Source organism: Plastoroseomonas arctica, assembly GCF_018128965.1.
GTDB lineage: Bacteria > Pseudomonadota > Alphaproteobacteria > Acetobacterales > Acetobacteraceae > Plastoroseomonas > Plastoroseomonas arctica.
In genome coordinates this window covers 1-55,400 of the sequence record NZ_JAAEDH010000002.1, presented here as the reverse complement: position 1 = coordinate 55,400, position 55,400 = coordinate 1, and the positions used below count along the sequence as shown (strand labels likewise).

At 69.8% G+C, this 55,400-nt stretch carries 54 protein-coding genes (1 of these 54 running past the window's edge); 23 read left to right on the top strand and 31 right to left on the bottom strand.

What is annotated here, in order from left to right; translation table 11 throughout:
* The 12 genes from glmU to rplT all read left to right on the top strand — a co-directional run.
* On the top strand, positions 1 to 1,044 hold the 3' portion of the coding sequence (glmU, locus tag GXW79_RS02420; RefSeq protein WP_211872634.1) for a bifunctional UDP-N-acetylglucosamine diphosphorylase/glucosamine-1-phosphate N-acetyltransferase GlmU. The gene continues 258 nt to the left of window position 1, outside the view; the window shows 1,044 of its 1,302 coding nt (coding positions 259-1,302); its start codon lies beyond the left edge, outside the window; the stop codon is at positions 1,042 to 1,044.
* A 55-nt stretch (positions 1,045 to 1,099) separates the two neighbouring features.
* Entirely contained in the window at positions 1,100 to 2,923 is a 1,824-nt protein-coding gene (gene glmS / locus GXW79_RS02415) for a glutamine--fructose-6-phosphate transaminase (isomerizing) (protein ID WP_211872633.1), read from the top strand.
* 9 nt (positions 2,924 to 2,932) lie between these two features.
* Positions 2,933 to 3,637, top strand: a complete 705-nt coding sequence (locus GXW79_RS02410; protein ID WP_211872632.1) for an NRDE family protein — start codon at positions 2,933 to 2,935, stop codon at positions 3,635 to 3,637.
* A gap of 208 nt (positions 3,638 to 3,845) precedes the next feature.
* Positions 3,846 to 4,808, top strand: coding sequence for a Bug family tripartite tricarboxylate transporter substrate binding protein (locus GXW79_RS02405; RefSeq protein ID WP_211872631.1), 963 nt, complete (start codon positions 3,846 to 3,848; stop codon positions 4,806 to 4,808).
* 117 nt (positions 4,809 to 4,925) lie between these two features.
* Positions 4,926 to 5,690 (top strand): phosphoribosylaminoimidazolesuccinocarboxamide synthase, encoded by a 765-nt coding sequence (gene purC, locus GXW79_RS02400; RefSeq protein ID WP_211872630.1) that lies wholly within the window; start codon positions 4,926 to 4,928, stop codon positions 5,688 to 5,690.
* Positions 5,687 to 5,926, top strand: a complete 240-nt coding sequence (gene purS / locus GXW79_RS02395) for a phosphoribosylformylglycinamidine synthase subunit PurS (RefSeq protein WP_211872629.1) — start codon at positions 5,687 to 5,689, stop codon at positions 5,924 to 5,926. Before purC ends, purS begins: the two co-directional genes overlap by 4 nt.
* Before the next feature lie 4 nt (positions 5,927 to 5,930).
* Positions 5,931 to 6,167 (top strand): hypothetical protein, encoded by a 237-nt coding sequence (locus GXW79_RS02390; RefSeq protein WP_211872628.1) that lies wholly within the window; start codon positions 5,931 to 5,933, stop codon positions 6,165 to 6,167.
* Between the two features lie 4 nt (positions 6,168 to 6,171).
* Positions 6,172 to 6,858: a phosphoribosylformylglycinamidine synthase subunit PurQ gene (gene purQ / locus GXW79_RS02385; protein ID WP_211872627.1), complete on the top strand. Its 687-nt coding sequence runs from the start codon at positions 6,172 to 6,174 to the stop codon at positions 6,856 to 6,858.
* 80 nt (positions 6,859 to 6,938) lie between these two features.
* On the top strand, positions 6,939 to 7,640 hold the full coding sequence (locus GXW79_RS02380; RefSeq protein WP_211872626.1) for a class I SAM-dependent methyltransferase: 702 nt from the start codon (positions 6,939 to 6,941) through the stop codon (positions 7,638 to 7,640).
* 59 nt (positions 7,641 to 7,699) lie between these two features.
* A complete protein-coding gene (locus GXW79_RS21725) occupies positions 7,700 to 8,974 on the top strand; it encodes a glycosyltransferase family 61 protein (RefSeq protein WP_211872625.1) in 1,275 nt (424 codons plus the stop codon).
* A 149-nt stretch (positions 8,975 to 9,123) separates the two neighbouring features.
* Complete coding sequence (rpmI, locus tag GXW79_RS02370) at positions 9,124 to 9,330, top strand: 50S ribosomal protein L35 (protein WP_211872624.1); 207 nt, start codon at positions 9,124 to 9,126, stop codon at positions 9,328 to 9,330.
* Positions 9,331 to 9,342: 12 nt separating this feature from the next.
* On the top strand, positions 9,343 to 9,705 hold the full coding sequence (rplT, locus tag GXW79_RS02365; RefSeq protein ID WP_211872623.1) for a 50S ribosomal protein L20: 363 nt from the start codon (positions 9,343 to 9,345) through the stop codon (positions 9,703 to 9,705).
* Positions 9,706 to 9,741: 36 nt separating this feature from the next.
* Here the strand turns inward: rplT and GXW79_RS02360 are convergent, their stop codons facing one another.
* The 4 genes from GXW79_RS02360 to GXW79_RS02345 all read right to left on the bottom strand — a co-directional run bounded on the left by GXW79_RS02360 (position 9,742) and on the right by GXW79_RS02345 (position 17,129).
* Complete coding sequence (locus GXW79_RS02360; RefSeq protein WP_211872622.1) at positions 9,742 to 10,107, bottom strand: response regulator; 366 nt, start codon at positions 10,105 to 10,107, stop codon at positions 9,742 to 9,744.
* Entirely contained in the window at positions 10,104 to 13,289 is a 3,186-nt protein-coding gene (locus GXW79_RS02355) for a CheR family methyltransferase (RefSeq protein WP_211872621.1), read from the bottom strand. Before GXW79_RS02355 ends, GXW79_RS02360 begins: the two co-directional genes overlap by 4 nt.
* A 168-nt stretch (positions 13,290 to 13,457) precedes the next feature.
* Complete coding sequence (locus GXW79_RS02350) at positions 13,458 to 15,548, bottom strand: HWE histidine kinase domain-containing protein (protein ID WP_211872620.1); 2,091 nt, start codon at positions 15,546 to 15,548, stop codon at positions 13,458 to 13,460.
* 381 nt (positions 15,549 to 15,929) lie between these two features.
* The gene (locus tag GXW79_RS02345; RefSeq protein ID WP_246503652.1) at positions 15,930 to 17,129 is read right to left on the bottom strand and encodes an MFS transporter; all 1,200 of its coding nucleotides are present in this window, start codon (positions 17,127 to 17,129) and stop codon (positions 15,930 to 15,932) included.
* Positions 17,130 to 17,304: 175 nt separating this feature from the next.
* Here GXW79_RS02345 and pheS point away from each other — a divergent pair, with 175 nt between their 5' ends.
* From pheS to pucL, 4 genes are all read left to right on the top strand, one after another.
* Positions 17,305 to 18,387 (top strand): phenylalanine--tRNA ligase subunit alpha, encoded by a 1,083-nt coding sequence (pheS, locus tag GXW79_RS02340; RefSeq protein WP_246503651.1) that lies wholly within the window; start codon positions 17,305 to 17,307, stop codon positions 18,385 to 18,387.
* Positions 18,388 to 18,543: 156 nt separating this feature from the next.
* On the top strand, positions 18,544 to 21,054 hold the full coding sequence (gene pheT, locus GXW79_RS02335; protein WP_211872617.1) for a phenylalanine--tRNA ligase subunit beta: 2,511 nt from the start codon (positions 18,544 to 18,546) through the stop codon (positions 21,052 to 21,054).
* A gap of 143 nt (positions 21,055 to 21,197) precedes the next feature.
* Complete coding sequence (locus tag GXW79_RS02330) at positions 21,198 to 22,601, top strand: nucleobase:cation symporter-2 family protein (protein WP_211872616.1); 1,404 nt, start codon at positions 21,198 to 21,200, stop codon at positions 22,599 to 22,601.
* A 117-nt stretch (positions 22,602 to 22,718) separates the two neighbouring features.
* Positions 22,719 to 23,558 carry a factor-independent urate hydroxylase gene (gene pucL, locus GXW79_RS02325; protein WP_211872615.1) on the top strand — a complete coding sequence of 280 codons (840 nt, stop codon included), beginning with the start codon at positions 22,719 to 22,721 and terminating at the stop codon, positions 23,556 to 23,558.
* Between the two features lie 6 nt (positions 23,559 to 23,564).
* On the opposite strand, the gene GXW79_RS02320 is transcribed toward pucL, so the two are convergent.
* The 10 genes from GXW79_RS02320 to GXW79_RS02275 form a co-directional block, all read right to left on the bottom strand.
* Entirely contained in the window at positions 23,565 to 24,647 is a 1,083-nt protein-coding gene (locus GXW79_RS02320) for a sulfate/molybdate ABC transporter ATP-binding protein (protein WP_211872614.1), read from the bottom strand.
* Positions 24,644 to 25,477 (bottom strand): sulfate ABC transporter permease subunit CysW, encoded by an 834-nt coding sequence (gene cysW / locus GXW79_RS02315; protein ID WP_211872613.1) that lies wholly within the window; start codon positions 25,475 to 25,477, stop codon positions 24,644 to 24,646. Before cysW ends, GXW79_RS02320 begins: the two co-directional genes overlap by 4 nt.
* Positions 25,474 to 26,340, bottom strand: a complete 867-nt coding sequence (cysT, locus tag GXW79_RS02310) for a sulfate ABC transporter permease subunit CysT (protein WP_211872612.1) — start codon at positions 26,338 to 26,340, stop codon at positions 25,474 to 25,476. The genes cysW and cysT overlap by 4 nt, the downstream gene beginning before the upstream one ends.
* Positions 26,337 to 27,353: a sulfate ABC transporter substrate-binding protein gene (locus tag GXW79_RS02305; RefSeq protein WP_211873055.1), complete on the bottom strand. Its 1,017-nt coding sequence runs from the start codon at positions 27,351 to 27,353 to the stop codon at positions 26,337 to 26,339. Before GXW79_RS02305 ends, cysT begins: the two co-directional genes overlap by 4 nt.
* 175 nt (positions 27,354 to 27,528) lie before the next feature.
* Positions 27,529 to 28,878, bottom strand: coding sequence for an acetyl-CoA carboxylase biotin carboxylase subunit (gene accC / locus GXW79_RS02300; protein WP_211872611.1), 1,350 nt, complete (start codon positions 28,876 to 28,878; stop codon positions 27,529 to 27,531).
* 5 nt (positions 28,879 to 28,883) lie between these two features.
* Positions 28,884 to 29,345, bottom strand: coding sequence for an acetyl-CoA carboxylase biotin carboxyl carrier protein (gene accB / locus GXW79_RS02295; RefSeq protein ID WP_211872610.1), 462 nt, complete (start codon positions 29,343 to 29,345; stop codon positions 28,884 to 28,886).
* A gap of 1 nt (position 29,346) precedes the next feature.
* Positions 29,347 to 29,799 (bottom strand): type II 3-dehydroquinate dehydratase, encoded by a 453-nt coding sequence (aroQ, locus tag GXW79_RS02290; protein ID WP_211872609.1) that lies wholly within the window; start codon positions 29,797 to 29,799, stop codon positions 29,347 to 29,349.
* Positions 29,800 to 29,909: 110 nt separating this feature from the next.
* Entirely contained in the window at positions 29,910 to 30,527 is a 618-nt protein-coding gene (locus GXW79_RS02285; protein ID WP_211872608.1) for a cysteine peptidase family C39 domain-containing protein, read from the bottom strand.
* A 196-nt stretch (positions 30,528 to 30,723) separates the two neighbouring features.
* A complete protein-coding gene (locus GXW79_RS02280) occupies positions 30,724 to 32,349 on the bottom strand; it encodes an ABC transporter substrate-binding protein (RefSeq protein WP_211872607.1) in 1,626 nt (541 codons plus the stop codon).
* 54 nt (positions 32,350 to 32,403) lie between these two features.
* Positions 32,404 to 33,120: a class I SAM-dependent methyltransferase gene (locus GXW79_RS02275; protein ID WP_211872606.1), complete on the bottom strand. Its 717-nt coding sequence runs from the start codon at positions 33,118 to 33,120 to the stop codon at positions 32,404 to 32,406.
* Positions 33,121 to 33,173: 53 nt separating this feature from the next.
* On the opposite strand from GXW79_RS02275, the gene gloB reads away from it, so the two are divergent.
* Genes gloB through GXW79_RS02260 form a run of 3 tightly spaced genes read left to right on the top strand, consistent with a single transcriptional unit; the run spans position 33,174 to position 34,947 of the window.
* Entirely contained in the window at positions 33,174 to 33,899 is a 726-nt protein-coding gene (gene gloB / locus GXW79_RS02270) for a hydroxyacylglutathione hydrolase (RefSeq protein ID WP_211872605.1), read from the top strand.
* A 15-nt stretch (positions 33,900 to 33,914) separates the two neighbouring features.
* A complete protein-coding gene (locus GXW79_RS02265; protein WP_211872604.1) occupies positions 33,915 to 34,511 on the top strand; it encodes a glutathione S-transferase N-terminal domain-containing protein in 597 nt (198 codons plus the stop codon).
* A 1-nt stretch (position 34,512) separates the two neighbouring features.
* On the top strand, positions 34,513 to 34,947 hold the full coding sequence (locus GXW79_RS02260; protein WP_211872603.1) for a cupin domain-containing protein: 435 nt from the start codon (positions 34,513 to 34,515) through the stop codon (positions 34,945 to 34,947).
* A 20-nt stretch (positions 34,948 to 34,967) separates the two neighbouring features.
* On the opposite strand, the gene GXW79_RS02255 is transcribed toward GXW79_RS02260, so the two are convergent.
* Positions 34,968 to 35,291: a metalloregulator ArsR/SmtB family transcription factor gene (locus GXW79_RS02255; protein WP_211872602.1), complete on the bottom strand. Its 324-nt coding sequence runs from the start codon at positions 35,289 to 35,291 to the stop codon at positions 34,968 to 34,970.
* Positions 35,292 to 35,402: 111 nt separating this feature from the next.
* Here GXW79_RS02255 and GXW79_RS02250 point away from each other — a divergent pair, with 111 nt between their 5' ends.
* Both GXW79_RS02250 and GXW79_RS02245 read left to right on the top strand, forming a co-directional pair.
* Positions 35,403 to 36,356, top strand: coding sequence for an acyl-CoA desaturase (locus tag GXW79_RS02250; protein WP_211872601.1), 954 nt, complete (start codon positions 35,403 to 35,405; stop codon positions 36,354 to 36,356).
* Complete coding sequence (locus tag GXW79_RS02245) at positions 36,353 to 36,958, top strand: class I SAM-dependent methyltransferase (RefSeq protein WP_211872600.1); 606 nt, start codon at positions 36,353 to 36,355, stop codon at positions 36,956 to 36,958. The genes GXW79_RS02250 and GXW79_RS02245 overlap by 4 nt, the downstream gene beginning before the upstream one ends.
* Here GXW79_RS02245 and yddG read toward each other — a convergent pair.
* Entirely contained in the window at positions 36,930 to 37,793 is an 864-nt protein-coding gene (gene yddG, locus GXW79_RS02240; RefSeq protein ID WP_211872599.1) for an aromatic amino acid exporter YddG, read from the bottom strand. The two genes, GXW79_RS02245 and yddG, sit on opposite strands and share 29 nt — an antisense overlap.
* Between yddG and GXW79_RS02235 the strand changes: the two genes are divergently transcribed.
* Positions 37,714 to 38,220, top strand: coding sequence for a hypothetical protein (locus GXW79_RS02235; RefSeq protein WP_211873079.1), 507 nt, complete (start codon positions 37,714 to 37,716; stop codon positions 38,218 to 38,220). The genes yddG and GXW79_RS02235 overlap by 80 nt on opposite strands.
* Positions 38,221 to 38,222: 2 nt before the next feature.
* Here the strand turns inward: GXW79_RS02235 and GXW79_RS02230 are convergent, their stop codons facing one another.
* Both GXW79_RS02230 and phbB read right to left on the bottom strand, forming a co-directional pair.
* Complete coding sequence (locus GXW79_RS02230) at positions 38,223 to 38,861, bottom strand: YciI family protein (RefSeq protein ID WP_211872598.1); 639 nt, start codon at positions 38,859 to 38,861, stop codon at positions 38,223 to 38,225.
* A gap of 27 nt (positions 38,862 to 38,888) precedes the next feature.
* Positions 38,889 to 39,611 (bottom strand): acetoacetyl-CoA reductase, encoded by a 723-nt coding sequence (gene phbB / locus GXW79_RS02225; RefSeq protein WP_211872597.1) that lies wholly within the window; start codon positions 39,609 to 39,611, stop codon positions 38,889 to 38,891.
* Between the two features lie 225 nt (positions 39,612 to 39,836).
* On the opposite strand from phbB, the gene GXW79_RS02220 reads away from it, so the two are divergent.
* Entirely contained in the window at positions 39,837 to 40,037 is a 201-nt protein-coding gene (locus GXW79_RS02220; RefSeq protein ID WP_211872596.1) for a hypothetical protein, read from the top strand.
* A gap of 2 nt (positions 40,038 to 40,039) precedes the next feature.
* Here the strand turns inward: GXW79_RS02220 and metW are convergent, their stop codons facing one another.
* From metW to GXW79_RS02155, 13 genes are all read right to left on the bottom strand, one after another.
* On the bottom strand, positions 40,040 to 40,639 hold the full coding sequence (metW, locus tag GXW79_RS02215) for a methionine biosynthesis protein MetW (RefSeq protein WP_211873054.1): 600 nt from the start codon (positions 40,637 to 40,639) through the stop codon (positions 40,040 to 40,042).
* A 140-nt stretch (positions 40,640 to 40,779) separates the two neighbouring features.
* On the bottom strand, positions 40,780 to 42,294 hold the full coding sequence (ftsZ, locus tag GXW79_RS02210; RefSeq protein ID WP_211872595.1) for a cell division protein FtsZ: 1,515 nt from the start codon (positions 42,292 to 42,294) through the stop codon (positions 40,780 to 40,782).
* 49 nt (positions 42,295 to 42,343) lie between these two features.
* Entirely contained in the window at positions 42,344 to 43,642 is a 1,299-nt protein-coding gene (gene ftsA / locus GXW79_RS02205) for a cell division protein FtsA (RefSeq protein ID WP_211872594.1), read from the bottom strand.
* Positions 43,639 to 44,547 (bottom strand): cell division protein FtsQ/DivIB, encoded by a 909-nt coding sequence (locus tag GXW79_RS02200; protein WP_211872593.1) that lies wholly within the window; start codon positions 44,545 to 44,547, stop codon positions 43,639 to 43,641. Before GXW79_RS02200 ends, ftsA begins: the two co-directional genes overlap by 4 nt.
* Positions 44,537 to 45,457, bottom strand: coding sequence for a D-alanine--D-alanine ligase (locus GXW79_RS02195; protein WP_211872592.1), 921 nt, complete (start codon positions 45,455 to 45,457; stop codon positions 44,537 to 44,539). The genes GXW79_RS02200 and GXW79_RS02195 overlap by 11 nt, the downstream gene beginning before the upstream one ends.
* The gene (gene murB, locus GXW79_RS02190; RefSeq protein ID WP_211872591.1) at positions 45,454 to 46,359 is read right to left on the bottom strand and encodes a UDP-N-acetylmuramate dehydrogenase; all 906 of its coding nucleotides are present in this window, start codon (positions 46,357 to 46,359) and stop codon (positions 45,454 to 45,456) included. The genes GXW79_RS02195 and murB overlap by 4 nt, the downstream gene beginning before the upstream one ends.
* Complete coding sequence (gene murC, locus GXW79_RS02185) at positions 46,359 to 47,798, bottom strand: UDP-N-acetylmuramate--L-alanine ligase (RefSeq protein WP_211872590.1); 1,440 nt, start codon at positions 47,796 to 47,798, stop codon at positions 46,359 to 46,361. The genes murB and murC overlap by 1 nt, the downstream gene beginning before the upstream one ends.
* Positions 47,798 to 48,910 carry an undecaprenyldiphospho-muramoylpentapeptide beta-N-acetylglucosaminyltransferase gene (gene murG, locus GXW79_RS02180; RefSeq protein ID WP_211872589.1) on the bottom strand — a complete coding sequence of 371 codons (1,113 nt, stop codon included), beginning with the start codon at positions 48,908 to 48,910 and terminating at the stop codon, positions 47,798 to 47,800. The genes murC and murG overlap by 1 nt, the downstream gene beginning before the upstream one ends.
* Positions 48,911 to 48,918: 8 nt before the next feature.
* Positions 48,919 to 50,061: an FtsW/RodA/SpoVE family cell cycle protein gene (locus tag GXW79_RS02175; protein ID WP_211872588.1), complete on the bottom strand. Its 1,143-nt coding sequence runs from the start codon at positions 50,059 to 50,061 to the stop codon at positions 48,919 to 48,921.
* Entirely contained in the window at positions 50,061 to 51,374 is a 1,314-nt protein-coding gene (gene murD / locus GXW79_RS02170; RefSeq protein ID WP_246503678.1) for a UDP-N-acetylmuramoyl-L-alanine--D-glutamate ligase, read from the bottom strand. The genes GXW79_RS02175 and murD overlap by 1 nt, the downstream gene beginning before the upstream one ends.
* A gap of 29 nt (positions 51,375 to 51,403) precedes the next feature.
* Positions 51,404 to 52,492 carry a phospho-N-acetylmuramoyl-pentapeptide-transferase gene (gene mraY, locus GXW79_RS02165; RefSeq protein WP_211872586.1) on the bottom strand — a complete coding sequence of 363 codons (1,089 nt, stop codon included), beginning with the start codon at positions 52,490 to 52,492 and terminating at the stop codon, positions 51,404 to 51,406.
* On the bottom strand, positions 52,489 to 53,850 hold the full coding sequence (locus GXW79_RS02160; RefSeq protein ID WP_211872585.1) for a UDP-N-acetylmuramoyl-tripeptide--D-alanyl-D-alanine ligase: 1,362 nt from the start codon (positions 53,848 to 53,850) through the stop codon (positions 52,489 to 52,491). The genes mraY and GXW79_RS02160 overlap by 4 nt, the downstream gene beginning before the upstream one ends.
* Positions 53,847 to 55,304, bottom strand: a complete 1,458-nt coding sequence (locus tag GXW79_RS02155) for a UDP-N-acetylmuramoyl-L-alanyl-D-glutamate--2,6-diaminopimelate ligase (RefSeq protein ID WP_211872584.1) — start codon at positions 55,302 to 55,304, stop codon at positions 53,847 to 53,849. Before GXW79_RS02155 ends, GXW79_RS02160 begins: the two co-directional genes overlap by 4 nt.
* Positions 55,305 to 55,400: the final 96 nt, after the last annotated feature.

Below are 55,400 nucleotides of genomic sequence, written 5' to 3'. Positions count from 1 at the left end.
CTGGAGGATTTTTCCGGCGATGCCGCGGTGCTCTACGCGGACAATCCGCTGATCACGCGTGCGACGATCGAGCGGCTGCTGGCAGCACGCACGGATGCCGATCTGGCGCTGCTGGCGATGCGGCCGGCCGACCCGGGGCGCTATGGGCGCGTCATCGCCGACGCGGCCGGGCGCGTCCAGCGGATTGTGGAATACGCGGACGCCTCGCCGGCGGAGCGGGACGAGGCGCTGTGCAATGCCGGCGTGATCTGCGCCGCCGCCCCGGACCTGCTGCGTTGGCTCGGCGCCGTCCGCAATGACAATGCCAAGGGCGAATACTACCTGACCGATGTCGTCGGCCTCGCCGTGGCCGAGGGCCGTTCGGCCGTGGCGGTCGAGGCGCCGGAGGCGGAACTGCGCGGCATCAACACCCGCGCAGAGCTCGCCGAGGCCGAGGCGGCGATGCAGGCGCGCCTGCGGGCGGCGGCGATGGCGGCGGGCGCCACGCTGCAGGCGCCGGAAACCGTGTTCTTCGCGTCCGACACGCGCCTGGCGGCGGACGTCACGGTTGGCCCGCATGTGGTGTTCGGACCGGGTGTCAGCGTCGGCGAAGGTTCGGAGATCCGCGCCTTCTCGCATCTGGAGGGTGCGCGGATCGGCCGTGACTGCATCATCGGCCCCTATGCGCGCCTGCGCCCGGGCACGGTGATCGAGGCGCGCGCGCATGTGGGCAATTTCGTGGAGCTGAAGGCGACGACGCTCGGCGAGGGTGCGAAGGCGAACCACCTGAGTTATCTCGGCGATGCCTCGATAGGCGCGGGCGCCAACATCGGCGCCGGCACCATCACGTGCAATTACGATGGCGTGGCGAAGCATCGCACCGATATCGGCGAGGGCGCGTTCATCGGCAGCAATTCGGCGCTGGTCGCCCCGGTGGTCGTTGGCGCCCAGGCCTTGGTCGCCGCCGGCAGCACCATCACGGACGACGTGCCCGCGAACTCTCTCGCCATCGCCCGTTCCCGGCAATCCGTGAAACCTGGCCGCGGCACCAAGTCGCAAAAATAAAAGAACGACGTCTGGGGACATTCTTCTCCCCAGCCTTTCTTCTGGAGGCTCTCCCATGTGTGGCATCGTCGGCGTCATCGGCCAGGAAAACGCAGCACCTCGCCTCCTCGAAGCCCTCCGCCGCCTCGAATACCGCGGCTACGACAGTGCCGGCATTGCGACCCTGGTCGATGGCCGCATCGAGCGTCGCCGTGCCGAGGGCAAGCTGCACAATCTCGCCGCCGTGCTGGAGCGTGATCCGCTCGGTGGCACGACGGGCATCGGCCATACGCGATGGGCGACGCATGGCGCGCCGACGGAGCGCAACGCGCATCCGCACGGCACGGAGCGGGTGTCGGTTGTCCATAACGGCATCATCGAAAACCATGCCGAGCTGCGCGACGCCCTGGAGGCCAAGGGCCAGGTCTTCACCACGGACACCGACACCGAGACCTTCGCCCGCCTGCTCGACCAGCTGCTGGCCGAGGGGGCCACGCCCGCGCAGGCGGTGGCGGCCGCGTTGAAGCAGGTGCATGGCGCGTTCGCGCTGGCGATGATCTTCGCCGGCCATCCGCGCCTGCTGATCGCCGCACGGCAGGGGGCGCCCCTGGCCATCGGCTATGGTGAGGGCGAGATGTTCGTGGGCTCGGACGCGCTGGCCCTGGCGCCGCTGACCCGGCGGATTGCGTACCTCGAGGAGGGCGACTGGGCCATCGTCACCGATGAGGGGGCGCGGTTTTTCGATGTGGAGGATCGCGCGGTGGAGCGCGCCGTCAGGCTCACCGCCTTCTCGGGTGCGGCGACCGGCAAAGGCAATTATCGCCACTTCATGGAGAAGGAGCTGCACGAGCACCCCGTGGTGATCGGGGAGACGCTGCGGCAATACATCGACAGCACGACGCGCCGGGTTGCCTTGCCGCCGCTGCCGTTTGATCCGCTGGTGGTGCCGAAGCTCACGATCACGGCGTGCGGGTCCGCGTTTCTGGCGGGCCTGGTGGGCCGCTACTGGATCGAGAGCCTGGCGCGCATTCCGGTGGATGCGGACACCGCCTCCGAGCTGCGTTACCGCGACCCGCCGTTGCCCGAAGGCGGAGCCGCGCTGCTGGTGAGCCAGAGCGGCGAGACGGCGGACACCATGGCGGCGCTGCGGCTGCTCAAGGGCGCGGGGCAGTCCATCCTCTCCGTCGTCAATGTCGACGAGAGCAGCATGGCGCGCGAGAGCGACACCACCTTGCTGACGGTCGCGGGGCCGGAGATCGGCGTGGCGTCCACCAAGGCCTTCACGGCGCAGCTTTCGGTGCTGGCGTGCCTGGCCATCGGGATGGCACGGGCGCGTGGGACGATCGATGCGGCGCGCGAGGCGGCGCTGATCGCCGCGCTGCTGGAACTGCCCTCGGATGCCGCGGCCCTGCTCGACGACAACGCGACCATCCAGGCGCTCGCGGTGGAAGTCGCCGAGGCGCGGGACGTGCTGTTTCTCGGCCGCGGCAACCTCTACCCGATCGCGATGGAGGGCGCGCTGAAGCTGAAGGAGATCAGCTATATCCATGCCGAGGGCTACGCCGCCGGCGAGATGAAGCACGGCCCCATCGCGCTGATCGACCCCGCCGTGCCGGTCATCGCGCTGTGCCCCTCCGGCCCGCTGTTAGAGAAGACGGCGAGCAACCTGCAGGAGGCCGCGGCGCGCGGGGGCCGCATCATGGCCTTCACCGATGCCGAGGGTGCGCCGGCGCTGCGCCGCTTCGCCCAGCATGTGATCGTGCTGCCGACGGTGGATCCCTTCGTCGCACCCATCCTGCACGCCATTCCGGTGCAGCTGCTCGCCTATCATGTCGCGGTGCTACGCGGGACGGATGTGGACCAGCCGCGCAACCTCGCCAAGAGCGTGACGGTCGAATAAGCCTGCCCGATGTGCACCCTGATCCTGCTGCGCCGGCCCGGCCACGGCTGGCCGCTGCTGCTCGCCGCCAATCGCGACGAGCGGCTGGACCGCGCCTGGGAGGCGCCGGCGGAATTCTGGCCCGGCATCACCGGCGGGCGTGACGCGACCGGCGGCGGCACCTGGCTCGCGCTGTCCCGCCATGGCGTCGTGGCTGGCGTGCTGAACCGTCCCGGCAGCCTCGGGCCGGCCCCGGGCAAGCGGTCACGCGGGGAATTGCCGCTGATGGCGGCCGGGGCCGCGAGTGCCGCGGCGGCGGCCGCCGCCATCGGCGGCCTCGATTCCGGCGAATGGCGCAGTTTCAACCTAGTCGTGGCGGATCGAGACACCGCCTGGTTTCTGCGCGGCGAGGGGGCGGGCCCGGTCGCGGCCGTCGCCTTGGCCGAAGGGGTGACGATGGTGACGTCGATGGACCCCAATCACGCCGCCAGCCCGCGCGTGCGCCGGCATCTGCCGCGCTTCGAGGCGGCCGCCGCTCCGAGCCCGCCCGACTGGGGCACCTGGCCTGCGCTGCTGCGCGACAGCGGGGGCGATCGCGCCGAGGCGCTGAACGTGCCGGCGTCGGGAGGGTTCGGCACGGTCTCCGCCTCGCTGATCGGGCTTGGGGCAGGGGACGAGCGGGCGTGGCAGTTCGCGCCGGGGTCGCAGGCGCCGTTCGCCGCGGTCTCGCTGTAGCGCGCCCTCGTCGCCTCCCGCGCAGGCGGCCTGCCCTGCGTGGCGGCAGGCGCCGGTCCCGCCGGCACTGATTTCCGCGGCGTGGGACGTCAGCGCCGTTCCGTGAAGGTCGCGCAACGCCTTACGCTGGGCTGTTCCATCAAAAGCCTGGTTGCGGCGCGCGAGGGGGAGGGGCGCATCGCGCCGGGCGTCCTGCCGGAGACCGCGCATGCGCATCCTCGCCATCCTGCTTGTCACACTCGGGCTGTCGAGCGCCCCAGCCTTTGCCCAGACGATCGCACGCGATGTGCGGTTGATCGTGCCCTTCGCCCCGGGCGGCACGGTGGACATCCTGGCGCGGCTGCTGGCGGAGACCCTTGCGCCGCGCCTCGGCGGGCGCAGCATCGTGGTGGAGAACCGCAGCGGCGGCGGCACCTTCATCGCCATGCAGGCGACCGCGCAGGCCCCACCCGACGGGCATACCCTGATGATTGCGCCGGGCACCGTGCTCGCCACCGCGCCCGTGCTGCCGGGCTTCGTCATGCCGATCGATCCGGACCGCGCGCTGACCCCGGTGGTGAACCTGATCCGTGTTCCGATGGTGCTGGTGGCGCGCTCGGATGCGCCCTACGCGACCTTGCCGGAACTGATCGCCCATGCCCGCGCCCGCCCCGGCGTCATGAATATCGGCAATTCCGGCCCGGGGTCGCAGACGCATCTGCTGGCGGCGCGGTTGCTGCATGAGTCTGGGCTCGCGATGGAGCACATACAGTATCGCGGCGGCACGCCGGCGCTGCTGGATATCCTGTCCGGCCATGCGGACCTGTATTTCTCGCTGCTGCCGGAATCGCTGCCCTTCATCCAGGACGGCCGGATGCGCGCCATCGCCTTCGCCTCCGCCGAGCGCAGCCCGGTGCTGCCGCAGGTGGGCCTGGTCTCCGAGACGGTCTCCGGCTTCACCGGCGACGTGGCCTACGGGCTGGTGACCGGGGCCGGCGTGCCGGCGCCTTGGGTCGCGTTCTGGAACGCGGAGATCAACCGGCTGATGGACACGCCGGCGATCCGCGAACGGATGGAGCGCCTGCTCTGGCTGCCGGTGAACGGGACGGAGGCGGCCTATCGCGCGGAAATCCAGCGGGACCGGGCGGTCTGGGGCCAGGTGATCGCGACGGCCAATATCCGGGGGAGCTGAAATCACGCGGGACGGCCCTGCGGCGGGGCCTGTGGCGCGGGGCATCCCCCGCTGCTATACCCCCGCAAATTGCTGCCCGGCGCCCTCTGCCCGGCGGCCACGAAGGATTCACCACGCATGGCGCGCCGCCGACAGCTTTTTGAGGGCAAGGCCAAGATCCTGTTCGAGGGTCCCGAGCCCGGCACCCTGGTTCAGTACTTCAAGGATGACGCATCCGCCTTCAACGCGCAGAAGAAGGGCACCATCACTGGCAAGGGCGTGCTCAACAACCGCATCAGCGAATACCTGATGATGCGCCTGGCCGAGATCGGCGTGCCCACCCATTTCATTCGTCGCCTGAACATGCGCGAGCAGCTGATCCGCGAGGTCGAGATCATCCCGCTCGAGATCGTGGTGCGCAATGTCGCGGCCGGATCGCTGGCCACGCGCCTGGGCATCCAGGAGGGGACGCGGCTGCCGCGCTCGATCGTCGAGTATTATTACAAGAACAGCGCGCTCAACAATCCGATGGTGTGCGAGGAGCACATCACCTGCTTCGGCTGGGCCGCAACCCAGGACCTCGACGACATCGTCGCACTCGCGCTGCGGGTGAACGACTTCCTCACCGGGCTGTTCTTGGGCGTCGGCATCACGCTGGTCGACTTCAAGATCGAGTTCGGCCGGCTGTTCGAGAATGACGACATGCGCATCGTCCTCGCCGACGAGATCAGCCCCGACAATTGCCGCCTTTGGGACACCAAGACCGGCGAGAAGATGGACAAGGACCGCTTCCGCCGCGACCTCGGCAAGGTCGAGGAAGGCTATCAGGAAGTGGCGCGCCGCCTGGGCATCCTGCCTGAGGCCGGCATCCGCGACATGAAGGGCCCGGAGGGTCTGCAGTGAAACTCCGCGTCACGATCATGCCCAAGCCCGGCGTGCTGGATCCGCAGGGCAAGGCCATCGCGCAGGCCCTGGCCACGCTCGGCTTCGCCGGCGTCACCGACGTGCGCGCCGGCAAGACCATCCTGCTCGACCTGGCCGAGACCGACCCCGCCAAGGCCGAGGCCGCCGCGCGCGAGATGGCGCAGAAGCTGCTGGCCAACACGGTGATCGAGAGCTTCTCGGTGGAGCCGGCCTGAGATCATGATGAAGCTCAGCCTCGCGGTGATGATCGCACTCACCGTGCTCATCGCCATCGGGCTGCGCTGGCGCGAGGAGCGCACGGCCCATGTTGCCGTGGTGAAGCCGCGTCGGCTCGGACTTGTCGCGGGGTTGAAGGCCAAGGCCAACCGCTACGTCACCGCCGCCGCCCTCGCGGCGCTGACCACCATCGTCATCTTCGGCGGCCTGCACTGGCTGCGAATTCTCCAAGGCGGGTGAGATCATGCGCGCGGCAATCATCCTGTTTCCCGGCACCAACCGCGAACGCGACATGGCCATCGCGCTCGAACGCGCCTCCGGCCGCAAGCCGGCGCTGGTCTTCCACCGCGAGACCGAACTGCCCACCGGCACCGACCTCGTCGTGCTGCCCGGCGGCTTTTCCTATGGCGACTATCTCCGCTCCGGCGCCATGGCGGCCCACTCGCCCATCATGGCCGCGGTCCGCGCCCACGCGGCGCGCGGCGGGCTGGTGCTGGGCGTCTGCAACGGATTCCAGACGCTCATCGAGGCGGGGCTGCTGCCGGGCGGCCTGCTGAAGAACGCCACGCTGCGGTTCCTGTCGATGGACTGCATCCTCCGCGTCGAGCGCTCCGGCACCGCCTTCACCAACCACTGGCAGCAGGGGGCGACCTTCCGCGCGCCCATGGCGCATGGCGACGGCAATTACTTTGCCGACGACGCGACCCTGGACCGGCTGGAAGGCGAGAACCTGATTGCCTTCCGCTACGTCGATGAGCACGCGCAGCCAACGTCGGCCGCCAACCGCAACGGCAGCGCGCGCAACATTGCCGGGATCTTTTCGCCTGACCTGCGCATCTGCGGGCTGATGCCGCACCCCGAAGATCTGGTCGATCCGCTGATGGGCGGGGTCGATGGACTGCCGATGTTCGAGAGCCTGGCAGCGGCGTAAGCAAGGCCGAGGAAAAGAATTTCCCCAAGGCCCTGTTCTTTTATGTTTGGTGACGTGGCGCCAAAGGCGCAGGAGCACGCATGACCGACGACGCGCGCATCGCGGCAATCGCCAAGACAATCATCATGCAGGGAGAACTCGGGCAAGGCGCATACGAACACTATGATATCGACCGGATCGCCTCGCTCGCCGCGGCCATCACCTCCGCCGAGTTCGTGGCGAAGCACCTGCCGCGCGCGCCCCGCTTCCCCAGCCCCGACAGCTTCCTCGATGCCATGATCGCGCAGGCGCCCACCGACGGCCTCATCCTCGAATTCGGCGTCTTCTCAGGCCACTCCATCACGCGCCTCGCCAACGCGCGCCCGGGCCGCGCCATCCACGGCTTCGACAGCTTCACCGGCCTGCCCGAATTCTGGCGGCCCGGCTTCGACGCCGGCACCTTCGCGCTTGAAGCGCTGCCCCGCGTGCCGGACAACGTCTCGCTCCATCCCGGCTGGTTCGACCGCACGCTGCCCGGCTTCCTCGACGCGCATCCCGGGCCTGTCGCCTTCGTCCACGTCGATTGCGACCTCTACAGCTCCACCCAGACCATCCTGGCGCAGCTCAACGCGCGTCTGCGGCCAGGCACCATCATCGCCTTCGACGAATACCTGAACTATCCCAGCTGGCAGATGCACGAGCACAAGGCCTTCGTGGAATTCATCGCCTCCACCAACCGCGCCTACGAGTGGATCGGCCTGGTGCCGAGCTACGAGCAGGCCGCTGTGCGATTGCTGAGCTGATGGTCCCGGAGCGCGGAGCCGCCGGGCGGATCCTGGCGCGCGCGCTCCAGCGAGGCGGCGTGGCATGGATCCTCGCTGGGCTGCGGCGGCGCGTGGGGCGCCGATTGGGCCGATGGCGCCACCGCGTCGTGGTGGCCGGCGTGCCACCCGCGGTCCCGCCCGCCGTGTCCTGCGCGGCGGCGGCGCTCTATCGCGCCGGCGGGCTCTATGCCACGGCGGCGGAGGCGGACCTGCTGATGGCCACGCCGGCGGCCGGGGCCGTGGAACTGATCGGCGAAGTGTTCCCGCCGTTCCAGGCCCTCCGTCCCGCCCCCGCCGTGTTCAGCTGCGCCGAGCCCGCGCGCGATGCGGTCCTGAGGGCAAACCTTCACCATGGCGAGGACAAAGCCGTCGGCGCCGCGAGCGGGCTGGTGCGGCTGCGCCGCGCCTTGATCCATGGCAACGTGCTTTACGACGCGAGCGGCGCCAGGCGGCGGGTGATCTACGAAACCTATCGGGAGGTCGACCGCCCCTACGTGCCTTGGCTTGGCGAGCCGTTGCCGCGCAGGGTCACCGACCTGACCGTGCCTGGGCGGGAGACGATGTTCCTGGGTTCGGCCGGGAGCTTCAATTACGGCCATTGGCTCGTGGACGACCTGCCGCGCCTGGCCGCGCTGCCGCTGCTGCGCACCACCGCGCCGGTGCGGCTGCTGATGGTGGCGGGCGGCGGGCCCATGGACCAGGTGCGGCAGGACTCCGTCGAGGCGCTCTGCGGCGTGGGCGCGGAGGTCGTGTGGCTGCGGCCGGACCGGGTCTATCGCTGCGATGGCCTCAGCTACGCGACGCCCGTGAGCTGCCACCCCATGCTGAAAAGCCCCCACGCGCTCGAGTGGCTCGCGAACCGCGTGGCGGCGCCTGCGGCTGGCCGCACGCGGCTCTACCTCGCGCGCGGCGTCAGCTCCGGGCGCAGCTTGCTGAACGAGGCGGCGCTGTGGCCATTGCTCGCGGCCCGGGGGTTTGTGCGCGTCGAGGCCGCCGCGCTGAGCTTTGCGGACCAGGCGGGGCTCTGCGCCGGGACGGCGATGGTGGCGGGCGTCATGGGCGCGGCGATGACCAACACCCTGTTCGCGCCGCCGGCGACGGTCGTCGGACATCTCGCGCCCGAGGGCTGGTTGGAACCCTTCTACTGGGATCTGGCGGCGATGCGGGGCCATGCGTATTTCGCCTGCTACGGCCCGGCCATGGCCGCCGAGGCCCCGCATCTGGCGGATTTCACCATCGCGCCCGCCGCGCTGTCGGCCATGCTCGATGCGATGGAATCAGCCGCCGTGCGCCCGCGGGCCCTTCAAGGCTGACGCGGGTCAGGCGACGTGGCCCTTGCGCCGCATCCCCGCCCCCGCTACACCCCGCCCTCCCGCGCCGTGGCCTCTCGGACATGCCCGGCCGGAACGGAGGCCCCCGCACCCCGCGGAACGGTCCCCGCACCCCGACACAGGAGGGCCAAATGTCCAAGATGAAGACCAAAAGCAGCGTGAAGAAGCGCTTCCGCCTGACCGCCTCGGGCAAGGTGCTCGCGGGTCCCGGCAACAAGCGCCACCAGCTCACCGCCAAGACCAACAAGATGAAGCGCCAGAACCGCGGCAGCCAGGTTCTGCGCCATCAGGACGGTCTGACCATCCTGCAATGGATGCCCTACGGCAGCGCGCGGTAAGGGAGAAGCAGCATGGCTCGTGTCAAACGCGGCGTTACCAAGCACGCCCGCCACAAGAAGATCATCCGCCTCGCCAAGGGCTATGTGGGGCGTTCCAACAACGCCTACCGCCCGGCACTCGAGCGCGTCGAGAAGGCGCTGCAATACGCCTATCGCGACCGGCGCAACAAGAAGCGCGCCTTCCGCGCCCTGTGGATCCAGCGCATCAACGCCGCCGTCCGCGAGGAAGGCCTCACCTATTCGAAGTTCATCGCCGGCGTGAAGGCGGCGGGCATCGAGATGGACCGCAAGGTCATGGCGGCGATCGCCTATGAGGATCCGGCCGGCTTCAAGGCGCTGATCGAACAGGCGCGGACCGCGCGTCCCGCCGCGTGAATTCGACCGGCGCGTCTCCGCCAGGAGATGCGCCGTTCAGCGCGTCAGCGCGTGCAACAACGCCTTGGTATTGACCGGCTTCTCGCAACGCGGGTGCTCGCGATAGGCCAGGTCCACGGCATCGGCGCTATAGCCTGTGGTGAAGACGAAGGGCACGCCCTGCTCGATCAGGGCGTCGGCGACGGGGTAGGTCTTCAGCCCGTGCAGGTTCATGTCCAGCACCACGGCGTCCAGCCCTCCATGATGCTCTTCGACGAAGGCCACGGCCTCGTCCACGCGGCCGATCGGGCCAAGCACCTCGGCGCCATGGCTGCGCAGCAGCTCGGCCATGTCCATGGCGATGAAGAAGTCATCCTCGACGACGAGAATGCGCAGCCCTGCCAGTTCGACCCTGCCGCTCATGGCCGCGCCGCCGCGTCCATCATCTCGCGCGGCTCCGCCGTGGCCGGCAAGGCCATCCGGATACGGCAGTCGATTCCTGACTCGCCGAAATCGAGGTGAGCTTCGGTATCGCGCGTGAAGCCGCTCGCCCGTTCGATCAACTCAGTGCCAAAGCCTCGATGAATTGGGCGCGCCATACCTTCTATCCCAGTCTCCCGCCAGTGGAACGTCAGGAACTGGTCCCGGTTGTCCACGCCCTCAAGCTCCCACGTGATCGTCACCTCGCCCGAGCCGGGGCGCAGCGCGCCATGCTTCACCGCATTGCTGGAGAGTTCATGCAGGGCCAGCGCGAAGGTCTGCATCTGCTGGAACTCCAAGGTGACGGCCGGCCCGGTGAGCCGGACCTTGCCCTCGAAGCCCGGCGCCACCGCGTTCAGCGCCATCAGGATGACGTCGCGCAGCTCGATCACATTCTCCGTCTCGCCGCTCACCAGGTTCTGCACCCGGCCCAGCGCCTCGAGCCGCGCGGTGAAATCAGGCAGTGAGCCGCCATTGCCCAGCGTCCGTCGCGCGATCGACTGCACGATGGCGAGCAGGTTGCGCGTGCGGTGCTGCAGCTCGGCGATCAGCACCCGCTGCCGTGCCTCGGCGCGGGTCAGCGTGGTGATGTCGATGAAGGTCACGACCACGCCGTCTATCTGCTGGTCCTCGCCGCGATAGGGCGCGATGCGGATGAGGAAGTTCGCCCTCTGGTCGTCCCGTTCGGCACGCGTCTCGACGGCCCCGCGCCCGGAAAACACCTCGTCGATATCGCGCTCGAGATTGGCCAGGCGCAGGTTGATCGCGAGGTCGGTGATGGGGCGCCCGCGATCGGTGGGCAGGATGTTGAACACCTTTCCAACCGCAGGAGTGAAGCTGCGGATGACCAGCTTTCGGTCGAGGAAGACGGTCGCGACATCGGTGATGTCGAACAGGTTGCGCAGGTCGGCATTGGCGCGGTCGAGCTTGTCGACCTTGTCGTGCAGCTCGGCGTTCACGGTCTGCAGTTCTTCGTTCACCGACTGCAGCTCCTCCTGCGAGGCTTCGAGCTCCTCATTGGTGGATTGCATCTCCTCGTTGACCGAAACCAGCTCCTCATTGGCGGATTTGAGATCCTCCATCGCGGTCTCGTATTCCTCGATCAGCGATTGCAGGCGATCGCGCGTGTCGCGCAGCTCGCGTTCCATCTGCGCCGCAGCGCCGTCATCGGCGGCGTTCGCGCGACCCAGCGCCTCCTCGCGGCTCAAGGGCGGCCCGCGGTCGAAGAACAGCACGAGGTAAAGCGGCTCGAAATTCTCAGACGGCATGCGCGACTGATTGAGCGGCTCCACGATCAGCGAGATGACCTGGATCTGGCCGTCGTCATTCTCGACCGCGATGCCGTCGCGCGTGATCGATCGGCCGGATTCCACCGCCTCGGTGAACACGGCGCGCAGGTCGAGACGGAGGCTCTTGCGCGCCATGATGAGCACGTTGCGCGTCGGCGCGCCCGGCGGCGCTTCCAGATACTTGCCGGTATGGCCCGAGAAGTTCAGCACGTCGCCATCGCGGTTCACCACCACATGCGCCGGCATGAAGCGTTCCAGCAGCTGCACGTCCACGGCATCGCGCAGCGCGAGCTTGGTTGACTGCGGCCGGCGGATGATCGCGTCGGTTGCGCCCCCATGGCGCATCGCGGTCATGAGCATCGGCAACCGAAGGCTGGTGCTCCGGTCGGAGCGCCGGCGGAAGATGCGGTGCCGCTTGTCGATCGCAATGAACAGGTCGTCATACTGGCTGACGTTTTCGGCCGAGCCGAGGAACAGCCGGCCGCCCGGATGCAGGGCGTAGTGGAAGGTCGGGATGACCTGGTTCTGCACCTGCGGCCCGAAATAGATGAGCAGGTTGCGGCAGGAGATCAGGTCGATGCGCGAGAAGGGCGGGTCGCGGATGATGTTGTGCGGCGAGAAGATGCACAGCTCGCGCACTTCCTTGGCGATCACGTAGCTGCCGCCATCGGGGATGAAGAAGCGCTTCCGCCGCGCCTCGGAGACGCCGTCGAGCAGCGCCTCGGGGAACCGCGCGGCGCGCGCGACCATCAGCGAGCGTTCATCGATGTCGGTGGCGAAGATCTGCACCCGCGGTGCCGCCGCCAGGGTGTCCATGTGCTCGCGCAACAGGATGGCGATGGAGAACACCTCCTCGCCCGTGGCACAACCCGGCACCCAGACGCGTACGCTGTCATCGGCGCCGCGGTTCTCGAACAGCTTCGGGATGACCAGTTCCGCAAGGCTGCGGAACGCCTCGGCATCGCGGAAGAAGCTGGTGACGTTGATCAGCAGGTCGCGGAACAGGGCCGCCACCTCGACGGGCTCCTGCTGCAGCCGCTCGACATAGGCGTCGATCGAGGGCAGCCGGCCGACATGCATGCGGCGGCGGACGCGGCGGAGAAAGGTCTTGGTCTTGTAGCCGCTGAAATCATGGCCGATCTGGTTGCGCAGGATGCTGTAGATGGTGGGGATCCGCTGTTCCACGGGCTCATCGGCGACCGCGGCAGGCGAGGTGGTCCCGTTGCCCGAGGTATCGGCCGAGAACTCCTTGAGCTTGCGGCCCATCTCCTCGACCGGGATCGCGAAATCCACCAGGCCCGTGGCGATCGCGCTCTCGGGCATGCTGGGATGCTGCGGCCCGTGCCCGTCGCTGACCTGTGCCATGGTCAGCCCGCCACGCTCCTTGATGGCCTTGATGCCGAGCGTGCCGTCGCCATCGCCGCCCGACAGGATCACGCCCGCCGACAATTCCCCAAGGTCCATGGCGAGCGCGCTCAAGAAGACATCGACCGGCTTGTGGTTCCGCCCGGCACCTTCGACTTCGACGCGCAGATGGCGGTCCTTGATCTCCAGGATCGTGTTCGAGACCATGACGTACACGTGGTCCGGCCGCACCTCGACGCTGTGCTCGGCACGCAGGACCGGCATCGCGGTGAAGCGCCCGAGGATTTCCGGCAGCAGGCTTTCGCGCTCGCGGTTGAGGTGGGTCACCACGACGATGGCCACCCCGGGACGCTCGGGCATGCCGCGCAGGAAGCCTTCCAGCGCCTCGATGCCGCCGGCCGACGCGCCCACGCCCACGATCGGGAACAGGTTCGTTTGCGCCGCGTCGAGTAGCGAAGCTTCTCCTGGCACAATGCCTCCGGAACTCAAATAATCGACGTTGCCCGCGCGCCAGACACTTCACCGCGTAACACTCGGTGTCAACAAACGGCGGAGGATCAGGAAAGTTGTCGCGAGCCGCCTGCGCGGCCGACACCATTCCTTGTGCGACCGGTGCCAGGGGACGAAAACGCGGCGCGGCTAGCTGCGCAACGCGGGGCCCGCCAGCGGCAGCGCGATGACGAAGGCGAGCCCGGTCGCCCGCCACTGCCGGTCGAACCTGCCGCCCAGCTGGTCGCGGATCGCCGCCTCGATCACGCGCGAGCCGAAGCCGCGCCGCTCCGGGACCGCCGCGATGGGTGGCCCGCCGGTCTCGACCCAGCGCAGGTCGAGCAGGCCCGACGCGGGATCGACATCCCAGGTGACGCTGAGATGCCCGGATGCGACGCTGAGCGCGCCATACTTGGTGGCGTTCGTCGCGAGCTCGTGCAGCGCCATCGACAGGGCCTGGGCGGCAGGCGGTGCGAGCGTCACCTCCGGTCCATGCGCCTCGACGCGGGGCATCGCCACATCCGGTGGCGGCGCCTCGCCGCCCGGGTGCAGCGTCGCGACCTCGGACGCCACCAGGTCTTGCAGGGAGGCACCGGCCCAGCGCCGTTCGGCGAGCAGGACGTGCGCGCGCGCGAGCGCGGCGACGCGCCCCTGCACGGCGTTCGCATAGGCGTGCGGGTCGTCCTTCGGCGTCATGCGGAGCGCGGCCTGTACAACGGCGAGCACGTTCTTCGCCCGGTGGTCCACCTCATGCATCAGCAGCTGCTGGCGTTCCTCGGAATCCTTGCGCTCGGTGATGTCCACGTTCACGCCGAACAGCCGGCCCTTGCCGTCCGGCCCAGGCACGCGCCGGCCGCGCCCGGTGACCCAGCGCACGCGGCGCTGCCCATCGGGCAGCCGCTGCCAGACCCGGAAATCGGCGTCGAGCTCGCCCGAGGCAAAGGCGTCCGCCCCGATCGCCGCGACGGTCTCGCGATCATCGGGATGGACCACCTCGTCGAGGAAGCGCGCATAGGTCATGCCGCCGTCGCGCTCCTGGCTCAGGCCGAACAGGGCGTATTGCTCGTCGGACCAGGCGACCTCCCCGGTGTCGGGGTCGAGCACCCAGGTGCCGATGCGCGCGGCGAGCTGGGCCACGCGCAGCTGCGCCTCGCCGAGCCGCAAGGCGGCCGTGCGTTCCTCGACCCGGCGCTCCAGCTGCGCATTGGCCGCGGCCAGCGCGCGCTGGCCGGCGCGCAGCATCCAGGCGAGCGCGATGAAGGCGAACCAGGCCGGCAGCCCGATCACGAGCTGGGAGGCCACCACCCCGCGCCAGCGCGCCAGGATCATCGGTGTCGGCCGACCGACCGTGGCATAGACCGGCAGCCCGGCCACGCGGCGAAAGGCAATGAGGCGGCTTTCGCCGACCTCGCGCTCTGGCCCGAGGGCGCGGCCCATGTAGCTGCCCCGTGCCACGCCATCGCGCGCCGCGGTGCGCAAGGGGCTGTCCTCCGGGATCTGCGGGAGCAGACCGGGCACGCCGCTGCTACGCGCCAGGACCGCGCCGTCGTCGCGGACGAGCGCGGCGACATTGTCGTGCTCGCCGCTGATCTGGGCGAGGCCGGCGGAGAGCCGGACGGGATCGACCGAGACGCTGATGACGCCGTCGAAGGCGCCTTCCGGGCGCCCGTTGCCGGCGCCGGTGCGCCGCTGGCTGACCGAGAAGAACAGGTTGCCGTCGATCCGGCCGGTCGTCAGGGCGCTGATGTGCAGCGGCGGCGCGGCCGGCCCGCTGAGCGCGCGCATCCACTCGCGGTCCGGCACCCGGATGCCGGGCGGGACGGGGAACAGGTTGGCCAGGATCATGATCTCGGCCTCGCGGTCGAGGACGGCGATGGTGGTCACCCCGGCGAGCGAGGGCAGCATGGTGTTCAGCTCGCGATGCAGCTCCGCCGCGCGTTCTCGGATGTCGTCATCCGACAGGCCGCGGAGCAGATGGTTCGCGAATTCCCCGGCCAGCCGATGGCCCTCAAGCACCCTGGAGGCGTATTCGGCCACAGCATCGGCGTCACTGGCCAACTCCCGCTCGGTGGAGCGCCAGGCATCGGTCCAGGCGATCCACGCGCAGGCACCGAGGATGACCAGTGGCAGGATGACGGCGGCGGCGAGCAGGGCATCCGGGCGCCATCGCCAGAGGGGCGCGGGCGCGTTCATGACCACCGGCGGCGCCGACGCGCCCGGGCCCCGCAGGGCGATCGGCATACCAAAGTCTCCAGTCATCGAAGCGCGCCGGTGGCAAGGTGCCACCAGGCGCCAACTCGTCCAGACGCGTCTGAGAGGCGTGTGCGAGGTTGGGGCCGGTGCGCGGGCCTGCAAGCCCGCATGGCCGAACTGCCACATGTCGCGTGAGGCGTTGACGGGTTGTGAAGAATGGATCGGTGCGTCACGCGATGAGGCTTCGCGCGTGTCTCGATGGATGCGCGCCGCGCCTGTCTGGTTGCCGTAGCCAGGGTCCAACTGGGCCTCTGGCCAGAACCATAACGCAACAGCGCATAGCGACTCCCCCTTCCCCCCGCGATCGTATCAAACGAGTAATGGCTTCCGAGCCTTACTCACAAAATAGTGAAGATCACATGGTCCACGTCAGGGGTCCGGTGTCCCGCCGTGCAGCAGCGCGATGCCGACCGCAAGCGCCGGCACGCCGCACAGCATGAAGCCGGCCGCGTAGCTGCCCGTCGTGACCAGCACCCCGGCAAAGGCAAGCGGCAGCAGCAACGCACCCGTCTGGCCAAAGGAGAGCACGCCGCCGGTCGCGGCCCCGCGCATCCCCTCGGGCGCGAGCCGCGCCGCCTCGGCCAGCAGCACGCCGTGCCAGCTCAGCGCCGTGAGGCTCAGTCCGGCCCCGGCGATGCCGATCAGCCCGAGCGGCCAATGCGATCCGGACAGACCCATCAGCACGGTGCTCGCCGCCATGCCGAGTGCGAGCCAGGCCATCACCTGCCCGGGCTCGGCGGGGCCGCTGCCGATCCAGCCCCACAGGATGCGTCCGGGCACCGCGACCAGCGTCGCCATCGAGAAGACGAAGCCCGCGGCTGCCAAGTCATGGCCGAGGGCGACCAGGTAGGTCACGAAATAGGCGGTGAACACCGTCTGCAGCCCGTTGAACGCGAAGCAGGCGAAGGCCAGCCGCCGCAGCGCCGGCAGCCGCAGCACCACGGCGAGGGTCGTCGCGAAATCGGAGAAGCGGAAGCTGCGCGTGGGGTCGCGGTCGGCGTCGAACTCGGCGTGCAGCGGCTGCAGCATCACCGCGAACACCACGCAGGCGGCGCCGCCGGCCAGCAGCGCGCCGCGCCAGCCCCACCACAGCGTCATCAGCGGCCCGAGCAGCCCTGCCAGCAGCAGCCCCGCCGGCACCGCGGTCTGCTTGATCGAGAACACCAGCGGCGCCTGTCGCGGCGGCGAGTACCGCCCCAGCAGGTGCGAGCTCGCGGGCGTGGAAACCGCCGATCCGCCGCCGCCGATCACCGCCGAGATGGCGAAGAACGCCAGCGGTCCCGCTGCGGCCGCGGCCAGCCCGGCTCCGAGCATGACCAGCGCCGCCTGGCTGGTGCGCAGCGCGCCGTAGCGGATGATGAAGCTGCCGCAGCCGAGCTGGAACACCAGGGCCGCCGCGGCCCCGAGCCCGACATAGACGCCGAGCCAGGCGGGATCGAGCGCCAGGTCGTCCAGGATGGCCGGGGCGATGATCGGCGGCATGTTGCGCCCCAGCGCGGCGAAGGTCTGCTGCAGGAACATCGCGCCGAGTGCGACGAGCAACAGCTGCAGTTTTCCCTCGACCCGCATCCCACCCCTTCCTGGCGCGCCCCCCGCACGCCGGCCGGGTTCGCGCCCGGCGGGTCACGATAGACCGCGCCCGCGCCTGCCGCGAAGCCGTCATGCGTGCGTTTCCGCGTGCCCCCGGTTGCATCGGGGGGAAAACCATTGTCTTACCGTCTCCGCCCGCCTCGAGGTCGCCGCCATGCTCGCCGATGATACGATCCGTTCCGAAACCCTTGCCGCGATCGCGGCCGCCGCCGATCTCCGCGCGCTCGACGCGGTGCGGGTCGCGGCCTTGGGCAAGGCGGGCAGCGTCACCGCGCTGCTGAAGTCACTCGGCACGGTGGAGCCGGCCCAGCGCAAGGAACGCGGCGCGGCGATCAATGCCCTCAAGGCCGCGATCGAAGGCGCGCTCGACGCCCGCCGTGCGACGCTCGAGGATGCGGCACTGGACGCGCGCCTGGCCGCCGAGCGCATCGACGTCACCTTGCCGCCGCGGCCATCACCGCCGGCAGGCGCGGGAGACGGCGGCATCCATCCGATCAGCCGCACCATCGAGGAGCTGACGGGGATCTTCGGCGCCATGGGTTTTTCCGTCGTGGACGGGCCCGACATCGAGTCCGACTGGCACAATTTCTCGGCCCTCAACATTCCCGAGCACCATCCCGCGCGCCAGGACCACGACACCTTCTACCTGCCCGGCCGCGACGCGGATGGGCATCAGATCGTCCTGCGCACCCAGACCAGCCCGCTGCAGATCCGCACCATGCTCAAGGGCGAACCGCCCATCCGCATCATCGCCCCGGGTCGCACCTGGCGCGCCGACCATGACGCGACGCATTCGCCGATGTTCCACCAGGTGGAGGGGCTGGTGATCGACCGCAGCATCACGCTCGCGCACCTGAAGGGCTGCCTGGTCGATTTCCTGCGCGCCTTCTTCGCGGTGGCGGACCTGCCGGTGCGCTTCCGCGCGAGCTACTTCCCGTTCACCGAACCCTCGATGGAAGTCGATATCGGCTGGAACCGGAAGACGGGCGAGATCGGCAAGGGGTCCGACTGGCTGGAAATCCTGGGCAGCGGGATGGTGCACGCGCGCGTGCTGGCCAATGTCGGGCTCGACCCGCGCGAGTGGCAGGGGTTCGCCTTCGGAATGGGGATCGAGCGCATCACCATGCTCAAGCACGGCATGGCCGACCTGCGGCCCTTCTACGAGGCGGATGTCCGGTGGCTGCGGCATTACGCAAGCGATCCGCTGGCGCCGGCCTCGCTGGCCGAGGGTGTTTAAGAAAGCAAGCATGGGGGAAAGAATTCCCCCAGACCCCCATCTTTTATCTTTGTCTATTGGATCTGGTTGCGCAGCCAGCACCAGTATACAAAAAAGAAAGAATGGGGGTTTGGGGGAAATTCTTTTCCCCCACGCTGTCGTCAGAGGAAACTACGAATGAAATTCACCCTCTCCTGGCTGCGCGCGCATCTCGAGACTGAGGCGACGCTCGACCAGATCACCACCACGCTCTCCACCATCGGCCTTGAGGTCGAGGGCGTGGAGGACCGCGCCGCGGCCCTCGCCGGCTTTCGAATCGCCGAGGTGGTTGAGGCCGAGCAGCACCCCAATGCCGACCGCCTGCGCGCGCTGAAGGTGAACACCGGTGAGGGCCCTCTGCTCTCCGTCGTCTGCGGCGCGCCGAATGCGCGGGCGGGGATGCGCGGCGTGGTGGCACTGCCAGGCGCCTTCATCCCGGGCACCGGCATCACGCTCAAGAAGGGCGAAATCCGCGGCGTGGCTTCGGAGGCGATGATGCTTTCGGCGCGAGAGATGGGGCTCGGCGACGACCATAGCGGCATCATTGACCTGCCGGCGGATGCGCCCATCGGCATGGCCTATGTCGCCTATGCGAAGCTCGGCGATCCGGTGATCGAAATCGCGGTCACGCCGAACCGTGGCGATGCACTGAGCGTGCACGGCGTCGCGCGCGACCTCGCCGCCGCCGGGCTCGGGCGGTTGAAGCCGCTGCCCTCGCCGGTGATCACGCCCGCCTATGCCTCGCCGCTGACATGGGAGATCGCGGACCCGCAAGCCTGCACCTACGTGCTTGGCCGTGCCATTCGCGGCGTCACCAACGGGCCTTCGCCGCAATGGCTGCAGGATTGGCTGACCGCGATCGGGCAGCGGCCGATCAATGCGCTGGTCGACGTGACGAACCTTTACTGCTTCGGCCTCGGCCGGCCCTTGCACGTCTTCGACGTGGCCAAGGTCCAGGACACCACGCTCACCATGCGCATGGCGCGTGCGGGCGAGACGCTGGAGGCGCTGAACGGCAAGACCTACGCACTGACGGAGGAGGACGGCGTCATCGCCGACGCCGCCGGCCCCGAGGCGCTGGGCGGCATCATCGGCGGCGCGCCGACCGGCTGCGACGAGACGACCACCGAGTGCTTCATCGAATGCGCGATCTTCGACCCGGTGCGCATTGCCCTCTCCGGCCGGCGTCACGCGGTGACCACCGATGCCCGCTCGCGCTTCGAGCGCGGCGTGGACCAGGACCTGCCGCGCCTTGCGCTGGAGATGGCGACGGCCACCATGATCGAACTCTGCGGTGGCGAGGCGAGTGAGATCAGCGAAGCCGGCACGCCGCCCGTTTGGCAGCGCCAGGCGACGCTCCGCTTCGCGCGCCTCGCCGAACTCGGCGGCGCGACGGTGTTGCCGGACGAAGCGGTGGCGATCCTGGAGCACCTGGGCTTCGTGGCATCGCATCGCGACGCGGGTTCGGTGACCGTCGCGGTGCCGCCCTGGCGCAACGACGTCGCGCAGGTCGCTTCCGGCAATGCGGACGCGGCACTCGACCCACGTGGCGGGATCCTGGTGCAGCCGGCCGATCTGTCGCCTGAACGCGCCACTGCCGCTGCCGCCGGCTGCGCCGTGATCGAGCACGAGGCGGACCTCATCGAGGAGGTGCTGCGCATCCGCGGTCTCGATGCCATCGCGCCGCTGTCGCTGCCCGTCGCGTCGCCTGTGCCACCGGCCGCGCTCAGCCCGCGCCAGGCGCGCCAGGGGCTCGCGCGGCGCGTCATCGCGGCGCGCGGCATGATGGATTGCGTGACCTACGGCTTCCTCGACCATGCGACCGCGGCGTTGTTCGGCGACACGCCGGCCAGCCTGCGCCTGGAGAACCCGATCGCAGCCGATCTCGACCAGATGCGCCCCACCCCCGTCGCCTCCCTGCTGCTGGCCGCCGCGCGCAACGCCGCGCGAGGGCATGCGGCGGTGGCGCTGTGCGAGATCGGCGGCGCCTATCGCCACACCGGCATCGACGGCCAGCTCACGCTTGCCTGCGGCATCCGCACGGGGGAGACGCCGCGCCATTGGGCTGCACCCGCCCGCGCGCTCGATGCCTTCGACGCGAAGGCGGATGCGTTGGCCGTGCTGGCGGCCTTAGGCGTGCCGATGGCCGCGCTGTCGGCCACGGCGGATGCGCCCGGCTTCTACCATCCCGGCCGTTCGGGGGTGCTGCGCCAGGGCCCCAAGACCGTGCTCGCCACCTTCGGCGAGGTGCATCCGCGCATCGCTGCCGCGCTCGACCTCACCGGCCCAGCGGTCGCGTTCGAGGTGTTCCTCGATGCCATCCCCGACCCCAAGCGGCGCAAGAAATCCGCGCCCGACCTCGCGCCCTTCCAGCCGGTGCGGCGTGACTTCGCCTTCCTGGTCGATGCCGCCACACCTGCCGAGACGCTGCTGCGTGCCGCGCGTGGCGCCGATCGCGCACTCATCACCGACGTCGCGCTGTTCGACCGCTACGCCGGCGACAAGCTGCCCGAGGGCAAGATCAGCCTGGCCATCGACGTGACGCTGCAGCCGCGCGAGGCGACGCTCACCGATGCGGCGATCGAGGCGGTGGCGCAGAAGATCATCGCCGCGGTGGTGAAGGCGACGGGCGCGACGCTGCGCGCCTGAGCGCGCATTTCCCGCTTGTAAGGTGCGGCCGTCCGCGCTGAAATCCCGCGTAGGGAATGGGGCGACGGCAACGGCGGAGGCATCAGCCACCGTTGGCACGCCTGCGCCCTGCGCCGTTCCGTCCCGCAACGCTGGAATGGAGCATGCGCGTGGCGATACCGGTTCATCCTGTCGACGAGAAGCTGCCGCTGCCGCGGCTGATACCGCTGGCCGTGCAGCATGTGCTGGTGATGTATGCCGGTGCCGTCGCGGTGCCGCTGATCGTCGGCCGTGCGCTGCGCCTGTCGCCTGAGGACGTGGCCTTCCTCATCAGCGCGGACCTCTTCGCCTGTGGCCTCGCGACGCTCGTGCAATGCTACGGCGTCGCCTGGTCGGGCATCCGCCTGCCGGTGATGATGGGCGTGACCTTCGCCTCGTTGGGCCCCATCCTGTCGATGGCGGCCGCACCCGAGGTCGGCCTGCTCGGCATCTTCGGATCGGTCATCGCGGCGGGCATTTTCGGCATCCTGGTCGCACCCTTCGTCAGCCGGCTGCTGCCGTTCTTCCCGCCGGTGGTGACGGGCACGATCATCCTGGTGATCGGCATTTCGCTGATGCGCGTGGGCATCAACTGGGCGGGCGGCGGCCAGCCCACGATGACCCGCATGGTCGACGGCGCTCCGGGCGCCTTTCCCAACCCGAACTACGGCCAGCTGCAGGGCCTGGGCATCGCGCTGTTCGTGCTGGTGACCATCCTGTGCCTGCTGAAATGGGGCCAGGGGTTCGTGAAGAATGTCGCCGTGCTGCTCGGCATCGTCGCGGGGTCGGTACTCGCCGCATCGCTCGGCCTGATGCATTTCGAGAAGGTGGGCACGGCGGGGTGGTTCGACGTGGTGATGCCGTTCCATTTCGGCGTGCCGCAATTCCACCTGATCCCGATCGTGACCATGTGCATCGTGATGGTCGTGGTGATGATCGAATCGCTCGGCATGTTCCTCGCCCTGGGCGAGATGACGGGCAAGCGCATCACGCAGGATGACCTCACGCGGGGCTTGCGCGCCGATGGCGTCGGCACCTTCCTCGGCGGCATCTTCAACACTTTTCCCTACACCTCCTTCTCGCAGAATGTGGGCTTGGTGGGTGTGACCGGCGTTCGCTCGCGCTGGGTGACGGTGGCCGGCGGCGTGATCATGCTCATCCTCGGGCTGCTGCCGAAGATGGCGGCCCTGGTCGAGGCGGTGCCGCAGGTGGTGCTCGGCGGCGCGGGGCTGGTGATGTTCGGCATGGTGGCGGCGACCGGCGCGCGCATCCTGACCGCAGTGGATTTCAAGACGAATTCAGGCAACCTGTTCGTGGTGGCGGTCTCGGTGGGGTTCGGGATGATCCCGCTGGTCGCACCCAGCTTCTTCAAGAACCTGCCGCATGACCTGCACCCGCTGATGGAATCGGGCATCCTGCTCGCGGCCATCGTGGCGGTGGTGCTGAACGCCTTCTTCAACGGCCTGGAAAGCGCCGAGGAAGCCGCGGCAAAGGCAGCGTCCGCCGCAGCGACCGCCGATCATGCTTGATGCACGCCCTCAGGCGCTTGGCTCGCCGCACGAGCGGCGACGGCCATGCGGCCTTGCGGCGTGCGGTGCGCGCCGAGCGACTCTGACTCCGCTGACGCCTGCTAGGAGAACGCCCCCATGGCCTTGATCAACTCCACCTACGGCAAGGGCCGCGTCCGCATCATGCGGGTCAAGCGCGACACCGCGCGCCACGAGGTGCGCGAGCTCAGCGTGAAGACGCTGCTCACCGGGGGCTTCGACCGCGTCTTCACCGATGCGGATAATTCCGCCGCTCTGTGCACCGACACGGTGAAGAACATCACCTGGATCGTCGCGCGCGAGAATGTGGGGCTCGACAGCGAGCTCTACGGCAAGGCGCTGGCCCAAAAATTCCTCGACGCCTATCCGCAGGTGGAGACCGTCACCGTGATATCCGAGGAGACCAAGTGGACGCGCATGGTCGTCGATGGCGAGGAGCAGGATCACGGCTTCATCCTCGACGCCAACGGCAAGCCCACGGTGACCGTCGAGGCCACCCGCGCGGGCATGGCGGTGACCTCCGGTCTCAGCGGATTCACCTTCATGAAGTCCACGGAATCCGGCTGGGACAAGTTCTTCAAGGATGAGTACACGACGCTGGCCGAGACGCGGGACCGCATCGCCGCGACTGCGATGGAAGCCCGCTGGCGCTGGTCCCGCGACCCTGCCGACTACGCCGCGGCGAACGCGTTGATCCTCAAGACCATGCTGAAGGTCTTCGTCTCCACCTATTCCGAGAGCGTGCAGGACAGCCTCTACCGCATGGGGATGGCGGCGCTCGACGCGGTGCCGGAGCTGATCGACATCCACATGGCCTGCCCGAACAAGCACTACGTGCCGATCAACCTCAAGCCCTTCGGCATGGACTACGACAACATGGTCCTGCTGCCGACCGACGAGCCGCACGGCCAGATCGAATGCACCGTGGGCCGCGACTGAGCGGCCTCAGCGCAGGCTCGGCGCCGCCTCGCGCCCGTTGATCGAGACGCGTTCGCCGCGCGCGCCGAAAGCGGTCAGCGCCTGGAACTCGAGCGCGCAGGCGGCGCCGCGCTCGAAGGCACGCTCGCCATAGCCTTCCAGCCGATGCTCGCCGACCGCCACCAGCATCTTCCAGCGGCCGCGCTCGGCCGGCCGCGACCATTCCACGAGGCCGGGCGCGAGGCCATCGCGTGGCGGCAGGATGCGCAGGTCGTCCGGGCGGACGAAGATTTCGGCCGCACCTTCGGGCAGCCCCGCGGCGTCAAACCCGCCGAAGCCCGCGATGTCGAGACGACCGCCATGCACCGAGGCCGCGAGCCGGTTCGCATCGCCCACGAAGCGCGCGACGAAGGCGGAGGCCGGCGCATCGATCAGCGTATGCGGCGGGTCGAACTGCACGATCCGGCCTTGCTCCATCACCGCGACTCGGTCGGCCATCTCCATCGCTTCCTCCTGGTCATGGGTGACGAGGAGCGAAGTGAGGCCGAGGCGGTCGTGCAGCCCGCGCACCCAGCGCCGCACATCCTTGCGCACCAGCGCGTCGAGCGCGCCGAACGGCTCGTCGAGCAGCAGCAGCTGCGGCTCGATGGCGAGCGCCCGCGCCAGGGCCACGCGCTGGCGCTGGCCGCCGGAGATCTGCTCCGGGTAGCGCGGCGCAAGCTCGGGGATCTGCACAAGCGCGAGCAGCTCCCGAACGCGCCGGTCGATCTCGGCATTGGCGGGACGCTGCGCGCGAGGACGCACGCGCAATCCGAACGCCACGTTCTCGAACACGGTCATGTGGCGGAACAGTGCGTAGTTCTGGAACACCACGCCGACATTGCGATCGCGCGCCGGCACCTGCGCGACATCGCGTCCGCCGATCAGGACGCGCCCGGCATCGGGGAAATCCAGCCCCGCGAGAATGCGCAGCAAGGTGGTCTTGCCCGACCCCGACGGTCCCAGCAGCGCCACGAATTCGCCCGAACGCAGCGCCATCGAAACGCCACGCAGCGCGGGGTTCGCCGCGGTGCCGAAATCGCGCGTCACCGCCTCGATCTCGACGCTCATGCCTCGATGCCGATCGGCCGCGCGGTCCAGTATTCCAGCAAGGCCTTGGCCGCGAGCGTCACCAGGCCGAGCAGTGCGAGCAGGGAAGCGACGGCGAAGGCGCCCACGAACATGTATTCATTGTACAGGATCTCCACATGCAGCGGCATGGTGTTGGTGGCACCCCGGATGTGTCCGGAGACGACGGCGACGGCGCCGAACTCGCCCATCGCCCGGGCATTGCACAGCAAAACGCCACCGAGCAGCGCCCATTTGACGTTCGGCAGGGTGACGCGGAAGAAGGTCTGCAACCCGCCGGCGCCCAGCGTCGCGGCGGCTTCCTCCTCCTCGCGCCCCTGCTCCTGCATCAATGGCAGCAGGGTGCGGGCGACGAAGGGGAAGGTGACGAAGGTCGTCGCCAGCACCAGGCCAGGCAGCGCGAAAATGATCTGGACGTCGTGCTCCCGCAGCCAGGGGCCGAACCAGCCTTGGGCGCCGAAGATCAGCACGTAGACCAGGCCCGAGATCACCGGCGAGACCGAGAAGGGCAGCTCGATCAGCGTCACCAGCAGGCGCTTGCCGGGGAAGTCGAATTTCGCGATGGCCCAGCTCGCCGCGACGCCGCCCAGCGTGTTCACCGGCACCGCGACGGCGGCGACCAGCAACGTGAGCCGCATGGCGGACAGGGCGTCGGGCTCCACGATGGCCTCCAGCGCCGGCGCGATCCCCCGCCGCAGCGCCTCGGTGAACACCGCGGCGAGCGGCGCGAGGAAGATCAGCACCGCGAAGACCAGGGCCAGCATAACCAGCAGGCGGCGCAGCCACGGCGCGTCATCCGTCGCCACGCTCATGCGCGGCCCCGCCGGACCCAGCGTTGCAGCAGGTTGAGCGCGAGGAGGATGAGGAAGGCCAGGACCAGCATCGCGAGACCGATCGCGGCCGCAGCGGCGTCGTCATATTGCTCCAGCTTGGTCACGATCAGCAGCGGCGCGATCTCGGTCGCCATGGGCATGTTCCCGGCGATGAAGATGACGGAGCCATACTCGCCGACCGCGCGCCCGAAACCCAGGCCGAAGCCGGTGATCAGCGCCGGCGCCAGGGCCGGCAGCACCACCCGCCACAAGGTCTGCATGCGCGTTGCACCCAGCGTAGCGGCGGCTTCCTCGCCTTCGAGGGCCAGGTCGCGCAGCACCGGCTCCACGCTGCGGATCATGAAGGGCAGGGCGACGAAGACCAGCGCGATCAGCACGCCGACCGGGCGATACGCGATCTGCCAGCCGAACGCCGCGGCGAGCGGTGCCCCCAGCCAGCCATTGTTGGCGAGCAGTGCGGTCATCGCGAGGCCGGCCACCGCCGTTGGCAATGCGAAGGGCAGGTCCACCAGCGCATCCAGCAAGCGGCGTCCCGGGAAGCGGTAGCGGGTGATCACCCAGGCGAACAGCAACCCCAGGGGCAGGCTGATGATCGCCGCGAGCAGCGCGGCACCGAAGGACAGCCGGAACGCCGCGAGCACCCGCGCGTCCAGCAGCACCGCCACGACGCCGGAGATGCCGATCTGCCACGGCTTGATCGCCAGAGCGGCCAGCGGGATCAGGACGATCAGCCCCAGCCAGGCGAGCGTCACGCCCAGCGAAAGCCCCAGCCCTGGCAGGGCGCGCCGGCCCGTCGCACGCCCGACCCGCGCCGGCCGCAGCGCCGTGGCGGCGGCCGTCATCGTCCCGGCCGGTAGATGCGGTCGAACACGCCGCCATCGTTGAAATGCGTCCGCTGCGCGCCGCCCCAGCCGCCGAAGACATCCTGCACGGTCACCAACTCCAGTGCCGGGAAACGCGTCCCGGCCTCGGCGAGGATGGCGCGGTCGCGCGGGCGGTAGAAATGCGTGGCCGCCAGGCGCTGGCTCTCCGGGGTATAAAGGTGCTGAAGGTAGGCCTCGGCCAGCGCCCGCGTTCCGCGCCGGTCCACGTTGCGGTCCACGACGGCAACCGGCGGTTCGGCCAGGATCGACAGGCTCGGGTAGACGATCTCAAGCCCGGCCTGGGGAAATTCCTGGAGCGCCAGGTGGGCCTCGTTCTCCCACGACAGCAGCACGTCGCCCTGGGCGCGCTGGACGAAGGTGGTGGTGCTGCCGCGCGCGCCGGAATCGAGCACCGGCACCTGGCGGAAGAGCTGCGTCACGGCCTGTTCGGCCGTGGCCGCACTGCCGCCGGGCTGGCGCAGCGCCCAGGCCCAGAGGGCAAGATAGTTCCACCGAGCCCCTCCCGATGTCTTCGGGTTGGGCGTGATGATGGACACGCCGGGCTTCAGCAGGTCGCCCCAGTCGCGGATGGCCTTGGGGTTCCCGCGCCGAACCAGCAGCACGATGGTGCTGGTGTAGGGGCTGCTGTTCTCGGGCAGCCGGCCCTGCCACTCGCGCGCGATGAGGCCGCGCTCGGCGAGTTCGTCGATGTCATAGGCGAGGGCAAGGGTCACCACATCGGCCGCGAGCCCGTCGATCACCGCGCGCGCCTGCCGCCCGGACCCGCCATGCGAGGTCGAGATCGTGGGCCGGGGCTGACCGAGGCTGGTCCAGTGCGCCACGAAGGCCGTGTTGAAGGCGCGATAGAATTCGCGGGTCGGGTCGTAGCTGACGTTCAGCAGCGTGGAGGCCGACTGGGCGAGCGCCGGTGCGGCGGCAAGGGTGGAGGCGGCGGCGAGAAAGCCGCGCCGCGCGAGCGGGGTGCGGGTCATCATGCGTCATGTCTCCTGGGTCAAGGGTGCCGGGGATCGCGTGGTGGCCGCAAGTGCGGTGCCGTCGCCGGCACGCCTGGGGTTTCGGTGAGCGTCCGCGGCATGCGCCCTTTAATCACGCCGGACGAACGTGAGACAAGATAATCCAACCAGGAATGCGGTAAATTGATCCGCGTCAGAGCTCAGGGACGCGCGCCACGAAGCGCTCCAGCCAGTGGATGGTATAGTCGCCGGCCTGAAATTCGGGATCCTCCACGATGCGCTGGTGCAGCGGGAGCGTGGTCTTGATCCCCGCCACCACCATTTCGCTCAGTGCCCGGCGCAGGCGGCCGATGGCCTCGGCGCGGTTGGGAGCATGCACGATGAGCTTGGCGACCAGGCTGTCGTAATGCGGCGGCACCGTGTAGCCGGCGTAGAGCGCGCTATCGACCCGCACGCCCAGGCCGCCGGGCGCGTGGTACTGCGTCACCTTGCCGGGCGACGGGGCGAAGGTTTCCGGGTCTTCCGCCGTGATGCGGCATTCGATCGCGTGGCCGGTGAAGCGGATATCGCCCTGCCCGTAGCCGAGCGGCAGGCCGGCGGCGACGCGGATCTGCTCCTTCACCAGGTCGATGCCGCAGATCATCTCGGTGACGGGGTGCTCGACCTGCAGGCGGGTGTTCATCTCGATGAAGGCGAATTGCTCGTCCTGGTACAGGAACTCCAGCGTGCCGGCGCCGCGATAGCCGAGCTTGCGCAGGCCGGCCGTCACTGTCGCGCCGAGTGCATCGCGCTCCGTCGCGTTCAGCGCGGGCGAGCCGGCCTCCTCGAGCAGCTTCTGGTGGCGGCGCTGGAGGGAGCAGTCGCGTTCGCCGAAATGCACGACATTGCCGTGGGTGTCGGCCATCACCTGCAATTCGATGTGGCGGGGACGGTCGAGGTATTTTTCCAGGTAGACGCTGTCATCGCCGAAGGCGGCCTTGGATTCCGTGCGCGCGACGCGCCAGGCCTCCTCGATCTCGCTCTCGTCGAGTGCGACCTTCATGCCGCGCCCGCCGCCGCCGGCCGCCGCCTTTATCAGCACCGGATACTTGATCTCGGCGGCGATCGCGCGCGCCTCCTCGAGCGTGTTCAACGCCCCGTCCGAACCGGGCACCAGGGGCACGCCGAGCGAGCGCATCGCCGCCTTGGCCGCGATCTTGTCGCCCATCATGCGGATATGCGCCGAGGTCGGCCCGATGAAGGCCAAGCCATGCGCCTCCACCATCTCGGCGAAGCGGGCGTTTTCCGACAGAAACCCATATCCCGGATGGATCGCCTCCGCTCCCGTGATCGTAGCCGCCGAGAGGATCGCCGCGACATTGAGGTAGCTGTCGCGCGCCGCCGGCGGGCCGATGCAGACGCTCTCATCGGCCAGGCGCACATGCATCGCCGTGGCATCCGCGGTCGAGTGCACCGCCACCGTGCGGATGCCCATCTCCTGGCAGGCGCGATGGATGCGCAGCGCGATCTCGCCGCGATTCGCGATCAGGATTTTTTGGAACATCCGGGCTATTCGAGCACCAGCAGGGCTTCGCCGAATTCCACGGGGGTGCCGGTTTCGATGAGGATGCGTGTGATGGTGCCGGCGCGCGGGGCACGGATCTGGTTGAAGGTCTTCATCGCCTCGATCAGCAGCAGCGTCTGCCCCTGCGCGACCTTGGCACCGATCTGGATGAAGGGCGCCGCACCGGGTTCGGGGGCGAGATAGGCGACGCCCACCATCGGGCTGGTGACGGTGCCGGGGTGGTCGGCCTCGGCTTCCGCGGCCGCGGCACTCGCGGCAGCCGGCGCGACGGCCGCGACCGGCGCCGGCGCGGCATGCACCATCACCTGCTGCGGTGGCGCCACATGGCGCACCACGCGCACGCGGCTGTCCTTCTCGACGATCTCGATCTCGGAGAGGTCGGTCTCGCGCAGGATATCGGCCAGCGCGCGGATCGCCGCCGGGTCGAACTGGATGCCGGATGCCATGTTACGCGCGGCCTTCTGCGATGATGCCGGCCATCGCCCGCATCGCGAGCGCATAGCCTTCGACGCCAAGCCCCGCGATCACGCCGGTCGCGGCCTTGGAGACATAGCTGTGCTGGCGGAATTCCTCCCGCCGATGGATGTTCGTGATGTGCACCTCGATCACCGGCAGGTCCGACGCCAGCAGCGCATCGAGCAGCGCGATCGAGGTGGTGGTGTAGCCGGCCGGGTTGATGATGATGCCGCGCGCGCGGCCACGGCATTCCTGCACCCAGGTGACCAGCTCGCCCTCTGCATTGGTCTGGCGGAAATCGACCGCGAGACCGAATTCCTCGGCGGTGTCCACGCACAGCGCCTCGACATCGTCGAGCGTGGCGGAGCCATAGAGATGCGGCTGCCGAGTCCCGAGCAGGTTGAGGTTCGGACCGTTCAGGATGACGATGAGCGGGGGCTGCAAGGGCGGAGTCCCGAAATTTTCTCGATGCCGGAGGGGCTAGCACGGGGGGTTTGCCAGGGGCAAGCCGCCGTGCCCCTGGCCCCGATCCCTCATGGTACCTGCCGGCTGGGCTATTTCCGCCGTACGATCCAGCCGCTCATCTTGCCGGTCTTGAAGCGCACCGTGGTGCCGAGGGTCATCAGCGTCGGATGGACGTCGCCATCGCCGGGGTCGTTGATCATCGCGTAGTTGATGCCGAACGCGCCGGCGGTCTCGTCGATGCAGACGAAATGCGCGCCGCCGCCATCCCAGACCACGTGCGCGATGCAGGGCGCCCCGCCGGCGACCGCTGCCGTGATGGCCGCGGCCATCCCGCCCTCGCCGACGTCGACGCATTCCCAGTTGCCGAGCCAGAGGCGCTTGAGCACCTCGGGGTGGTTCAGGCCATTGGTGTAGGAGGTGCCGTCATAGACGGTGCCACACACGTCGCCGTAGATCTTGTAGACTTCCGGTTCCGTCTTCACCGCGAAATCGACCGAAGCCTTGGCCAGCGTGGCGCCGAGGTAGCTGCCCACCACGGGCACCGTCTGCAGGCTGGCCCCGGCGGCCATGCCGGAGAACATCAGCCCCTTCTTCATCTTGAAGTTCAGCATGAGGATGCAGGCGATGCCGCAGGAATTCACCTGTTCCTGCTTGTGGACCACGTGCGCGGTCGCGAATTTGGTGAAGCGGACGAACCAACTGCCCATGATGGTATCCCTTCTCGTTCGATGCAGAACGGTATGGCGTCGCAACGAACGCGGCAAGGGTATTTTGTGCCGATGTCCTCACGGTCGGGCGAGCGCGGGGCGAAAACGCGAAGACAATCTCTTTGCTGCACGTAGGAATTGCGATCGGGCGAGAGAAGCGCCCGTTCGCTAAGTCCTGACGACCGCTGCGTGCCGATCAGCTCAGCGTGGTGAGGTCCTGGAACCAGTGCTGCGCCTGGGTGTAGCCGCGCACGTTGCGGCCCAGCGCATGCGGGTTGGTGTCGTGCACCACGAACACCAGCAGCGCCTCGTCCACCGCCTTCTGGTGCACCTGGGCCATCAGCCGGTCCACCTCGGTGCTGTCGAAGGTGTTCATCGCGGTGTCGATCAGCCGGTCCATCTCGGCGTCGCGGTAATGCGACCAGTTCACCCCGGTGGGCGCGATCTGGTTCGAGTGGAAGAAGCGGATCAGCGCGTAGAGCGGATCGGACGTCACATAGGCCACGTTGTTCGCGGTGATGCCGTTGCGCGCGATCTCGCCCGCGGCTCCCTGGCGCCAGCAGGTGTAGAGCACCTCCAGCTCCACCGCCTGGAACTCGATCTCAACGCCGATCTCACGGAAGGCCTGCTGGCAGTATTCGTTGATCGGCAGGGACAGCATCTGCCCTGATCCGCCGGTCGCGATGAGAAATTTCGTCCGCAGCGGATTGGCGCGCGAGAAGCCGGCCTGCTGCACCAGGCGCCGCGCCTCGTCCGGGTCGTGCTTCACTTCGAAAGTCGGGTTGCCGAACCAGGGCGAGGTGCGGTCCACCACGCCATAGGCAGGCTTCGCCAGCCCGTTCATCAGCTGCACCACCTCGTCGCGGTTGATCGCGAGATTCATCGCCTTGCGCAGCCGGATATCGCGCCAGGGCGAGCCCTCCAGCAGGCTGAGGTGGTAGTTCCACACATGCGGCGTGACGTTCTCGACGATGCGGTTGCCGCCCTGACGCAGCCGCGCGACCACGTCGGGCGCCGGCGTCTCGATCAGGTCGACCTGGCCGGTGAGCAGCGCGTTCGAGCGCGTGATGGCCTCGGGCGCGCAGACCAGGATCAGCCGGTCCACCTTGGCCATGCGCGCGGGGTTCCAATAGCCGGCGTGCTTAACCAGCTCGGCACTCGCGCGCGGCACGAGGCGAGCAAGGCGGAACGGCCCAGTCCCCGACGGCTCCGACGCGAACCGATCCCAGTTGCGGCCCAGCCGTTCGAACTGTGCCGGCGAGGAGATCAGGAACCACAGCATCTGGTAGGGAAAGATGCTGTCGACGGCGCGCGTCGTGACCTCGACGGTCATCGCATCCACCTTCCGCCAGGACGCGACGGAGGGCAGGCGCGGCCGCACCTGGGCCGATTGGCGGTTGTCGAAATGCGGCGCCTGCGGGTTCAGCACCTTCTCGAAGTTCCAGATCACCGCATCTGCGTCGAAATCCGACCCGTCATGGAACTTCACGCCCGGGCGCAGCCGGAACACCCATTTCTTTCGGTCGGTCGCATCGGCCTCCCAGCTCAGCGCGAGGCCCGGGACAAGTTTGCCCGGCCGGTCGGCGACATCCATCTCCCAGGCGACCAGCGGGTCATAGATGGTGTAGCCGGTGAACTGGTAGGCACCGGCGCCGCGGTCCGGCTGGCCGGAGGTCAGCGGGATATCGTTCATCGAGATGCCGTATCGAAGCACCCGCTCGCCGCCCACGGTTTGGGCGGATGCCTGCGACAGAGGCGGCATGGCAAGGCCGAATGCGCCGGCACCCAGCAGGGCGCGGCGGGAAAAATCGGAAAACGGCATCAAGCGAGGCTCCCGGTGAGTGCGTTGCGGCGGGTAAACGCAATCGCCGTGCCGCTACCCCGGCGTCGGCACCACCACCCGTCGCCGCGCCGTCACCCCCCCGCTCGGGATCGCGGCGAAGACATCCTTCTCCGCCTCCACGATCGCGACGCCGGCGAAGCGCGCCGGGCACAGCGCCCGCCCCACGCCCTCCCACACCCGCGCGGTCCGCAGCAGCGGCCCGCCATAGGGGAGCAGGAACAGCGCGCTGTCGCGCCGCTCCACCCGGAACAGGTGGCGCACCAGCAACCGCTGCAGCTGCCCCGCCGAATAGGGCTGCCCATGCCCGAACGGCGTGCCTTCCTGATACGCCCACAGCCCGCGCCGGTTCGGCACCACCACCAGCAGCCGCCCATCATCCTTGAGGATGCGCCACACCTCGCGCAGCAGTCGGCGCGCGTTGCCCGCGGCTTCCAGCCCGTGCACCAGCAGCACCCGGTCCACCGACAGGTCCGGCAGCGGCAGGGAGTCCTCCTCCGCCACCACGGTCGCGAAGGGGCCACCGCGCGGCCAGGCGACAGGCGGCACCGCGCCCTCGGTCACCAGCGACAGGCATCGCTGCGCTTGGCCGCGCCACAGCCCCAGATAGGGGTTGGCATAGCCGATGCCGAGCACGGACTGTCCGGTCAGGTCCGGCCAGAGCGCGCCCAGCCGCGCGCGCAGCAGCCGCCCCGCGATGCGGCCGAGCGGCTCCGCGTAAAACGCCTCCAGGCCGTGGACCTCAGCATTCATCCGGCCGATATAGGCCAGAACCACCCCGCGCCCCAACAAGGAGCACGCGCCCCATGAGCGTCACCGCCACCGCCATCCCCAACCTCCGCGACAACTACGCCTGGCTGCTGCGCGATTCCGACGGCACGGTCGGCCTCTGCGACCCCGGCGAGGCGGCGCCCTGCATTGCCGCCATCGAGGCCGCGGGCGGGCGCCTGGACTGGATCATCCTCACCCACCACCATGGCGACCATGTCGACGGCGTGGACGAGGTCCGCGCCCGCTTCGGCTGCCAGGTCGCCGGTGCGCTGGCCGACCGCCATCGCCTGCCCGAGCTCGACCTCGCGCTGCGCCCCGGCGACACCTTCATGCTGGGATCGAGTGGTGCGGAGGTGATCGACGCGCCCGGCCACACCCATGGCCACATCGTGTTCAACTTCACCGAGGCGCACATCCTGCTCGCCGGCGACGTGCTATTCTCGCTCGGCTGCGGCCGCCCCAGCGAAGGCACGGCGGAGGAACTGTACCACTCCATCCAACCGCTCAAGATCCTGCCCGACGACACGCTGATCTGCTGCGGCCATGAATACACCGCCGACAATGCCCGCTTCTGCCTGACAATCGAGCCCGAGAACCCCGACCTCATCGCCCGCGCGGCCGAGGTGAAGGAACAGCGCGCCGCCGGCCAGCCCACCGTGCCGACGACGCTGGGCGAGGAGATGAAGGCCAATGTCTTTCTGCGCGCCCGCGACGCCGTGACGTTTGCCGAATACCGCACCGCCAAGAACAATTTCCGCTGAGAGGAACCCCATCCGATGAAGCTGCACCACTCCCCCGCCAGCCCCTTCGTCCGCAAAGTGATGGCCTGCGCCATCGCCCGCGGCATCGATGGCCAGATCGAGCTGGTCAGGACCAACCCGCATGAGAGCCCGGCGCATTTGCTGGCCGACAACCCGCTGTCCAAGATCCCCGCCCTGGTCACCGATGACGGCGTCGCCATCCCCGACAGCCCGGTGATCTGCGAATACCTCGACGGCATCGGCGACGCGCCGAAGCTGATCCCGGCCGCGGGCCCCGAGCGCCTGGCCGCCCTCGTGCGCGAGGCCCTGGCGGACGGGCTCATGGATGCCGCCGTCGGCCGCCGCGGCCAGATGGGCCACCCGCAGGACGAGGCCCGCGCCGGCTGGGTCGCGCGGCAGAAGGCCATCGTCGAACGCACGCTGGCGACCTTCGAGGCGAACCCGCCCACCGGCCTCGCCGATATCGGTGCCATCAGCGTCGCCTGCGCTCTCGGCTACCTTGATTTCCGCTACGCCGCCGAGCCCTGGCGCGAGGCCGCGCCCAAGCTCGCGGCGTGGTTCGAATCGGTCTCGTCCCTGCCGCCGATCGCGCTCACCAAGCCCGTCGGCTGAGGTGGACCTTCGGGACAAGACGCTGGACGCCAGCGCGGTGATCGCCGCGCTGGACCTCGCGCCCCATCCCGAAGGCGGCCACTACCGCGAGATCTGGCGCGACGCCCCGCCCGGCGGCGGCCGCGGCGCCGGCACCGCGATCTACTTCCTGCTCGCGGCCGGGGAGCGTTCCCACTGGCATCGCGTCGATGCCGCGGAGGGCTGGCACTGGTATGCGGGCGCCCCGCTGGAGTTGGGCGTCGGCACCCGGACCGTCCTGGTCGGTCCGGACATCGGCGCGGGGGAGCATCCCTTCGCCCTGGTGCCGGCCGGCGAATGGCAGGCGGCGCGCAGCCTTGGCGCCTGGACGCTGGTCGGCTGCACGGTGAGCCCCGCTTTCGAGTTCGCCGGCTTCGACCTGGCGCCCGAGGGATGGTCGCCCCGCTCCGGCACCTGACCCGGCAGGCGACCGTCCTTTTACCCCTCGGACAGCGGCGTCGCCTTCGCCGCGCGCGTAGCGCTTTCCTTGCGCAGCGGCCGGCGCACCGGGCAGACCTGCTGCACATAGCCGTCCAGCGTGTTCACCAGGTTCTCGCGGACCAGCCGATAGAACACGAACTGCCCGCGCCGTTCGCTCGCGACCAGCCCCGCCGCCTCGAGGATCGAGAGGTGTTGGGAGATCGACGGCTTGGAAATCTTGAAGCGGGACGCGATGTCGCCCGCGCTCAGCTCGGCATGGCTCAGCAGCGCCAGGATCTGGCGGCGGACGGAGGATGCGAGGGCTTCGAAGACGCGCTGCATGGGCTGCCTGGATCGGGTCGGATGGTATTTAGGCATTGCGCTAACTGCTAACAAGTTATAGTTAGGTAGTTAACGAATTGAATAAGCGCAACGCCAAGCGGAGCCAACGTCATGACCTGCCTTTCCACGGATCGCATGATCGCGTCGGCGACCACCAGCGCCACGGATGGCACCATCCGCTGGTCGCCCGCGCGCTCCATCTTCACCGGCGGCATGACCGCGGCGGCGCTGCTGGCCCCGGCCTTCGCGACCCCCGGCGCGATCATCCTGTTCCTCGCGACCACGGCCGTGACGATCTGCGCGGGCCACTCGGTCGGCATGCACCGCCTGCTCATCCATCGCAGCTTCGCCGCTCCCTTGTGGGTCGAACGGCTGCTCGTCTATCTCGGAACGCTGGTGGGAATGGCGGGCCCGATCGGCATGGTGCGGCTGCACGACACGCGGGACTGGGCCCAGCGCCAGGTCGCCTGCCACGACCTGCACGCCCATCGTGCCGGCCCGCTGCGCGACGCCTGGTGGCAGATGCACTGCCGGCTCGACCTCGCCCACCCGCCGCGCTTCGCACCGGAGTCCCGCCTGAGCGAAGACCGGTTCTATCTCTGGCTCGAGCGCAGCTGGATGGCGCAACAGCTGCCCTGGGCCATCCTGTTCTTCGCGATCGGCGGGATGCCCTGGCTGATCTGGGGCGTGCCCCTGCGGGTCGCGATCAGCTTGAACGGCCATTGGCTGGTGGGCCATGTCACCCATCGGCGGGGCCCGCAGGGCTGGGTTGTGGACGGCGCCGCGGTGCAAGGCCACAACCTGCCGGCCGCCGCGCTCGTCACCTTCGGGGAGGCCTGGCATGGCAATCATCACGCCTGGCCCGGCTCTGCGCGGCTGGGGCTGGAGCCGGGGCAGGCCGATCCTGGCTGGTGGTTCATCCTGGCACTGCGCCGCCTGGGCCTGGCGTGGGACATCAGGCAGCCTGGGGACCTGCCCCGGCGCGAAGGACTTCGCCGCGTGGGTACCCTGCGGCCCACGACCGTATCGGTGCCACGCGCCGGCGCACAGGGAGCACAGCGATGAGTGATTCCCGCGCCTGGGACCAGCGCTACGCCGGTGAGGGCTTCGCCTTCGGCGCGGAACCGAACCTGTATCTTCGCTCCCTCGCGCCACGCCTGCGGCCCGGCCTGCGCGCCCTGGCGCTGGGCGACGGCGAGGGCCGCAATGGTGCATGGCTCGCCGGGCAGGGGCTCGCGACCACCAGCCTCGACTGGTCCCCCGTCGCATCCGCCAAGGCGCGTGTCTTCGCCGCGACGCAGGGCGTGGCGATGGACGTCGTCACGGCCGACCTCACCGCATGGGAATATCCAACGGCGCAGTTCGATCTCGTCGCCTGGATTTTCGTCCACCTTCCCGCCGGCGATCGCGCCCGCGTCGCCGAGGGTGCCGTGCGCAGCCTCGCGCCGGGCGGTTTGCTGGCGCTCGAATGCTTTTCGCCCGCGCAGGAAGGCCGGCGCAGCGGCGGGCCGAAGGAGCCCTCGCTGCTCTTTACCCGCAGCATCGTCGAGACGCTGTTCGCCGGCCTCGAGACCCTGGAACTGCTCGAAGGCGCCGTGCTGCTCGACGAAGGCCCCAAGCACCAGGGCCAGGCCGAAGTCATCCGCGCGCTGTTCCGGAAGCCGTAGCGGCGAGCCAGCCGCCGCCCACCACCAGCACGAGCGCGGCTGCCACGCGCCAGCCCAGCGTGCCCTCGCCGGCCAGCACCAGCAGCAAGGTGGAGCCGACCGGAACGGCGTAGGCCAGCACCCCGAGCAGCCGCGGGTCGCCGCGCTTCATGCCGATATCCCATAGGAAGAAGGCAGCGCCCACGGGCCCGGCGCCGAGAAGCAGGAGCGCCAGCCATTGCGACGGGCCGGGCGCGACGGTGGTCTCGAAGACCAGGTGCGCGATGGCGGCGAGCAAAGCGCTGGCCAGACAGAACCCCGCCACGGCCTCGGTCGGCACCGCGGCCATCCGCCGCGAGGTCACCGAATAGAGCGCCCAGACCAGCGCCGCGCCGATCGCGGCGGCGAAGCCGGGCAGCGCGCCGGCCGTGCCGAAGCCTTCGCCGCCCCCCGCCACCAGTACGCAGCCGGCAAAGCCGCACCCCACCCCGAGCAGGCGTCGCCCGCCAAGCGGCATGCCCAGCAGCGGCGCCGCGAACACCACGATCAGCAAAGGCCAGAGATAGTTGAGCAGGTTCGCCTCGACCGGCGGCGCCCAGGCGAGTGCGGCGAAGAACAGCGCGTGGTAACCGAACAACCCGCCCACGCCATGCGCCCAGGCCAGCGGCGGCTGTGCCAGCGCCGCCGCGCGCCCGCGCCAAACCACCACCGCCAGTCCGAGACCGCCACCGATTGCGAAGCCCAGCGCGGTGACCTGCAGCGGCGGCAGCGGTGCGGTGAGGCGGCTGAGCACCGCCAGGAAAGCCCAAAGAACGAGCGCGCCAACGCCGGACAAGGTCGATCGTTGCGCAGTCATCCAGCCAATCGCGCCGTTGTGCTGCGCGCGTCACAGCATTGCGGCGCTTTCATGCCCGCTGCCGCAACCCAGGGTCTATACACTTGTTTTCGTCGAACAGGATTCGGAGGCCATCATGGATCCCTCTGCCGACTTCGAAACGGTTTTTTTCGCTGATTACCTTGTGCCCGTCGTCCTTATCCTGGCGCTCGTGATGCATTGGCTGCTGCACCAGGTGACCGAGCGCATGTCGCGCTGGCACATCTCGCTGCCCGGCGTGATCACGTCGTTGATCTGGGCGTCGGCGGGCTGGCTGATCGGCGGCATCGGCGGCGCGGTGACCTTCGCGCTCGGCACGGCGGCAAGCCTGGCCTTCGCGGTCATGGACGAGCGCATGCGCCGCGCCCGCGACCTTGCCCATCACCGGAGCGGCATCCGCTTCAGCTGAGGTCAGGACGCCGCGCCCGGCAACGGGCGATAGGGGAGGGGCGCGAACCGCGTGCCCCACCGCTGCACATCCTTCCACACACCCCCGGTCACGTAGGGGTCTTCCGCCCAGGCGGCTTCAGCCTCCGCATCCGAGGCATGCGCCGTGACGGCGATGGAGCCGATCATCCTCGCCTCGTCGGCGTCGAAGATCGCCCCGCCGAGTGCAAGCGTGCCGTCCTTTGCCCAAGCGGTCACCCGGTCGAGGTGCGGCGGTCGTGCGCTGGCGCGCCGCGCGGGCGCCTCGCCATCCTGCGCGTCGTAGGCGAGCGTGATGGTGTGGGTGCGTGAACTCGCCGCCGGCCCGGACGGCAAGGGCCGATAGGGGAGCGGGGCGATGCGGAAGGGCATCGTCTCGATGCGGTCCCACACACCCTCCGCCGCAAAGGGCTCCGCCGCAAGGTAGGCATCAAGGCCCGCCCTGTCGGGCACCTCAAGGATCATCAGCGACCCTACCGGCTGGAACGCCGCGTCGAACAGCGGCACGCCGAGCGCGAGCCGCCCATCCTCCGCCCACGCCGTGATGACCGCGAGGTGGCGCGACCGCGCCTGCATCCGCCGCGCCGGGTCAGGCCCGTCGAACGCCAAGACCGCATAGCCCATCCGAATTGCTCCCCCCGACCAGGTCGATCAGTACATGTGCTGGCCGCCATTGATCGACAGGGTCGAGCCGGTGACGAAATCCGCCTCGTCGGCGGTGAGGAACACGACGCCGCGCGCGATGTCCTCGGCGGTGCCGAGCCGGCCGCGCGGGATGCGCGCGATGATCTTCTCCAGCACGTCGGCCGGCACGGCGCGCACCATCTCGGTGTCCACGTAGCCCGGCGCGATGGCGTTGACGGTGATCTGGTTGCGCGCGCCTTCCTGGGCGAGCGCCTTGGTGAAGCCGTGAATGCCCGACTTGGCGGCGGCGTAGTTCACCTGGCCGAGCTGCCCGGCCTGGCCGTTGACCGACCCGATATTGACGATGCGGCCGAACTTGCGCGCCGCCATGCCGTCCCACACCGCCTTGCACAGGTTGTAGCAACTGCCGAGGTTGGTATCGATCACCTCGTCCCACATCTGCCGGGTTAGCTTGCGCATCATCCCGTCGCGCGTGATGCCGGCGTTGTTCACCAGGATCTCGATCGGGCCATGGGCTTCCTCGATCGCCTTGACCGCGGCTTGCGTGGCATCGAAGTCGGACACGTCGAACTTGACGCAGGGAATGCCGGTGCGATCGGTGAAGGCGGCCGCGGCCGCGTCATTGCCGGCATAGGATGCGACGACCTTGCGCCCCGCTGCCTGCAAGCCTTCGCTGATCGCCGCGCCGATGCCGCGCTGACCGCCCGTCACGAGTGCCACACGAGCCATGTCCAGCCTCCCTGTTCTGAATCTTATACCGTTACCCTAGACCCGTTCGCGGGCCGGCCCGCAAGCGGTAACCATCATGGTGCGGCGCGATATCGCGCTTCGTGAGCCTGCGGCAAGCGCGCATCACAATTGCTGCTGGTCTCTGCGAGACCACTTCCTGTCGTCGCGCGGGTATGCTTCTGTTAACGAAATGGTCGACGCGTTGCTGACAAGGATCCTGTTCCAATGGCCGAAGCCGTGATCCTGACCGTGCCGGAGAGCTCGAGCGCCGATCGGGAGGCGCTCCGCATGATGCTGGAATATGTCGAGGTCGAGTGCCGCCGCATCGGCGCCCTCGCCGCCGCCCGGCATGCGGCGCAGGCGGCCGCCTCCATCACCGAGGCCGGCATCGCGCCGGCGCCGATGACGCTCAACCCGCTGCACTGAGCTCAGGCGCGGCGCAGCAGGAACAGCGCCTGCTGGCCGAACAGGTTGGCCAGCCGCACGCTGCGCCGCCATGGCCCCTTGAGGCCCTTCTCATCCACTGCGAGCCACTGCTCGACCTGGTAGCCATCCATGCGGCACAGCGCGAAGAAATCCGCGATGGTGCAGGGATGGATGTTGGGGGTCTCGTACCAGGGGCGTGACCAAGTCTCGCTGTCGGGCATGCGGCCGGTCACCAGCAGGCGCCAGCGCATCTGCCAATGACCGAAATTGGGGAAGCTCACGATGGCGCGGCGGCCGATGCGCAGCATCTGCTGCAGCACCGCGCGCGGCCGCTCCACCGCCTGCAGCGTGCGCGAGAGGATGACGTAGTCGAAGGCGCCGTCGGGGTAGTGCTGCAGGTCGTGGTCGGCATCGCCATGGATGACCGCGAGGCCTGCGGCGACGGCGCGCGTCGCCTCGGCCATGTCGATCTCGATCCCCCGCGCATCGGCCCGCTTCTCACGCGCAAGCAGCGCGATCAGCGCGCCGTCGCCGCAGCCGATGTCGAGCACGCGGGCATCAGGTTGCACCATCTCCGCGATCAGGCGGAGATCGAGGCGCATGTTCTTGGCAACGTAGCGAATGTCGTCAGGCATGGGCGGAGACTAGCCTGGGGAAGGGAATTTCCCCAGGCCTCGGAGGAACCAGACCTCAAGGCACCGGAGGCCACCCTATCTGGCCGCGCCCGGCACCTGAAGGCCGTCTAATTGCTCTGCCGGCGGAGGAAGGTCGGGATCTCGATGCCCATCTCGTCCTGCGGTGCGTGCTCCGCCTGGCGCGGCGGCTCCGGCGGCTGCACCGCGCGCGGTGCTTCGGGCGGCAAGGTGCGCACCAGCATGTCGCCACCCTGCAGGGTCACGCGCTTGAACAAGGCGCGGAACCCGCCACGCGCGGGCTCGGGCTGGGATTGCGGCTGCGGCCGGGCGGCCGGCATCGCCTCGAGCTCCGCACGTGGCGCGACGGGGGCGAGGAACACAGGGTGCTCGCCCGGGGCGGTCTCGATCTGCGGCGCGGTGATGCGCGGCGGGCTCTGGTCCGCGGCGCGGCGCATGAAGCTCGGCATCTGCGCGCCGGCCGCCGGCTGCGGGCCTGCCGGCTGCGCGCCGTAGGTGCCGGTCGCCTGCACGATTAGCGGCTCGACCTCCTGCACCATCGGCGCCATGGCCGGCGGCGTCGCGGCGACGCCGCCGACGGCGACCAGCGTGGGGCGCACATTGGTCTCGGGCTTGCCCTGCACGGCGGTGGCCACGTCGATCCCGGTCGCGACGACCGAGACGCGGATGCGCCCGTTCAGATCCTCCTCGACCGAGGAGCCGAAGATGATGTTGGCTTCCTCGTCCACTTCCTCGCGGATGCGGTGCGTCGCCTGGTCCACCTCGAACAGCGTCATGTCGTGGCCGCCGGTGATGTTGATCAGCACGCCGCGGGCGCCGCGCAGCGAGGTGTCCTCCAGCAATGGATTGCTGATCGCGCTCTCCGCGGCCTTGCGGGCGCGGTCGTCGCCCTCGGCCTCGCCGGTGCCCATCATCGCCTTGCCCATCTCGGCCATCACCGTGCGAATATCGGCGAAGTCGAGGTTCACGAGGCCGGGCTTCATCATCAGGTCGGTCACGCCGCGCACGCCCATGTAGAGCACGTTGTCGGCCATCTTGAAGGCCTCGGCGAAGGTGGTGCGTTCATTGGCCATCCTGAACAGGTTCTGGTTCGGGATGACGATCAGCGTATCGACCACCTCCTGCAGCAGCTCGAGGCCCTGCTCGGCGCCGCGGCGGCGCTTGGGGCCCTCGAAATCGAAGGGCTTCGTCACCACGCCCACCGTGAGCACGTTGCGCTCGCGCGCCATGCGCGCGATGACCGGCGCGGCACCCGTCCCCGTCCCGCCGCCCATGCCGGCGGTGATGAAGACCATGTGCGCGCCGTCGAGATGTTTGGCGATTTCCTCGCTGGCTTCCTCGGCCGCCGCGCGCCCGATATCGGGCTTCGCACCGGCGCCCAGGCCCTGCGTCAGATGATGGCCGAGCTGCACGCGGCGCTCGCTCTTCGAATGCACCAGCGACTGCGCGTCGGTGTTGGCGACGAGGAATTCCACCCCGTCGAGCCCCATCGAGATCATGTTGTTGACGGCGTTGCAGCCGCCGCCGCCCACGCCGATGACGGTGATGCGCGGAGAGAAATCCGTATGGTGGACGGATTTCGGCACGGTGAATTCGAGGGTCATTCGATAACTCTCCTTCCTCAGTAATGCGGGAAGCCGAAGGCGCTGCGCATCACACGCGGTCCTTCAGCCAATGGACGAGACGCTTGAGTGGCCCGCGTCGGGGATCGGGGCCGGGGGCGATGTCGAGCACGGGGCGACCGACGCCGGCGCCCCAGGCGAGCAGGCCGGTGGCGGTCGCGAAATCGGCGACCATCAAACTCTCCGGCAGGCCGCGCACGGGGTGCGGCCGGCCGAGGCGGACCTGGCGATTGAGGATGCGCGCGGCGAGCTCATGCACGCCGATCAGCCGGCTCGCGCCGCCGGTCAGCACCACGCGCGTGCCAGCCTCCCGGCCGAGGCCCGCAGCATCGAGCTTCTCGCGCAGCAGCTCGAAGGTCTCCTCGATGCGCGGGCGGATGATGCCGGTGATCATGGAGCGCGGGATGCGGGCGATGTGCTGGTCTTCCTCGCCCAGCATCGGCACCGCGAGGAAATCACGGTCGTCGCCAGGCCCGCCGTGGACGCCGCCATGCATGGTCTTCAACCGCTCCGCATGTGCGACGGGGGTGGAGAGGATGCCGGCGAGATCGTTGGTCACGTGCTGCCCGCCGACCGCGATCTGCGCGGTATGCAGCAGCAGCCCCTCCGAGAAGACCGCGAGCGAGGTGGTGCCGCCGCCCATGTCGATCACCGTGCAGCCCAGGTGCTTCTCATCCTCGACGAGTGTCGCGAGGCCCGAGGCGAAGGGGGCGGAGACCAGCTCCTCCACGTCGAGGTCGCAGCGCTGCAGGGTCGCACCCAGGTTGCGCAGGGATGCCTGGCTGGCTTCGACCATGTGGAGGCGCGCGCTCAGCGTGTCGCAGATCATCCCGCGCGGATCTTCCGCGCCGGGCGTCGCATCGACGGTGAAGGCGAGCGGGATGGCGTGCACCGTCTCCCGCCCCTCGCGCTCCGCCTCGCCGGAGCGGCGACGGCCCTCGGCGAGGATGGCGCGCAGGTCGGTTTCGGTGACCGCACGCCCGCCGATCGGCCACTGGATCGGCAGCAGCCGCGATTCCGGTTGGCCGCAGGAGAGGTTGAGGATGGCACCCGCGAGTTGGGTGTCCGCCATCTCCTCCGCCTGGCCGACCGCGGCGCGGATCGCGCGCTCCGCCTCGTCGAGGTCGACGATGGACCCGCCCTTCACGCCGCGCCCGCGCTGCCAGCCGAAGCCGAGCGCGCGTGGTTCGCCGTCGCTCTCGATGCGGGCGATGATGCAGACCACCTTGGTCGAGCCGATGTCGATGATGCCGAAGGGGCCGCTGCGCGCATTGCGGCGGCGGCGCGCATCGCGCCCCACGCCCGGGGGCACCCGTGCGATCTCGTTCATGCGCCCCTCCGCGCGCCGGTCGGGCGCGGCGCTTCGGGTGCGGCGGGCGCGCTGACCTGGCGCAGCACCAGCCGGTCCGGCAGGCGCATGTCGATGGCCACCAGCGGGCGGTCCATCAGCTGCTGTTCGCGCTGCAGCGCGGCGAGGCGCGTGATGGCGGCCGCCTCCGCCCCTTCGGGCAGCATGACGTCGGCGCCGTTGTGCAGCTTGAGGTTCCATCGCCGCTCGCCGATGCGGACCAGCGCCTGCACGCGGCTTGCGATGTCCGGCTCGCCGCGCAGCGTGTCGTAGAGCCCGGCGGCGGCGAGGTTCGCACCCGGCCCGACGATCAGCGGCAATGGTCCGAACTGGTCGAGCCGGTCCTGCGCGATCACCCGCCCGCCGCGATCGATCACCACGAAGCGGCCTTCGCGCTGCCAGATGGCGAAGGGGCTGCGCTCCTCGATGCGGATGATCAGCGTCTCGGGCAGGCGGCGCTCGATATGCGCGCGCTGCACCCAGGCGATGGTCTCGAGCCGCACGCGCGCCGCCTCGAGCGAGAAGCCCAGCAGCGGGTCGCCGCGGGAGACGCCCAGGGCGGCGCCGATCATGTCGAGCGGCGTGTTCTGCCGGCCCACGATCTCCACGCGCTGGATGCTCATCCCGAAGCCGCGGCCGAGGTCGGAGACATCCTCGATCAGCGCCTGCGCACGCCCGGCCGGGTCCGCGGCCCAGATCGCCGCACCGGCGAAACCGAGTGCCGTGACGGCTACGATCCCGAGGGCGGCCGGCCGCAGCATGCCCCGCCGCCGGCGCAGCCACAGCTTCAGGCGCGACGGACGATCGATGGGCTTGGCGCGTCGCGTGGGTGCGCGGCGGGATTGCGCTGCGGGCCCGGCCAGGCGCGGAGGGGCTTCAACACCCATGGCGCGCCTCCCCGACCATCCAGGCGCAGAGCGCGGGGAAGTTCATGCCGCAATGCGCGGCCTGCTCGGGCAGCAGCGAGGTCGGCGTGAGGCCGGGCTGAGTGTTGACCTCCAGCAGCACCAGCTCGCCGGGTTCGCCCCGCGTGTCGTCGTAGCGGAAATCGGCGCGCGTGGCGCCGCGGCAGCCCAGCGCGCGATGCGCGGCGAGGGCCACATCCATCGCGCGGTCGCGGACCGCGGGGTGGATCCGCGCGGGGATGATGTGGCGGCTGCCGCCAGCAGCGTATTTGCTGTCGTAGTCGTAGAACTCCCCGGCATCGGCGAGGATGTCGGTGACCTCCAGCGCGCGGTCGCCTAGCACGCCCACGGTCAGCTCGCGGCCGGGGATGAAACGCTCGGCCAAAATGTCGTCGCCGAAGCGCCAGCCGCGCGCGATCTCGGCACGGCGATTGTCGCCGGCGCGGATGATGTGGACGCCGACGGAGCTGCCTTCCTGCGCCGGCTTGACCACATAGGGGAGCGGCAGGGGGTCTTCGGCTTCAAGTGCGGCGCGCGTCACGACGCGCCCTTCCGCGATTGGCAGCCCATGCACCGCGAAAACCGCGCGCGCTGCGACCTTGTCCATCGCGAGTGCGGAGGCGAGCACGCCCGAATGTGTATAGCGAATGCTCATCCAATCGAGCACGCCCTGGATGCAGCCATCCTCCCCGAAGCGGCCATGCAGCGCGTTGAACACCACATCCGGCGCGGGGGTCAGCGCCGCGACCAGCGCGCCGAGATCGGCACCTGCATCGATGGTGGTGACGGTGAAGCCGGCCTCGCGCAGCGCGGCAACGACCTGCGCGCCGGAGGCGAGGCTGACCGCGCGCTCGTTCGAAATGCCGCCCATGAGGACCGCGACGCGCGTCATGGCGCGGGCTCCCCGATGCGTTTGATCTCCCACTCCAGCGTCACGCCGGCATGCGCCAGCACGCGCGCGCGCACGTCCTCGCCCAGCGCTTCGAGATCGGCAGCACTTGCGCCACCGAGATTGAGCAGGAAGTTGCAATGCTTCGCGCTGACCTGCGCGGCGCCGAGGGTGAGCCCGCGCGCGCCGGCGGCGTCGATCAGCGCCCAGGCTTTTTCCCCGGGCGGATTCTTGAAGGTGGAACCACCCGTACGCGCACGGACCGGCTGCGCGGCCTCACGCTCGGCGCGGATGGCGGCGAGGCGCGCGGTGACAGCGGCGCGGTCGCCGGGGATGGCGTGGAAGCGCGCGCGGGTGACGACACCGCGCGCGGGCAGCGTCGCGTGCCGATAGGCGAAGGCTAGCGCATCAGCGCTTAGGCGCACGAGGCCATCCGGCGTTGCGACCTCCGCCCAATCCAGAACATCGCGGATTTCGCCGCCGTAGGCGCCCGCGTTCATCGCGACCGCGCCACCGACCGTGCCGGGAACTCCCACCAGAAATTCCAGCCCCGCAAGGCCGCTCGCTGCCGCGGTTTCCGCCAGCGTCACGTCCAGCGCCGCCGCACCCGCGACGATCCCATCCGCCTCGACGTCGATTGCCGAAAAGCCGCGTGCGAGGCGCAGCGCCACGCCGCGGATGCCGCCATCGCGGATGAGCAGGTTCGACGCCGCGCCCAGCACGGTCAGCGGCATCGCGCCGGGCATGTCGCGCAGCAGCACCAGCAGGTCATCCACATCCGCAGGCCGCACCAGAACATCGGCCGGGCCGCCCACGCGGAACCAGGTGAAGGGGGCGAGCGCCACGTCGTGCTGCACCCGCCCGCGCAGCGGCGGCAACGTGGCGGCGAGGGGCGCGCGCGGCATCACGCCCCACCACCCGGACGGGCAGGCTTGCGCGTCTGCAGCGCGGTCAACTGGGCCGGCAACGCATGCGCCCAGTTGGTGATCGTGCCGGCACCCAGGCACACCACGTAGTCGCCGGCCTTGGCGATGGCGTTGACCATTTCCGCCAGGCTCTCCGGCCCCGGCAGCGGCACCACGGAGCGGTGCCCGTGCGAACGCAGACCCTCGACCAGCCCGTCCTTGTCGATGCCCTCGATGGGCGCTTCGCCGGCGGCGTAGACGTCGGCCACGATCACCGTGCCCGCGTCATTCATGCACTGGCAGAATTCCTCGAACAGCGTCGCGAGGCGGCTGTAACGGTGCGGCTGCACCACCGCGATCACGTCGCGCGCGCCGGCCTGCCGCGCCGCCTTCAGCACCGCCGCGATCTCCACCGGATGGTGCCCGTAATCGTCTATGACGGTGATGCCCCCCGATTCACCGGTGCGCGTGAAGCGCCGCTTCACGCCCTTGAAGCCCGCGAGTGCCGAGCGGATCACATCCTCATGCACGTCCATCTCGACGCCGATCGCGATGGCGGCCAGCGCATTGGCCACGTTGTGCGCGCCGAGCATCGGCAGCCGGAAGGGCTTGAGCATGCGCGAGCGCCGCGTCGCGCGATCGCTCACCACCACTTCGAAGGTGGCCCCCATGCGGTCGGAGATCATGCGCTCCGCCCGCACATCGGCCTGGGGCGAGAAGCCGTAGGTGATGAGGCGCCGGTCGGCCAGGCGCGGGATCATCGCCTGCACCTCCGGGTGGTCCATGCACAGCACCGCGAAGCCGTAGAAGGGGATGTTCGAGACGAACTGGTAGAAGCCCTCCTTCATCGCCTCGCCGGTGCCCCAATGGTCCAGGTGCTCGGGGTCCATGTTGGTGACGACTGCGACCACGGCGGGCAGTTTGAGGAAGCTGCCGTCGCTCTCATCGGCCTCCACCACCATCCAGTCGCCTGCGCCCAGGCGCGTGTTCGTGCCATAGGCATTGATGATGCCGCCATTGATCACGGTCGGGTCGATCTTGGCCGCTTCCAGCACCGTCGCGACCAGGCTGGTCGTGGTCGTCTTGCCATGGGTGCCGCCGATCGCGATCGACCATTTCAGCCGCATCAGCTCGGCGAGCATCTCGGCGCGGCGCACCACCGGAATGAATTTTTGCCGCGCCGCGACGACCTCGGGATTGTCGCGCTTCACCGCGGTGGAGGTGACCACCACCTGCGCCTCGCCGAGATTGGCCGCCGCATGGCCCACGGTGACGGCGATCCCGGCAGCGCGCAGGCGCTGCACATTGGCACCCTCGGCGATGTCGCTGCCTTGCACGCGGTAGCCGAGATTGTGCAGCACCTCCGCGATGCCGGACATGCCGATGCCGCCGATGCCGACGAAATGGATGGCCCCGATGTCGAGCGGCAGCGCGCGCATCAGCTTGCCTCCGCTCTCGCGGCGATCAACGCCTGCACCCGGTCCGCCAGCACGCTCGCCGCATCGGGGCGCGCCAGCGGCTGCGCGGCACCCGCCATGCGCGCGAGGCGCCCGGCATCGGCCAGCAGCTCGCTCAGCAGTTCGGCCAGCGCCTCGGCCGTGAAGCGGGGCTGCGGCATGACCACGGCGGCACCGGCGTGCTCCAGCGCGCGCGCATTCGCACTCTGGTGGTCGTCGATCGCGTGCGGCAGCGGCACCAGGATGGCCGGCCGCCCCGCGCAGGCGAGCTCCGCGATGGTCGATGCGCCGGCGCGCGCGACGACCAGATGCGCCATCGACAGCCGGTTCGCGATGTCGGGGAAGAAGGCCGAGACCTCGGCGGGGATGCCGAGCGCCGAATAGGCATCCCGCGTGCGGGAGAAATCCTCGGCGCGGGCCTGCTGCGTGACGACCAGGCGCGCGCGCAACGCCTCGGGCAGCAGTGCAACCGCCTCGGGCACCACATCGGCAAAAACCCGCGCACCGAGGCTGCCGCCGGTGACCAGCAGCCGCAGCGCGCCATCGGGCAGAGAATAGCCAGCCCCCGACAGCGCCGCGAGCGCGGGGCGCACCGGGTTGCCCACGACCTCGGCGCGCGTGCCCTCGGGCACCGAGCGCGTGCCGGCGAAGGAGAGCGCGATCAGATCGGCGCGCGTCGCGAGCGCCCGGTTGGCACGGCCGAGTACGGCATTCTGCTCATGCAGGATCATCGCCGGCCTGCGCGCCGACGGCATCAGCGACGCTGCCATCAGCGGCGGGACGGAGGGATAGCCGCCGAAGCCCACCACCGCGCTCGCATCCAGGCGCTTGAACAGCCGCCGCGCGGCGAAGGTGCCGGCGACAAGTGCGGCGGCACCGCGAACGGCCGACACCAAGCCGCGCCCCGAAAGCCCCGCGCCGGCCAGGGCGAAGCGCTCCGCATTGGCGAAGGCCGGGCTGTCGAAGGCGGCACTGCGCGCATCGGTCATCAGCGCGATCCGCTCACCGCGCGCGATCAGCGCCACCGCGAGCGCCTCGGCGGGGAACAGATGCCCGCCGGTGCCCCCGGCGGCGATGACGATCGGACGTGCCACGGGGCCCCTCACGCCTCCGCCCCGGAACTGCGCGTCACGCGGCGGCGGGTGAGTGCGAGCAGCATTCCCATCCCCAGCGCGATCGCGATCACCGAGGACCCGCCATAGCTCACGAAGGGCAGCGTCATGCCCTTGGTCGGGATCAGGTGCAGGGTGGAGGCCATGTTGATGAAGGCCTGCAGGCCGAACTGCGTGAGCAGCCCCGCGGCCGCGAGCACCACGAACAGGTCGCTCTCGCTCAGCAGCTTCAGCAAGCCGCGCACCACCACGAACAGGAACAGCCCCAAGATGACCAGGCACACCACCATGCCGAATTCCTCGCCGGCGACGGCGAAGACGAAATCGGCATGCGCGTCGGGCAGCACGTTCTTCAGCCTTCCCTCGCCGGGGCCGCGGCCGAGCAGCCCGCCATTGCCGAAGGCCTCGAGCGCGGTGCAGATCTGGTAGTTCTCGCGGTCATTGCAGACCGGGCTGAGGAAGGCCGCCACGCGGTCGCGCACATGCTGGCGGGTGAGGTAGACGACCGCGCCCAGCCCGACCGCGAGCGCCCCCGCTCCACCGACGACGAACAGGTTGATCCCGGCGACGAAAATCTGTGCGAACAGCACCACGGTCACGACGAACAGCATGCCGATATCCGGCTGCTGCTTCAGGATCAGCCCGACGATCGCGAACAGGCACAGCGTGATGATCATTCCCGGCAGCTTGCTGCCCGGCGCGCGGCCTTCCGCGATCAGCCAGGCCGCCACCACCGCGAAGCACGGCTTGAGGAATTCCGAAGGCTGCAGCGACAGGAAGGGGATCGGCAGCCAGCGGCGCGCACCTTTGATCTCGACGCCGATCACGAGCGTCGCCGCCGTGGCCACCAGCGCGCCGGCGAAGCCGAGCAGCGCGAGCCTTCGGATGTTCTTGGGCGAGAGCAGCGAGACAACCACCATGACCGTGGCCGCGAGTGCCAGGTAGGCCACCTGCTTGATGAAGAAGCTGTGGCGCGAGGAGGTGCCGATGCGCTCGGCCACCGCCGGCGACGCCGCGAGCATCATCACATAGCCGATCGCGATCAGCGCCATCAGCGCCGAGAGCGTCCAGCGATCTACGGTCCACCACCAGCGGCCGAGGGTCGAATCATCGCTGCGCGAGAAGGCGGCCATCAGCGCGCCCCCCCGGCGAGTGCGAGGACCTGGGCGCGGAACGCATCGCCGCGCGCGTCGAAGCCCGGGAACTGGTCCCAGCTGGCGCAGGCCGGCGAGAGCAGCACCACCGGCGCGGCAGCCTCGGCATGGGCGGCGGCAATGGCGCTGGCGAGGTCGCCGACCACCGCGTGCGGCACGCCGTGGCGCGCCAGCGTCGCGGCGAGGAGCGGCGCGTCGCGCCCGATCAGATAGGCCTTCGCGACGCGGCCAAGCCACGGCGCGAGGCTCTCGATGCCGCCATCCTTCGCGATGCCCCCCACGATCCAGGCGACGCGGTCATAACTGGCCAGGGCGCGCGCGGCGCTGTCGGCATTCGTGGCCTTGCTGTCGTTGATCCAGGCGACGCCGCCGAACTCGGCCACGCGCTCGAGCCGGTGAGGCAGGCCGGGGTAGCTGAGCACCCCCGCCGCGATGGCCGCGCGCGGCACGTCGAGTGCCAGGCAGGCGGCGGCGGCGGCGGCGGCGTTCTGCGCATTGTGCGCGCCGGGCAAGGCGCGCGCCTCGCGCAGGTCGCAGAACGCGCCCTCCTCATCGCGCAGCACGCCATCGTCGCACCAGACGCCGCCTGGCTGGCGCGTGGTCGCCGAAATTCGGCGCACGAAACCCGCCCGGCCCTGCGCCATCGCGGCGCTGGCCTCGTCATCCATCCCGACCACCGCGGTGTCGCCGGCGACCTGGCGCGCGAAGATATTCGCCTTCGCAGCGACATAGCCGGCCATGCTCCCATGGCGGTCGAGATGATCGGGGGAAAGGTTCAGCATTACCCCTGTGTTGAAGCGCATCCGCGCGAGTCGCTCCAACATGTAGGACGACATTTCGAGGGTATAGATGCCCTCGTGCCACAACATGTTGAGTCCGAGCGCCGGCGGCCCGAGATTGCCGCCAACCTCGGACACCCGGCCCGCGGTGGTCAGGATGTGGTGGATCAGCGCCGTCACGGTGCTCTTCCCATTGGTGCCGGTGACGCCCACGAAGCGCGCCTCGGAGCCGCTGGCCCGGACCGCGCGGAACAGGAATTCCACGTCGCAGAGGATGGGAACGCCAGCGGCTCGCGCGGCCTGCGCGGCCGCATGCGGCACGGGGTGTGTGTGCGGAATGCCGGGCGAGAGCAGCAGCGCATCCGCGTCCAGCCCCTCGGCCGGATCGCGCAGCGTGAGGCCCTCGGCGGCCGCGCGATCGCGTGCATCCGCGCAGTCATCCCAGGCGGTCACATCCGCGCCCCAGTCGCGCAGGCGCCTGGCCGCGTCGAAGCCGGCCTTGCCCAGACCCATCACCGCGACCCGCTGTCCCACGAACGGCGTCACCGGATCTTCAACGTGGACAAGCCGACCAGCGCCAGGATCATCGCGATGATCCAGAAGCGGATCACGATGGTGGGTTCGGCCCAGCCCTTCTTCTCGAAATGATGGTGCAGCGGCGCCATCAGGAACACCCGCTTGCCGGTGCGCTTGTACCAGAACACCTGGACGATGACGGACACCGTCTCCACCACGAACAACCCGCCCACGATGGCCAGCACGATCTCATGCTTGGTCGCGACCGCGAGCGCGCCCAGCGCGCCGCCCAGCGCGAGCGAACCGGTATCGCCCATGAACACCGCGGCCGGCGGCGCGTTGAACCACAGGAAGCCGAGGCTCGCCCCGATCATTGCCGAGGCGAAGACGGCGAGCTCCCCGGTGCCAGGCACCGCGTGCAGCTGCAGGTAGTCCGCGAAGATGCGGTTGCCGACCAGGTAGGCGATCAGCGCGAAGACCGCCGCCGCGATCATCGCCGGCACGATGGCCAGGCCGTCCAGCCCGTCGGTGAGGTTCACGGCGTTGGAGGCGCCCATCATCACAAGCGTCGCCAGCAGCGGGAACAGGATCCCCAGCGGGATCAGCACTTCCTTGAACACCGGCATGGCCAGCTTGTCCGACAGCGGACCGGGCATCAGGTAGCTGAGCCAGATCGCGGCGACCAGGCCGAGCCCCGCCTGCGCGATCAGCTTCATGCGGCCCGAGACGCCCTTGGTGTTGCGCTTGGTGACCTTGAGGAAGTCGTCGGCGAAGCCCAGCGCGCCATAGCCCAGCGTGACCATCATCACGCACCAGACGAAGCCGTTGCGCAGGTCCGCCCACAGCAGGGTCGATCCCGCGAGTGCGAGCAGGATCAGCACCCCGCCCATGGTGGGCGTGCCCTTCTTGGTGATGAGGTGGCTCGCCGGCCCATCCTCACGGATCGGCTGGCCGCCGCGCTGGCGCGCGCGCAGCCAACGAATGATCGAGGGCCCGAAGAACAGCGCGATGATCAGCGCGGTGAGGCAGGCGGCACCCGCGCGGAAGGTCGTGTAGCGGATCAGGTTGAACAGCGGGAACCCTTCGGCGAAGGGCGCAAGCAGATTGAAGATCATCGGGGCGAACTTTCGGTCAGTGTCCGCACCACGGTTTTCATGCCGGTGGCGAGGCTGCCCTTGACGAGGACGCCATCCCCGTCGCGCAGCGCGGCCGCCACCAGGGGCGCCAATGCGGCGGAGGTCTCCGCCCAGGCGCCGATCGATCCAGCGGGCAATGCGGCGAGGGTGTGGCGCATCAGGGGCCCGCAGGCAAACACCAGGTCGGCGGCGGCAGCGACATGCGGCGCAAGGGCCGTGTGCTCCGCCTCGGCGAAATCGCCGAGCTCGCCCATCTGGCCGAGCACTGCGACGCGCCGCTTCGCCGGCAGCAGCTTCAGCAGCGCCAGCGCCGCGCGCATCGAGGGCGGCTGGCCGTTATAGGCCTCGTCCAGCAGCAGCGCGGAGCCGCCATCCGGCGTCGCGACGGTCCGGCGATCGCCACGCCCCGGCATCGCGCGAAAGTCGGCAAGCGCCGCGCTCCCCGCCGCGATGTCGGCACCGAGCGCGGCAGCGGCGGCCAGGGCGGCGATGGCGTTGCGGGCCATGTGCGCACCCGGCGTGCCGAGGCGGAAAGCCAGGCGCGTGCCCAGGATGTCGGCCTCGATGTCGCCGCCCTCGGCATCGGCGGCGACGCGCAGCGCCTGCGCCTCGCCGCCCTCGCCGAACAGGATCACGCGCGCCGCGCCGGCGGCCTCGACCAGGATGTCGAGATGCGGCGCGTCACCGGGCAACACCGCGATCCCGCCGGCATCGAGGCCGGAGAAGATCGCGCCCTTCTCGCGCGCAATGGCCTGGAGGCTGCCGAGATGGCCGATATGCGCGGCGGCGACCGAGGTGATCAGCGCCACGTCCGGGCGCGCCATGCGCGCGAGGGGGGCGATCTCGCCGGCGTGGTTCATGCCGATCTCTATGACCGCGTATTCCGCGTCGCGCGGCGTGCGCGCGAGGGTCAGCGGGACGCCCCACTGGTTGTTGTAGGAAGCCTCGGCGGCATGGGTGACGCCGCTGGCCGCGAGGATGGCGCGCAGCATCTCCTTCGTCGTCGTCTTGCCGACGCTGCCGGTCACCGCCACGACGCGCGCCGCACTCCGCGCCCGCCCGGCGCCGCCGAGGGCGGCGAGGCCGGCGAGGGTATCCGTCACGCGCAGCAGCGGCGCCGCCACGCCCGGGTCGCGATGGACCATCGCGGCCCCGGCGCCGGCCGCCATTGCGGGGCCGACGAAATCATGCCCGTCGCGCTCGGCTACAAGCGCGATGAAGAGGTCGCCCTTCGCGACCGCGCGGCTGTCGATGGCGACGCCGGTGACGTCGGCGGCGTGCATCATGGACCCACCGGTCGCCGCTTCCATCTCGACCGAGGTCCAGAGCGGCGTCATGGCGCCACTCCCGCGAGGCGCTTGACCACCGCGGCATCATCGAAGGGCAGGGTCACACCCGCGATGGTCTGCCCGCTCTCATGCCCCTTGCCGGCGACGGCCAGGATATCGCCGGCGCGCAGCGCCGCCATCGCCACCGCGATCGCCTCGGCGCGGTCGCCGATCTCGATGCCGTCGGGGCAGGCGGCGCGGATGGCGGCGCGGATCAGCGCCGGGTCCTCGCCGCGCGGATTGTCGTCGGTGATCCAGCAACGGTCGGCGAGGCGCGCGCAGGCCGCCCCCATCAGCGGCCGCTTGCCGGGGTCGCGGTCGCCCCCGGCGCCGAACACCACGTGCAGCTGCCCCGTGACATGCGGGCGGAGTGCCATGAGCAGGCGCTCCAGCGCGTCGGGCGTATGCGCGTAGTCCACATAGACCGCCGCGCCATTCGGCAGCCGTGCGGCAAACTCCATCCGGCCGCGAACGCCGACCAGCCTGGGTGCCAGGGACAGCGCCTCGGGCAGGCCGGTCGCGATGGCGAGGGCCACGGCCATCAACACGTTCTCCGCCTGGAACCGGCCGGGCAGGGCAAGTTCCAGTGTCTGCGGCACGCCGCCGGCCTCGATCTCCAGCACCTGGCCGGTGGTCTGCGGGTGCAGCGCCAGCAGGCGGATCTCGCGGCCCGCCTCGCCGACCTCGATGCGGCGTAGCCCCCGGCGGGCCGCGATGGCGCGCAGCCAGTCGAGCGTGGCGCCGTCCATGTCGGCGTTGAACACGGCCGGGGCACCGGCGGGCAGCAGCGTGTCGAACAGGCGCAGCTTGGCGGCGCGATAACCATCCATCCCGCCGTGGAAATCGAGGTGATCGCGCGTGAGATTCGAGAACCCCGCCGCCGCCAGCCGCACGCCATCCAGGCGCCGCTGCTCCAGCCCATGCGACGAGGCCTCGATCGCGGCGCGCGCCACGCCCGCGGCAGCCAGCGCAGCGAGCCGTTCATGCAGCGTCACCGGGTCGGGCGTGGTCAGCGTCGGACCAGGCGGAAACCCCTCGGCCACGATGCCGAGCGTGCCGATCGACGCGGCGCGCTGCCCGGCGAGCGTCCAGAGCTGGCGCAGGAAATCCACCGTGCTGGTCTTGCCGTTGGTGCCGGTCACGGCGATCAGCGTGGCGGGCTGCGCGGCATGGAAGGCGGCCGCCATCAGTGCGAGGGCACGGCGGGGATCATCGGCGCGCAGCAGCGGCACCGGCGCGATGCCCGCCGGCCAGGGCGTGCCCGAGGGTGCGAGCACGGCGGCCGCACCGCGCGCCACGGCCTCGGCGATGTAGCTCGCGCCATCGGCGCGGGTGCCGGGCAGCGCGGCGAACAGCGTGCCGGTCTCGACCGCGCGGCTGTCGGCGGTGATGGCGGTGACCTCGGCCAACCCGGCCGCCTCCCCCGGCAGTCCCGCGGCGCGCGTCAGGTCAACGAGCCGCAAGATCGGCCTCCCGCGCCACCGCCTGGCGCAGCGGTCCGGCGGGGGCCGTGGCGGCGGGGCGCGTCGCGGGCAGGGTCGTCTCGCGGCTCGCCGCAG

Coding starts and splice junctions, on each gene's coding strand:
- glmS (WP_211872633.1), top strand. CDS start 1,100: ATGTGTGGCATCGTCGGCGTCATCGGCCAGGAAAACGCAGCACCTCGC.
- GXW79_RS02410 (WP_211872632.1), top strand. CDS start 2,933: ATGTGCACCCTGATCCTGCTGCGCCGGCCCGGCCACGGCTGGCCGCTG.
- GXW79_RS02405 (WP_211872631.1), top strand. CDS start 3,846: ATGCGCATCCTCGCCATCCTGCTTGTCACACTCGGGCTGTCGAGCGCC.
- purC (WP_211872630.1), top strand. CDS start 4,926: ATGGCGCGCCGCCGACAGCTTTTTGAGGGCAAGGCCAAGATCCTGTTC.
- GXW79_RS02390 (WP_211872628.1), top strand. CDS start 5,931: ATGATGAAGCTCAGCCTCGCGGTGATGATCGCACTCACCGTGCTCATC.
- purQ (WP_211872627.1), top strand. CDS start 6,172: ATGCGCGCGGCAATCATCCTGTTTCCCGGCACCAACCGCGAACGCGAC.
- GXW79_RS02380 (WP_211872626.1), top strand. CDS start 6,939: ATGACCGACGACGCGCGCATCGCGGCAATCGCCAAGACAATCATCATG.
- rpmI (WP_211872624.1), top strand. CDS start 9,124: ATGTCCAAGATGAAGACCAAAAGCAGCGTGAAGAAGCGCTTCCGCCTG.
- rplT (WP_211872623.1), top strand. CDS start 9,343: ATGGCTCGTGTCAAACGCGGCGTTACCAAGCACGCCCGCCACAAGAAG.
- GXW79_RS02360 (WP_211872622.1), bottom strand. CDS start 10,107: ATGAGCGGCAGGGTCGAACTGGCAGGGCTGCGCATTCTCGTCGTCGAG.
- GXW79_RS02350 (WP_211872620.1), bottom strand. CDS start 15,548: ATGCCGATCGCCCTGCGGGGCCCGGGCGCGTCGGCGCCGCCGGTGGTC.
- GXW79_RS02345 (WP_246503652.1), bottom strand. CDS start 17,129: ATGCGGGTCGAGGGAAAACTGCAGCTGTTGCTCGTCGCACTCGGCGCG.
- pheS (WP_246503651.1), top strand. CDS start 17,305: ATGCTCGCCGATGATACGATCCGTTCCGAAACCCTTGCCGCGATCGCG.
- pheT (WP_211872617.1), top strand. CDS start 18,544: ATGAAATTCACCCTCTCCTGGCTGCGCGCGCATCTCGAGACTGAGGCG.
- GXW79_RS02330 (WP_211872616.1), top strand. CDS start 21,198: ATGCGCGTGGCGATACCGGTTCATCCTGTCGACGAGAAGCTGCCGCTG.
- pucL (WP_211872615.1), top strand. CDS start 22,719: ATGGCCTTGATCAACTCCACCTACGGCAAGGGCCGCGTCCGCATCATG.
- GXW79_RS02320 (WP_211872614.1), bottom strand. CDS start 24,647: ATGAGCGTCGAGATCGAGGCGGTGACGCGCGATTTCGGCACCGCGGCG.
- cysW (WP_211872613.1), bottom strand. CDS start 25,477: ATGAGCGTGGCGACGGATGACGCGCCGTGGCTGCGCCGCCTGCTGGTT.
- cysT (WP_211872612.1), bottom strand. CDS start 26,340: ATGACGGCCGCCGCCACGGCGCTGCGGCCGGCGCGGGTCGGGCGTGCG.
- GXW79_RS02305 (WP_211873055.1), bottom strand. CDS start 27,353: ATGACCCGCACCCCGCTCGCGCGGCGCGGCTTTCTCGCCGCCGCCTCC.
- accC (WP_211872611.1), bottom strand. CDS start 28,878: ATGTTCCAAAAAATCCTGATCGCGAATCGCGGCGAGATCGCGCTGCGC.
- accB (WP_211872610.1), bottom strand. CDS start 29,345: ATGGCATCCGGCATCCAGTTCGACCCGGCGGCGATCCGCGCGCTGGCC.
- GXW79_RS02285 (WP_211872608.1), bottom strand. CDS start 30,527: ATGGGCAGTTGGTTCGTCCGCTTCACCAAATTCGCGACCGCGCACGTG.
- GXW79_RS02280 (WP_211872607.1), bottom strand. CDS start 32,349: ATGCCGTTTTCCGATTTTTCCCGCCGCGCCCTGCTGGGTGCCGGCGCA.
- GXW79_RS02275 (WP_211872606.1), bottom strand. CDS start 33,120: ATGAATGCTGAGGTCCACGGCCTGGAGGCGTTTTACGCGGAGCCGCTC.
- gloB (WP_211872605.1), top strand. CDS start 33,174: ATGAGCGTCACCGCCACCGCCATCCCCAACCTCCGCGACAACTACGCC.
- GXW79_RS02265 (WP_211872604.1), top strand. CDS start 33,915: ATGAAGCTGCACCACTCCCCCGCCAGCCCCTTCGTCCGCAAAGTGATG.
- GXW79_RS02255 (WP_211872602.1), bottom strand. CDS start 35,291: ATGCAGCGCGTCTTCGAAGCCCTCGCATCCTCCGTCCGCCGCCAGATC.
- GXW79_RS02250 (WP_211872601.1), top strand. CDS start 35,403: ATGACCTGCCTTTCCACGGATCGCATGATCGCGTCGGCGACCACCAGC.
- GXW79_RS02245 (WP_211872600.1), top strand. CDS start 36,353: ATGAGTGATTCCCGCGCCTGGGACCAGCGCTACGCCGGTGAGGGCTTC.
- yddG (WP_211872599.1), bottom strand. CDS start 37,793: ATGACTGCGCAACGATCGACCTTGTCCGGCGTTGGCGCGCTCGTTCTT.
- GXW79_RS02230 (WP_211872598.1), bottom strand. CDS start 38,861: ATGGGCTATGCGGTCTTGGCGTTCGACGGGCCTGACCCGGCGCGGCGG.
- phbB (WP_211872597.1), bottom strand. CDS start 39,611: ATGGCTCGTGTGGCACTCGTGACGGGCGGTCAGCGCGGCATCGGCGCG.
- GXW79_RS02220 (WP_211872596.1), top strand. CDS start 39,837: ATGGCCGAAGCCGTGATCCTGACCGTGCCGGAGAGCTCGAGCGCCGAT.
- metW (WP_211873054.1), bottom strand. CDS start 40,639: ATGCGCCTCGATCTCCGCCTGATCGCGGAGATGGTGCAACCTGATGCC.
- ftsZ (WP_211872595.1), bottom strand. CDS start 42,294: ATGACCCTCGAATTCACCGTGCCGAAATCCGTCCACCATACGGATTTC.
- ftsA (WP_211872594.1), bottom strand. CDS start 43,642: ATGAACGAGATCGCACGGGTGCCCCCGGGCGTGGGGCGCGATGCGCGC.
- GXW79_RS02200 (WP_211872593.1), bottom strand. CDS start 44,547: ATGGGTGTTGAAGCCCCTCCGCGCCTGGCCGGGCCCGCAGCGCAATCC.
- GXW79_RS02195 (WP_211872592.1), bottom strand. CDS start 45,457: ATGACGCGCGTCGCGGTCCTCATGGGCGGCATTTCGAACGAGCGCGCG.
- murB (WP_211872591.1), bottom strand. CDS start 46,359: ATGCCGCGCGCGCCCCTCGCCGCCACGTTGCCGCCGCTGCGCGGGCGG.
- murC (WP_211872590.1), bottom strand. CDS start 47,798: ATGCGCGCGCTGCCGCTCGACATCGGGGCCATCCATTTCGTCGGCATC.
- GXW79_RS02175 (WP_211872588.1), bottom strand. CDS start 50,061: ATGGCCGCCTTCTCGCGCAGCGATGATTCGACCCTCGGCCGCTGGTGG.
- murD (WP_246503678.1), bottom strand. CDS start 51,374: ATGGGTCTGGGCAAGGCCGGCTTCGACGCGGCCAGGCGCCTGCGCGAC.
- mraY (WP_211872586.1), bottom strand. CDS start 52,492: ATGATCTTCAATCTGCTTGCGCCCTTCGCCGAAGGGTTCCCGCTGTTC.
- GXW79_RS02160 (WP_211872585.1), bottom strand. CDS start 53,850: ATGACGCCGCTCTGGACCTCGGTCGAGATGGAAGCGGCGACCGGTGGG.